Below are 55,894 nucleotides of genomic sequence, written 5' to 3'. Positions count from 1 at the left end.
GCAGGACACGTCCGAGCTGTTCTTTGACAACGTCAAAGTGCCGGTCGACCACCTGCTGGGCGAGGAGAACATGGGCTTCAAGTACCTGATGCAGGAGCTGGCACAGGAGCGCCTGGTCGTCGCCGTGCGCGCGGCCATGTCGATAGAAGCCTTCCTGCAGAAGACCGTCGACTACACGCGCGAGCGCAAGGCCTTCGGCCAGACGGTGTTCGAGTTCCAGAACACGCGCTTCAAGCTGGCCGAAGCCAAGGCCAAGGCGACCATGCTGCGCGTGTTCGTCGACGACTGCATGGCCTTGCACCTGCGCCATGAACTCACACCCGAGCGCGCCGCCATGGTCAAGCTCAATGCCACGGCCCTGCAAAACCAGTTGCTCGACGAGTTTCTGCAGCTGCATGGCGGCTACGGCTACATGACGGAGTACCAGGTGGGCCGCGCCTGGACCGATGCCCGCGTGGGCCGCATTTACGGCGGCAGCGACGAGATCATGAAAGAAATCATCGCCCGCACCCTGTAACTTTTTCAAGCACAACGGAAGCACCACCATGGCAATCACCCCGCACAAGAACCTGGCCCAATGGCTGCCCCTGATCGCGCTGGCAGCCGCCTGCGGCATGCCTGCCGCGCAGGCCGAGGACAACTATCCCAGCAAGCCCATCCGCCTCATCGTGCCCTACCCCGCGGGCGGCGGCACCGACATCATTGCCCGCCTCATCGGCACCCAGCTGACGCAGCGCTGGGGCCAATCGGTGGTCGTGGAAAACAAGCCCGGCGCCAGCGGCATCCTGGGCAACGACATCGCGGCCAAGGCCCCCGGTGACGGCTACACCATGCTGCTGGGCATCACCACCGTGGCGCAGATTCCGGCGCTGTACAAGAAGGTGCCCTACAAGCTCAGCGACCTGACGCCGGTGTCACAGATCGCCAAGTCCGCGGATCTGCTGATGGTGCCGCGCAGCTCGGGCATCACCACCCTGCAGCAGTTTGTCGACCAGGCCAAGGCCTCGCCGGGCAAATTCAACTACGGCAGCTATGGCAACGCCACTTCGTCGCACATGAACGGCGAGCGCTTCAAGCAAAAAGCCGGCATCGATCTGACCCATATCCCCTACCAGGGCTCGGGTCCGGAAATGGTGGCCTTGCTGGGCGGGCAGGTGACGCTGGCCCTGGTCGATGCCACGGCCGCCTACCCCCACATCACGTCCAACAAGCTCAATATCCTGGCCGTCACCGGCGCCCAGCGCCACCCTGCCCTGCCGCAGGTACCGACCATGACCGAGTCCGGCTTCCCCGGCCTGGAAGCCAATGGCTGGTTTGCCATGTTCCTGCCAGGCACCACACCCAAGCCCATCGTGGACAAGGTGGGCGCGGAAGTGGCGGCCATCGTCAAGTCCCCCGAACTCAACAAGCGCCTGACCGAGATGGGGCTGATCCCCGTGGGGTCCTTGCCCGATGAGTTCAAGACCCAGCTCGGCAAGGACGTCACCCATTGGAAGACCGTCGCCGAATCGGCAAAAATATCAATGGATTAATCAGTTGCCCACAGCGTGGCCCAGCGAGGGGGCAGCGAGGAAGGGCCGCCCCGCACCGAGGCTGCCGTCCCCCTCCACCGAAGGTTGAGAGGGGGAAGACGCGAAGCGGCTCAGGGGGTGCGTCTCAAAACGGCAGCCGCACCTGCGCCACGGCGCTGGTGTAGCGGTAGCCGCCCGCCGACGCCTGCAAGGCCGAGGCATGGTCCTGGCTGGACTCCAGGCCGACTTTCCATTGCACGGCCGCACGGCGCGGCGACGACAGGTACAGGCCCGCGCTCCAGGCCGCCTGCCCCTCGCCATCGATGACCTGGCGGCCGCTGTCCACATGGGCGCTGATCACCACCTTGTCGGTCAGCGCCGTGCGCCACAGCAGGCCCAGCGACGCGTCATGCAGACGCGCCGGCGAAAAATACTCGGGGCGGTAGGGATCGCTGTTGCGGTAGTTGCGCGTCTTGACATAGGCATACCAGCCGCGGTCTTCGTCGAGCGTGAACGTCCAGCGCGTGCGCAGAATATCGCGCCGGTTGTCGTTGGAAAACCAGGTACTGCCCGCAGCCACGCCCAGCGACAGGCGCGGGTGGAGCTGCTGGTCCAGCACCAGCATGGCCGCGTTGTAGTTCAGGCCGGCATCTATGCCCCGGCGTGAATCGACCACATTGCGCTCCAGGCTCACGCCCAGGGAAGTGGTATCGCCCAGGCGGTGCATGGCATCGAGCGAACCCACGGCTTGCGTATGGCCCGCCGTGGTGTTGGCGCCGAGCTGGGCCATCCAGTTGTATTGCGCCGTATCGCGACGGTGCGTGAGCAGCAGGCTGCGGCCGGTGGCGGACCAGTCGTCCATGCTGTAGCGCTGCCAGCCGGCCCGCAGTCCCCAGCCCGAAGCCGCTTCGTACTGGGTCCAGGGCTTGAACACGCGGAAGCCGTCGGAGTCGTTGCTCACGTCCACGCCAGCGGAAACCGCCGGCAGCGGCGCGACCAGGCCTTGCGCCGTGGCCGCCAGCGGCAGCAGGCCCGCGCCACACCACAGCCAGAAAGCATTCTTGTACCCACTCATTTTGTTCCCCAATTCTTGGTCCGGCTGACCACTTCATGCACATAGCCCCAGACGCATGCCGGCTGCAGGATGATGCTGTAAAACAAGGCGTAAATTACAAATCCGACCGGGTTGCTGCGCACTTTCAGGCCCTGCTCGACGAACATGCGCGACTGGATGCGAAAGATCAGATAGTTCACCAGCATGGCCGCAGGCAGCACCAGCAGCGTCATCGGCCCGGCAATCCAGTAGATGCCGAACAGCGCCAGGACCAGACCCGGCACGAAAAACAGGGAGTACGCCAGGTCCATGTAGGGAAACAGCAGATTCCACCAGACGAACAAGGTGCTCATGCGGAACTGGAACAGCATGGGCCAGTGCAGCTTGAAAGCTTCGATCAGGCCGCGCGACCAGCGCTGACGCTGGCGGATGAACTGCCCCCAGGTCTCGGGCGCATTGGTGAACAGGCAGGCATTCTCGGCGAAGCCCACGCGCCAGCCCGCGCGCAGGATAGCCCAGGTCACCACGATGTCTTCGCCCACCGTGTGCGGCCAGCCGCCCAGGCTCCTGAGCACGGCTGTGTCATAGGCGGAAAACGCGCCCTGGGCCACCATCGTGCCCTGGTACATGCTTTGCAGGCGCTTGATCGCCGCGATGCCGTGGAAATAGTCCCATTCCTGCACCTTGGTGACCAGGTTGGTGCGTGAGTTGCGCACCAGCACCGCACCGGCCACGGCCCGCGTGTTGGGCGGATCGCTCATATAGCGCTTGACCAGGTTGAGCAGGGCGTCCTTGAAAAGATAGCTGTCGCCATCAACCGTCAAGGTCAGCGGCGTATCGACCAGCTTCAGCGCCGCATTCAGCGCATTCGCCTTGCCCACGTTCTTGCCCATGTCCAGCACCTGCAACCAGGGATAGGAAACGCTCTGCAGCCGGGCCAGCGTGCCGTCGGTGGAGCCGTCATTGATGACGATGACGCGAAACTCTCCCGGGTACTCCTGGCGCTCGATGCTCTCCAGCGTGCTGAGGATGTTCTGTTCTTCGTTGTAGGCCGCCACCAGGATGGTGATGGCCGGCAGATCCTGCGCGGCGATATCCGGCAGGAATCGGGGCCGACGGTCGAGCAGCAGGCTGACCACCAGGAAGGCATTGATGAAGCCCGGAATCACGGCAATGCCGTAAATGGCCAGATAGGCCACCTCGGGGCCCACGACCGTCGAGAAGTCCCGTATCCACGGCTGCGCCAGCATATGCGCCATCACGCCCCATGCCAGACCCACCAGCAGCGCCAGGCTGAATTTGGCGCGTACCGGCAGATACCAGCGCTTGCGCGGCGCCTGGTCGGAGGACTCCGACGCCTGCGGCTGCCTGCCGGCCACCGCCCAAGGCCTGGCGGCATGCGACGCATCGGCAGCGTCCTGCAGGCGATGCTCCGGCGTCTTGGTGGGTGTGGTGTGGTCGGTTTCCATCAAATGCGATCAAAGTAAAAAATGGGCTCAATTTCCCGGCCCTGAGGATGCACTAAACATCGGGTCACAAATGTGGATAAGCAATAACGCAATGCAAAATATCGTTAACTTTCATGAATTCGATAGCCTTAGACTATAGAAGCTTGTGAATTTCTTCACTCGAGGTCTGTCACCAGAAAAGCCACGCCCGACGCAGGGCGTCTGCGCCAAGCTCCGGCCGCAACCACACTTCTAGAATTGTTGGCAGGGCCTATGGCGGTGGCCCGCGCGGCACGGGCGACCGGGCCGCGCATGACGCGCTACGGCGCGCTACGGCGCGCTACGGCGCGCTCGCCGGCATGGTGGTCGGCGCGGTGACGGTGCTGGTCTGGCAGCACTATCAGTGGTTCAAACTCTATGAAATGGTGCCGGGATTCGGCTTAGCCACCCTGGCCATCCTCGCGGTGAGCCGGCTGGACGCGCCGCCCTCGGCCCGGCTACAGGCCATCCACGCCGAAGTGGACGAGGAAATCAGGCTCCACGGGGGCTGAGGCATCGCAGTTTTTCAGCACTTGCAACGCCTACTGCCTATGCAACTGGCTCGCCCCAGCAAGGAGGCAGCGAGGAAGGGCCCCCCGCACCGAGGCTGTCGTCCCCCTCAGGGGGAAGCCGCGTCAGCGGCTCAGGGGGGCTCACCGTACCCTGCTCACACCCACGTCGATATCACCGAACACCGTCACGCCGCTGCGGCTGCTGTCGCCAGCCCCCTGGACCGGACTGCCGCCCGCGCAACCCGCCAGACCGGCGGCCAGCGCCAGAGCGGCGCACCATCGCATGTAAATCTTCATCAGTACTCCCCGTCAGACAAGCCTTGATCCTAAGGCCGTACGCGACTGGCAACGGCCGCGAGGGGTAACGGGATGTGCCGCGGCGCTCATTCCAAGTAACGTGCTGCCAGCTGGGCGCGCGCCGCACGGTCCATGCCCAGCACTTCGGCCAGGTAGCGGTCCATGCCGCCATGCTCACGCTCCACCAAGTCCAGCGCGCTGTCCAGGAACGGCGCCTGCACGCGCCACAGCACTTCCAGCACGTCGCGCGGCAGGCGGCCGGAGGCAACCACCGCGGCGGCCGCGGCCGGCCCCTGGTACAGCGCATTGGTCAGCAGATAGTCTTCCATCACTTCATCGCGCGACACGCCCAGTGCACGCAGGATCAGCGCCGCGGCCCAGCCCGTGCGGTCCTTGCCCGCCGTGCAATGAAACACCAGCGGCGCATCGCTGTGCAGCAGCAGCTGGAACAGGCGCGCAAAGCGGTCGGCATTGTCGAAAACGAAGCTGCGGTAGGTCTCTTTCATCAGCTCCACGGTCACTGCCGGCGTCAACTCACTGCCGGCTTCGAGCAGCGCCTGGGTGCGTTGCACCACCGTGGGCTCGATCATGAAAGCGTGCCGGGTGAACTGCGGCCAGGCATAGCTTTGCGTGGCCCGCTCGCGGACACCGCGAAAGTCCACCGTATGGCCTATGCCCAGGCCGGCCAGGGTCTGCAGGTCGTCGGCCGACAGGTCGGCCAGATGGTCGGAGCGAAAAATGCGCCGCCATTGCAGGTGCCGTCCATCGGCGCCGGCGTAACCGCCGAGGTCGCGGAAGTTGCTGCTGCCTTCCAGGCGCAGCGCGCGTGCCGGCGTGGAAACGTCGGGCGAGAACGGGGAAGCGGTGGTAATGGCCATGGCTACAGCGTAGCGCATTGCGGCGGCCAGTGGATGAGCTGCAGGCGACTGCAACCCATCCATGTTAACAATCAGTCCAGGGTCTGGTCGGACATGATCTCGATCGCCTGGACCAGTGCGCTGTGGTCCAGGTCCTGCGCGCCATGGGCGGCGCAGACCTGCATCAGCTGCGCGACCTGGGCCGTGCCCGGCAGCGCCATGCCCAGCGCGCGCGCGCCCGACAAGGCCAGGCCCAGATCCTTCTGGTGCAGGCCGATGCGAAAGCCCGGCGCGAACTTGCGCTCAATCATGCGTTCGGCATGCACTTCGAGCACGCGGCTCGACGCAAAACCGCCCAGCAGCGCCTGGCGCACCTTGGCTGGATCGGCACCGGCCTTGCGCGCAAACACCAAGGCCTCGCCCACGGCAGCGATATTGAGCGCGACGATGATTTGGTTGGCCACCTTGCAGGTCTGGCCGTCGCCATGGCCGCCGACATGGGTGATGTTCTTGCCCATGGCCTGGAACAGCGGCTGCACGCGCGCGAAACCAGCGTCGGTGGCGCCGACCATGATGGTCAGCGTGCCGGCCTTGGCGCCGACTTCGCCACCCGAGACCGGTGCATCCACGTACTCGCAGCCCAGCGCGATGATGCGCTCGGCAAAGCGCTTGGTGTCAATCGGCGAGATGGAGCTCATGTCGACCACCACCTTGCCGGCGGACAGCCCCTGGGCGACGCCGTCCTCACCGAACAGCACGCCTTCGACGTCGGGCGTATCGGGCAGCATGAGGATGATCACCTCGGCCTGCTCGGCCACGGCGCGGGCGCTGCCGCAAGCGCTGGCGCCGGCCTGCAGCAGTGTTTCAGGCACCGCACGGCGGCTTTTGACGTACAGGCTGTGGCCGGCGTCGATGAGGCGGCCGCACATGGGCGTGCCCATGATGCCCAGACCAATGAATCCAATCTTCATGCTGCAACTCCTGGCGCGCCCACGGGAGCGCGCATCTGCTTGAGTAAGTCCTGCGAACCCGCCGCCAGCAGGCGGGCATCGGACGAGACGGTGACAAAACGAAAGCCCGCGGCCACGCGTGCGCGCGCCGATTCCGGCGTGCCGTTGTGGATGCCCGCGACCAGGCCATGGGCCGTGGCGCGTTCGAGCACATGGGCGATGGCCTGGGCCACGGGCGGGTCGACATCGTCGAACGTGGGGCGGCAGCCCAGCGACAGCGACAAATCGCTGGGGCCGATGTAGACCGCGTCCAGGCCTTCCACCGACAGGATGGCGTCCAGGTTGTCCAGCGCCTGCGCGGTCTCGATCATGGCAAAGCGCACGATGGTGTCGTTGGCTTCGGTCGGGTAGTCGGCGCCGCCATAAAGCAAGGCACGCACCGGCCCGAAGCTGCGCGTGCCGCGCGGCGCGTAACTGGTCCAGGCGACGAGTTTCTGCGCGTCTTCGCGGGTGTTGATCATGGGGCAGATCACGCCGTAGGCGCCGGCGTCCAGCGTCTTCATCAAATGGGCGGGATCAAGCCAGGGCACGCGCACCACGGGCACCGTGGGCGTGGTCGAAATGGCCTGCAGCATGGGCACCATCTGGGCATAGTCCACCACGCCGTGTTGCAGGTCTATGGTCAGACTGTCCCAGCCCTGGTGGGCCATGACTTCGGCGCTGAAGCTGTTGGGCACAGCCAGCCAGCCGTTGACCACGGCCTGGTTGTTGCGCCAGTGGGCGCGCAAGGGGTTGGGTCGCATGAAAGTCTTTCAAAAAGGGAGGGGCCGCGCCTGCCGCAAAGCAGGCTCCGCGGTCCGGCGCGTTGTCTTTCAGTCCGCCGTGATTTTTCCCACTTCGATCACCTTCTTCCAGCGCGCCGCTTCACGGGCCTGGAATGCGGTGAACTGCTCGGGAGTGCTGGCCACGACTTCAAAGCCGACATCGACGAAGCGCTGCTGGAGGCCAGGATCGCGCAGCGCGGTCATGAGCGCGCCATGCAGCTTGGCCTTGACGTCCGCGGGCAGGCCCTTGGGCGCGGCCACGGCCTGCCAGGAATAGACGTTCGCGCCGCTCACGCCCAACTCGCCCAGCGTGGGCACTTCGGGCAGCAGCGGGGAGCGCTTTTCGGAAGTGATGGCCAGGGCCCGCAGCTTGCCGCCGCGCACATGCTGGATCACCGCATTGATGTTCTGGAACGAGGTATCGACCTGGCCGCCCAGCAGATCGGTGATGGCCGGCGCGCCGCCCTTGTAGGGGATGTGCGTGCCCTGGGTGCCGGTCTGCTGCCAGAACAGTTCGGCCGTGAGGTGGTCGGACGAGCCATTGCCCGACGAGGCAAAGCTCATCTTGCCGGGGTGGGCCTTGAGGCTGGCGACGACGTCGGCCAGGGTCTTGTACGGCGAGGCCGCGGGCACGACCAGCAGGTTGGGCGCCTGCACGGCCACGGTCAGCAGGTCGAAGTCCTTGCCGGCGTCATAGGGCACGCTCTTCATCAGATAGGGCGCGATGACCAGCGGGCCCAGCGACGAGACCAGCAGCGTATAGCCGTCGGCCGGGCTTCGCTTGACCTGGCCCGCACCGATGGTGCCGGTCGCACCGGGCTTGTTTTCCACCACCACGCTCTGCCCCAGCATGCCCTGCATCTGCGTGGCCAGCGCCCGCGCCAGCGTGTCGGTCGAACCGCCCGCGGGAAAAGGAACGATCACGTTGATCGGCTTGTCAGGCCAGGCCAGCGCGGGCAAGGCCAACGCGAAACCGGCCAGCAGCGTGAGAGTGCGTCGCAACATGAAAGTCTCCTGGGATTATTGTGATCAGTCATCGTACAACTCAAGATGACAGGAACAACCAGGGGTTTTCCCCGAGATGAGCGCTCACTGCCGGCGCTCCAAGCCCACGGCCTCTGCAACCGGCGTGGCCCAGCAAAGGGACATCGAGCAAGGGCCGCCCCGCAGCGAGGATGTCGTCCCCCTCAGGGGGAAGACGGGGCGGCCCATGCCGCGAAGCGGCTCAGGGGGTGCTTCTTATCAGCCCGCCGCCTCTTCCAGCGCACGCCGGCGGCGCTCGCGGCTGTTGACCAGGTGGGTGCGCATGGCCGCGCGCGCGGCCTCGGGGTCCTGGTCGGCGACGGCCTGGTAAATGCTTTCGTGCTCAGCCTGCACGCGCTGCAGGTAGCCGCGCTGCGCCGTTCCCGGCACATCCGCGTCGCTCAGGCGGGCGCGGGGAATGCCATTCACGCCCAGCGTGGCCAGCAGGTCGACGAAACGCGGATTGTGGGTGGCGCGCGCGAGCTCGAGGTGGAACGCATAGTCCTGCGCAGCGCTGTCCACGCCCTGCGCCAGCGCCGCCTGGAACTGCACCAGGGCTGCACGCAAGGCCTGCAGCTGCGGCTCGGTGCGGCGCTGCGCGGCCAGCGCTGCGGCCTCCGACTCCACCGCCACCCGCAGCTCCAGCGTGGCAATCACTTCGTGCAAGGTATCGCGCTGCTGCGTGCTCAGCGCAAACACCGGCGTGCGGCTTTGCGCCTGCACAAAGCTGCCCACGCCGTGCCGGGTCTTGACCCAGCCCGACGCCTGCAGGCTGGACAGGGCTTCGCGCACCACGGTACGGCTCACGCCGTAGGTCTGCATCAGTGCCGACTCCGTCGGCAGCTTGGTCTCGGGCGCGATCTGGCCCGCGCGGAACTGCGCTTCCAGCAGCTCGACCAGGCCATGGGCCAGCGAGCGCGGGCGATCGGTCAGGCGCTGCGCCGCCTGCGGGGCGGCAGCGGAAGGCAGAGTCACGGAAGCGGTGTCATGAAATTCAGGCATAGCGCCATCTTATAAGACAACCGTTCTCTCACCTTTCAGCGGGGACGCGAGGCTGTGCGCCACGCCCCCCTCTTCCACTCAGCTCAAATGTTTGCCGACGATGCCGGCCAGCTCGAACATCGTGATCTGCTCCTTGCCGAACACCGGCTTGAGCTTGGCGTCGGCATTGATCGCGCGCTTGTTGGCCGCGTCCTGCAGGTTGTTGGCCTTGACGTAGTCCCAGATCTTCTTGATGACTTCGGTGCGCGCGACCTTGTCGCCGCCAATCACCGCCGCCAGCTCGGCGCTGGGCGTCAGATTGGCCGCGACCTTGCGCGGCGCCTTGACTGCGGCAGCCGTCTTGGTGGCAGCAGTCTTGGTTGCCGCCGCCTTCTTCGCCGCCGGTGCCTTCTTGACTGCCGCCGCCTTCTTGGCCGGGGCCTTCTTCGCTGCAGCGCCCGCTGCCGTCTTGCGCGCCGGGTACTTGGACTCGCGCTGCTCGAACTCGAAGTTCACCTTGCCCTCGGTGCCATCCCAGACCAGGAATGCCTTGAAGGCACGCCGCGTGCGGTTGGAGACAAACTTCTCCAGCAGATCGGTCTTGCCCGTGGCCAGCAGCTTGACCATCTGCTCGCGCTCGATCGGCTGCTGCAGGATGATCTGGCCGCTCTTGAAGTCGCAGCTGGGCGTGGGCTGGTCCAGCGTGGGCACGGCCTTGGAGCAGACATAGTTGCTGCCGCGCTCGAACACCGGCGCAGAGCACTTGGGGCAAGGGCCCAAGGGCTGCTGGCTGGAGAAGTCGACGATCTCGCCCGTGTCTTCCGAATTGGCGTCGTCGCCGAAATCGAATTCCAGCTTGTAGTTGTTGTTTTCCTCGTCGCGCACGATGGCCACTTCGGCCACGAAAGGCCAGCCGGCCTTGGAGCGGAAGCCGTCCAGCGGGCCTATGCGCCGATCGCGCAGCAGGCTTTCGGCCTCGCGCGTTTCAAACGTCCGGCCGGCCGGCGACTTGGTGAACGAGAAGCCGCAGCCCGCGCCCGCGCCGTCAGCGCCCGTGCAGGCATAGCGACGGTAGTTTTCCTTGACCACGCCAGCACAGTTTGGGCAAGGCGTGGCCAGCGTGGCGTAGTCGCCCGGAATGGTGTCGCGGTCGTATTCCTTGGCCTTCTTGACCAGGCGCTCGGTCATGGCCGCGATCTCCTGCATGAAAGCTTCACGCGAGAGCTGGCCTTTTTCCATTTGCGACAGCTTGTATTCCCACTCGCCCGTCAGATCGGCGCGCGACAGCTCTTCCGCGCCCAGGCCGCGCAGCAGCGTCATCAGCTGGAACGCCTTGGCCGTGGGAATCAGCTCGCGGCCTTCGCGCAGCATGTACTTTTCCGTCAGCAGGCCTTCGATGATGGCCGCGCGCGTGGCTGGCGTGCCCAGGCCTTTTTCCTGCATGGCGGAGCGCAGTTCCTCGTCCTCGATCTGCTTGCCAGCGCCTTCCATCGCGCCCAGCAGCGTGGCTTCCGAATAACGGGCCGGGGGCTTGGTCTTGAGGCCCTTGGGGTCGACAGACTCGGCCAGCGGCTGCTCGCCCGGCTGCACCGGCACCAGATTCTGGCCCTTGTCGCCGTCCTTGGCGTCTTCCACTTCGTGCGCGGCTTCCTTGCCGTAGATCGCCAGCCAGCCCGGCTTGACCAGGACCTTGCCTTCGGTCTTGAAATGCTGGTCTTCGACGCGGCTGATGCGGGTCGTGACCTGGTGCTCGGCGCTGGGGAAGAACACCGCCATGAAGCGGCGCACCACCAGGTCGTACAGCTTCTGCTCGGTCTCGCTCAGGCCGCTCGGTGCCTGGGTGGTCGGGATGATGGCGAAGTGATCCGACACCTTGCTGTTGTCGAAGATGCGCTTGGTGGGCCGCACATACTTGCTGTCCAGCGCCTGCTGGGCGAAGGGCTCGAGGTGGCGCATGCCGCTCTTGGCAAGCATCTCGAAGGTCTGCTGGGCCACGGGCAGATAGTCTTCGGGCAGGGCGCGCGAATCGGTACGCGGATAGGTCAGCGCCTTGTGGCGCTCGTACAGGCTTTGGGCGATGGACAGCGTGGTCTTGGCCGAGAAGCCGAACTTGCCGTTGGCTTCGCGCTGCAGGCTGGTCAGGTCGAACAGCAGCGGCGAGGCCTGGGTCGTGGGCTTGCTTTCTTCCGTCACCACGGCCGGCTTGCCGCGCGCGGCATCGGCGATGGCCTGGGCTTCGACCTGGCTCCAGACGCGGTCGGCGCGCATTTCAGCGTCTTCGTTTTTCTTCCACTTCGGATCGAACCACTTGCCCAGGTAGGCACCGGCCTGGGCACCGAAGGTGCCGTGGATTTCCCAGTAGTCGCGGCTGACGAACTTGCGGATTTTTTCCTCGCGCTCCACCACCACCGACAGCGTCGGGGTCTGCACCCGGCCGACGGTGGTCAGGAAGAAGCCGCCGTCGCGCGAATTGAAGGCCGTCATGGCGCGCGTGCCGTTGATGCCCACCAGCCAGTCGGCTTCGGAGCGGCTGCGCGCGGCGTCGGCCAGGCCCTGCATCTGCTCGTTGCTGCGCAGGTTCTCGAAGCCCGCGCGGATCGCCTGGGGCGTCATCGACTGCAGCCACAGGCGCTGCACGGGCTTGCCCAGGGGCTTGTTGCCGCCGGCGTACTGCTCGATCAGGCGAAAGATCAACTCCCCTTCGCGGCCCGCGTCACAGGCGTTGATCAGGCGGGTCACGTCCTTGCGCTTGGCCAGGCGCACCACGGCGTTCAGGCGGGACTTGGTCTTGTCTACGGGCTTCAGGTCGAAATACGGCGGAATCACCGGCAGGTTGGCGAAGCTCCACTTGCCGCGTTTGACGTCGAATTCCTCGGGGGCCTGGATTTCCACCAGATGGCCCACGGCGCTGGTCACCACATGGGTGTCGCTCTCGAAATATTCATCGTGCTTCTCGAACTTGCCCGCCACCGGGGTCAGGGCACGAACAATGTCCTGCGCCACGGAAGGCTTCTCGGCAATCACCAGAGTTTTTGTCATTGTGTTGTTCTCGTCATTTCAGGCGCCCGCCATCAAGGCCGGCGAGCGCTTCTACAATCCAGTCTTACGCGTGCACGCGCACGCGCATGTGTGCATATTCAAAGTATCAGAGATTCCAATGCCCCGCACCCTGCCTTCTTCGCCGGCCCAGCGCCGCATACAGACACGGCGCTCCGGCGTCCACGGCAAGGGCGTCTTTGCCGTGCAGGATATTGCCGAGGGCGAAGTCCTCATTGAATACACGGGTGAAATCATTTCCTGGCAGCAAGCCCAGGACCGCCACCCGCACGACCCGCGCCAGCCCAATCACACCTTCTACTTCCACGTCGACGAAGACCGGGTGATAGACGCCAACTACGGCGGCAATTCCGCGCGCTGGATCAACCACAGCTGCAACCCCAACTGCTACACCGACGAGCGCGCGGGCCGCATCTTCATCACCGCGCTGCGCAACATCGCCGCGGGCGAAGAGCTGAACTACGACTACGGCCTGATGCTCGAAGAGCGCTACACGGCCAAGCTCAAGGCCGAATACCCCTGCTACTGCGGCGCGGCCAACTGCCGCGGCACGCTGCTGGCTCCCAAGCGCGGTTGGCGCCCGCCCATGCCCGGGGACAACGCCCCCGCCACCCCGCCAACGCCCCGTGAAGGCCGCTCCGCATGACTTTCGCCCCGTCACCCATCCGTTGGCCCGCCGAGGCCCTTTGGCAGGCCGTCAGCCCCCTGCTTGAAGGCTTTACCGTCGAAATCCTGCCCGCAGTGGACTCGACGAACACCGAACTGATGCGTCGCGCGCGCGCCGGCCGCTGCGAACCCATTTTGCTGGTCACCGAAAGCCAGACCGCGGGCCGCGGCCGGTTGGGCCGCGACTGGGTCAGCCAGGTCGGGGATTCGCTGACGTTTTCGCTGGGACTGCCGATGGCGCCCGTCGAATGGTCGGGCCTGTCGTTGGCCGTGGGGGTGAGCGTGGCCCAGAGCCTGCAGCCCCAACTGCCCGCCGCTGGCGACGCCGCGCCGCGCGTAGGCCTCAAGTGGCCCAACGACCTGTGGCTCACAGGCGACCGCAAATTGGGCGGCATCCTGATCGAAACCGCCAGCGGCATGTCCGCAGCCGGCCCGGCGCGCTACGTGGTGATAGGCGTGGGCCTGAACGTGCGCCCGCCCGACGGCCAGGGCCTGCGCACCGCGCCGGCCAGCCTGGGCGAAGTCGACCCCGCGCTCGACGCGCCCACGGCCCTGGGCCGCATCGTGCCGCCGCTGGTCCAGGCCCTGCAGGCGTTTGCGCAGCACGGCTTTGCCGCCGTGCGCCCGCAGTTTGCCCAGCGCGACCTGCTGCAGGGACGCATCGTCAACCTGAGTGACGGCAGCAGCGGCCTGGCCCAGGGCGTAGGCCCCGATGGCGCGCTGCTGGTGCAGACCGCCACCGGCCTGCTGGAAGTGACCAGTTCCGAAATCAGCGTGCGTCCCCAGCCGGCATCCGCCGCCTGACGCGCCCGGAAAGACCCCATGCTGCGCCTCGCCGTGTTCATCCTGCTGCTGGCCAATGCCGGCTATTTCGCCTGGAGCCAGGGCGTGCTCGCCAACCTGGGCTGGGCGCCCCAGCAGCACAGCGAGCCCGAAAGGCTGCAGCAACAGCTGCGCCCCGAAGCGCTGCAGCTGCTGCAGCCCGCTGCCGAGCCGGCGCCGACTGCGCCGCAGCCCGAGCCCGCCCAGGCCACGGCCGCCGCCGCACCCGCGGCCGACACAGCGGGCCCTGCCCAGTGCCTGCAGGCCGGCATCTACGACGAAGACCAGTCGGACGCGCTGCGCCGCGCGCTGGCCCTGCAACTGCCCGACGGCAGCTGGAACATCACGCCGACGACCACGCCCGGCCGCTGGATGGTCTACATGGGCAAGTTCGCCGACAGCCAGGCGCTGGAGAAAAAGCGCGCCGAGCTGCGCGTTCGCAAGCTCGACCACGACCGCGCCGGCGGTGCGCTCGAGCCCGGCCTGTCGCTGGGCCGTTTCTCCAGCGAGGAAGCCGCGACGCGCGAACTGACCCAATTGGTGCGCCAAGGCGTGCGCAGCGCCCGCGTGGTGCAGGAACGTCCGGACAAGCACGGTTTCGTGCTGCGCCTGCCCGCGGCCACGCCCGCACTGCGCCAGCAGGTCGAAGCGCTGCCGATGCTGGGCGACAAGCGCCTGCGTTCTTGCAACACCTCCTGACGGCCGTCTGGAGCCCCATGCAAAACGGCCCGGAAGAACCGGGCCGTTTTTTATTGATACATAGCTTTTGCACCATCCGCAGCCTGCGAAACTGGCGCGCCTCAAGCCAGGGGCACCGAGCAAGCGCCGCCGCGCAGCGAGGGTGCCGCCCCCCTCCACCGAAGGTTGAGAGGGGGGAGCCGCGTGAGCGGCTCAGGGGGAGCTTCAGTTCAGACGCGCGGATCGTAGGCCAGCAGGTTTTCCACCAGGGCCTGCAGATCGGCCGTCAGGCGCAGGTAACCGGTCTGGTCCAGGGCCAGCGTCTGCTCGTCCATGTACAGCTTGCGGTTGATTTCGATCTGGATGCTGTGGCGGTTGTCGGCCGGGTTGCCGTAACGGCGCACCAGTTCCACGCCCTTGTAGGGGTGGTTGTAGTCCACGCTGTAGCCGCGTTCGCGCAGGAAGGCGCAGATGTGCTCCGACAAGCGCGTGTCGGCGGTCGTGCCGTCGCGGTCACCGATGACGAAATCCGCATGCACCAGACCGGGATGCAGGGTCGCATGGCTGGCGGCCACGGCCGGCATGGAGTGGCAGTTGATGTGGATGCTGTAGCCATGGCGCGCATGGGCGGCGTCGATGGCCTTGGCCACGGCCGCGTGGTAGGGCTTCCAGCAGCGCTCAATGCGCGCCAGCACCTCGTCCACCGACAGCTGGCGCTCATAGATCGGCACGCCCGCATCCGTGAACTTCCAGATCAGGCCCTTGCCCAGACGCACTTTCTGCAGCACCACGGGGTCGGTGGTGACCGGCAGGGGCCAGTCGCCATCGATCATGCCCGTGTCGACTTCCGTGGTGTCACGGTTGGCATCGAGGTAGATGCGCGGGAAATGCGCTTCCACCCAGCTCACGTCCAGCGAAGGCGCGAACGCGTAGATTTTCTCCACGTGCGTGTCTTCCGCCTGGCGCAGGGTGGCCAGGGGCAGGCAGGAACCGAAGTCGTCGGGGTACCAGGTGCCGCTGTGCGGCGAATCCAGCACCACGGCGCTGGTGCCAGGCACGCTGGTCACCATCTGGGCGGGAGTGGAAGTGTGGGCCGCACCAGCCACGCCGGGCTGGGCATGCTGGAAACGTTGGCTGATCAATTGCAGAACGGGATGCATAGGCAGACAAAAAGTGAGTGTGTCGTCCCCCTCTGAGAGAGGGAAGCGACGAAGCCGCAGAGGAGCAGTTTGCCCGGTTCACGGCTTTAAAACCAGCATGTCCCAGCACAGGGACACCCAGCAAGGGCGGCCCCTCCACCGCAGGTTGAGAGGGGGAAGCGCGGGCCGGCCATCCGGCGAAGGCGCTCAGGGGGTGTTTATTTAATCCAGCTGGATCTTGGCGTAGGCCGCGACCTGCTTCATCTTGGCGATTTCGCGCTCGATCTGCTTGGTGAATTCGGCCGACGACGTGCCTGTGGGGTACAGGCCCTGGGCAGCCATGCGCTGCTTGACGACGTCTTCCTTGAGCGCTGCGGCCACGGCCTTTTGCACGCGCTCGACCTGGGCCTTGGGCATGGACTTGGGCGCCACCAGACCGAACCATGAAGGATCGTTGTTGTCCTTGTAACCCAGTTCAGCGTAGGTAGGCACATCGGGCAGCACGTCCAGACGCTCGGGCCAGGACACGGCGATGGCGCGAACCTTGCCGGACTTGATCTGTGCCAGCGACGATGCCACCTGGTCGAAATACACCGGCACCTGGCCGCCCAGCACGTCATTGATGGCTGGGCCCGCACCGCGGTAGGGGATGTGCAGCATATCGGTGTCGGTGCTGCGCTTGAACAGCTCGCCCCACATGTGGCCGATGGTGCCGTTGCCAGGCGTGGCGTAGCTCACCTTGCCGGGATGGGCCTTGAGGTAGGCCACCAGTTCGGCCATGTTCTTGACCGGCAGGGTCTTGGGGTTGATCACGATCACGCCCGGAGCCTTGACCATTTCGGTCACGCCGACAAAGTCCTTGATGGCATCGTAGGGCAGCTTGTTCAGCACGGCGGGGTTCACGCCATGGGTGGACAAGGTGGCCACGCCAAAGGTCAGGTTGTCGGTGGCGCGGGCCACTTCGGACATGCCGATGGAGCCGCCGGCGCCGGCGCGGTTTTCCACCACCACGGGCTGGTTCAGCAGGCGACCCAGCACATCCTGCAGGTTGCGCACCACCATGTCGGTGGAGCCGCCCGGCGGGAAAGGCACGACGATGCGCAGCGGCCGACTATTGTCCTGCGCAAAAGACATTCCTGGAACGACAGTCGTGGCTGCGATGGAGGCAATAAATTGGCGACGTTGCATGGTGTTTTCCTTGTTGAAGAGAAAGATTAACGGAATTCGAACCGTAGACAAAGCAATACCTATGCCTGTTATTATTCCAAATCGGAATACTTACAAGCCTTATAGGCATCCCTTGTCACACCGGGTGATTACGCTTCCATGTCCAGCCTGCGCCGCCTAAATCCCCCCATTCATCTGTTGCGGGCTTTCTCCACCGTCGTGCGTTTCGGTGGCGTTTCGCGCGCCGCGGAAGCGCTGTATCTGACGCAAAGCGCGGTCAGCAAGCAGATACAGGAGCTCGAAAAATGGGTCGGCGTGACGCTTTTCGAGCGCAGCCGCAAACGCCTGACGCTGACGCCGGCAGGCGAGCGCTACGAGCGCGCCGTGCGCATCCTGCTGTCCCAGCTCGAAGCCGCGACGCTGGAGCTGATCACCAGCGATGACCGCAGCGGTGCGCTCTACCTGTCGGTGCTGCCCACCTTTGGCGCCAAGTGGCTGATACCGCTGCTGCCGCAGTTCCAGCAGCGCGAGCCCCAGGTCACGCTGCACTTCGTGCCCTATGTCGACGGCTATGACTTCAAGAGCCCGACGCTGGACAGCTCCATCCTGTTTGGCGACGGCCATTGGCCGGGGGCGCGCGCGCACTACCTGGTCGGCCAGCAGGTGGCGCTGATTGCACCGCCGCTCGGCAGCCCCGGCGCACCTGCCATACGCACGCCCCAGGACCTGGTCGGCTGCACGCGACTGCGCCATGTGACCATTCCCGATGCCTGGGCGCAATGGAGCCAGGCCCAGGGCGTGAGCGAGATGCGCGCACTCGACGGCCCGCAGTTCGATCAGTTCCAGAGCATCATCCGCGCGGTGATGGCCGGCATGGGCGTGGCGCTGGTGCCGCGCTGCCTGGTGCAGGACGAGATCGCGTCGGGCCTGGTCACCGAGCCTTTGCCCGGCCACGGCTACACCAGCCATCTGGGCTACTGGTTCTGCTATCCCGAAGGCCGTGCCCACCATGGCGCCTTGAGCTCCTTTCGCAGTTGGCTGCTGGAAACGGCGGCACAGTCCAGCGCTGCCATGGTCACTGCCTCCCAAGCCAGCGCCAGCGACCTGCCGACCTGATCCGCCCGGCTCAAAGGGCCGCGGAACGCGCGGGCGGCGCCGCGCGCGCCGCGAACTGCACGCTGAAGCGCGCGCCCGTGGGCACCTGCTGGGGGCGCGCGGCTTCCAGCGTCACCTTTGCGCCATGGTGGCGCGCAATCTCCATCACGATGGGCAGACCCAGGCCCGAACCATCGGCCTGCGTGCCCAGCGCGCGGTAGAACGGCTGGAACACCAGCGCGCGTTCGGCCTCGGGCACGCCCGGGCCGGTGTCTTCGACCTGCAGCAGCAGCACCCGGCCAAAAGTGTCGGTCAGCAAGCGCACGGTCACCACGCCAGGCTGCTCCAGCGACGAAGGCGTGTAGTTGATGGCGTTGTCCACCAGATTGCGCACCAGCTCCGTGAGCAGCGTCGGGTTGCCATCCATCCAGACCCCGGGCGCGCCGGGCTCGGCGCCGTCGTAGCCCAGGTCCACCCGCTTGTCCAGCGCCCGCGGCACCGAGTCGCGCACCACATCGATCACCAGCCGCGCCAGGTCGCAGGGCTGCTTGAGCATGCCGGCCCCCGTGCCTTCGACCCGCGCCAGCGCCAGCAACTGGTCGACCGCGTGGCTGGCGCGCATGCTCGCCCGGCCGATCTGCTGCAGCGAGCGCTTGAGCTCCTGCGTGCTCGTGCCTTCACGCTGGGCCAGATCGGCCTGCATGCGCAGACCCGCCAGCGGCGTCTTGAGCTGGTGGGCCGCGTCGGCCAGAAAGCGTTTTTGCGTGGCCAGCGAAACGTTGAGCCGGCCCAGCAAATCGTTGACCGCGTCCACCAGCGGCGCCACCTCCTGCGGCACGGCCTGGATGTTGAGCGGCGACAGGTCATCGGGCTTGCGCGCACGGATGCGCTCCTCCAACTGGTGCAGCGGCTTGATGCCACGCGCCAGCGCCATCCACACCAGCAACACCGACAGCGGCAGCACCACGAACTGCGGCAGCATCACGCCCTTGATGATTTCGGCAGCCAGCACGCTGCGCTTTTCCCGGGTTTCCGCCACCTGCACCAGCGCCAGCGGCCCGCCTGCGCGCGGCAGCGGCACCCAGACCGCCGCCAGGCGCAAGGCCACGCCGTTCAGCTCGGCGTCGTACAGCTGGACTTCACCGCTGCGCAGCTCCGTCTCGGTCAGTGGCGGCGCAGGCAGCGTGCCCTCGCCCGCGAGCAGCTTGCCCTGGGGATCGAGCACCTGGTAATGGACGCTGTCGGGCGTGCTCGCGCGCAGGTCATGGCTCAGCGCCAGGGGCAGGCTGAATTGCGGATGGCCTTCCTGCACCTGCTGCGCCAGCGCCTGGGCGCCGTATTCCAGCGCCCGGTCAAACGGCTTGTTGGCCAGGCCCTGCGCGACCAGCCAGGTCAGCGCCAGACTCACCGGCCACAGCAGCAGCAGCGGCGTGAGCATCCAGTCGAGGATTTCGCCAAACAGCGAGCGCTGCTCGCGCTGAAAGATCTTCAATCTCTTATCTTTTCCAGGCAGTAGCCCAAGCCTCGTACCGTCGCGATGCGTATCGGGCCGTGCTCGATCTTCTTGCGCAGGCGATGGATATAGACCTCGATGGCGTTGTTGCTCAGCTCCTCGCCCCACTCGCACAGGCGCTCGACCAGCTGGTCCTTGCTGACCAGGCGGCCGGCGCGCTGCAACAGCACTTCGAGCAGGCCCAGTTCGCGCGCCGACAGCTCGACCATCTTGCCGTCGATGGTGGCCACGCGGCCCGACTGGTCGTAGACCAACGGTCCGTGCTTGATGGTGCTGCTTGCGCCGCCCATGCCCCGGCGCGTCAGCGCCCGCACGCGCGCTTCGAGCTCCTGCAGGCTGCAAGGCTTGGCCATGAAGTCATCGGCGCCGAAATCCAGGCCCTTGACCCGCTCTTCCACGCTGTCAGCCGCCGTGAGGATGAGCACCGGCAAGGTATCGCCGCGCCCGCGCAAGCGGCGCAGCACTTCCAGGCCATGCATCTTGGGCAGGCCCAGGTCCAGAATCAAGAGATCGAACTCGCTGCTGGTCAGCAACACCGACTCGGCCTCGCTGCCGCTGGCCACATGGCTGACCACAGCCCCCGAGCCGCGCAAGCTGCGCTGCAGGCCGTCGGCAAATACCTGGTCGTCTTCGGCAATCAGAATGCGCATGCGGAGTCTCCTCGATGAGCGCGGCAGTACACAGCCGCCAGGCCGTGCAGCCATTCTAGGAGCGCACCGCGGTGCACCACCAGCGGGTTTTCGCCGGGCCCCTTGGGGGGCAGCGAGACGCAGTGGACGAGCGTGGGGGCTCTGCTTACGCGGGCCGGCCGCTGCTGGCCGCGTAGGCCTCCAGCCCCAGCGCCACCACGGTCGCCACCTCGTCCCCCACTTCGGCGCGGAACTCGGCTTCCGCCTGGGCCACGGCCGCCTCGAAAGCCTGCAGCCAGGCCAGGCCGGTGGGAGTGAAGCGCAGCCAGCGGGTGCGCTTGTCGCGCGCATCGGCCTCGCGCGTGACCAGCCCCCAGGCAATGCACTGCTCGACCAGATCGGCCATGGCCTGCTTGCTCATGCCCGCGCGCTCGGCAAGATCGGTCAGCCGGTCACCGCCCAGCGACAGGTGACGCGTGATGTGGATATGGGCGGCGCTGACCTGGTCGCGCGCCGCCAGGTTGGACAGCGCCAGCGGCACCTCGACCGCACGGGCCATGAGCTGCATCACCCGCGCGTCGAAGCGGCGCATGGAATGACCGAGCAGACGGCCCAGATGGGTCTGGCGCCAGGCGTCCTGTACAGGCGTGGCAGGTGGGGTGTAGTGCATGGCTTATTGTCAGGCAAACTGACTAAAAACTATCTATACACGATAAGACAACGCCCATAAACTACTGTTCAAGCATCCAGCCCGGCAGTCACAGCAGACGGGGCGTTCTATCCAAGCCATTGTTTTTCAAGGAGTTTTCCATGGAAGTCACCACCGTCAAGAACAGCAACCCTCCCGTCGCCGCCAATGCCGAAAAGGCCAAGGCCTTGCAGGCAGCGCTCGCCCAGATTGAAAAACAGTTCGGCAAGGGCACCATCATGCGGCTGGGCGAAGGCGAAGTGATTGAAGACATCCAGGTGGTGTCCACCGGCTCCCTGGGCCTGGACATCGCGCTGGGCGTGGGCGGTCTGCCACGCGGCCGCGTGGTCGAAATCTACGGCCCGGAATCCTCGGGCAAGACCACGCTGACCCTGCAGGTGATCGCCGAAATGCAAAAGATCGGCGGCCAATGCGCGTTCGTCGACGCCGAGCATGCGCTCGACGTGCAATACGCCCAGAACCTGGGCGTGCAACTGTCCGACCTGCTGATCAGCCAGCCCGACACCGGCGAGCAGGCGCTCGAAATCGTCGACAGCCTGGTGCGCTCGGGTGCCGTCGACCTGATCGTCATCGACTCGGTCGCAGCCCTCACGCCCAAGGCGGAAATCGAAGGCGACATGGGCGACGCCCTGCCCGGCTTGCAGGCCCGGCTGATGAGCCAGGCACTGCGCAAGCTCACGGCCACCATCAAGAAGACCAATTGCATGGTCATCTTCATCAACCAGATCCGCATGAAGATCGGCGTGATGTTCGGCTCGCCCGAAACCACCACCGGCGGCAATGCGCTCAAGTTCTACGCTTCCGTGCGCCTGGACATCCGCCGCACCGGCACGATCAAGAAGGGCGACGAAGCCATCGGCAACGAAACCCGCGTGAAGGTGGTCAAGAACAAGGTCAGCCCCCCGTTCAAGACCGCCGAATTCGACATCCTGTTCGGCGAAGGCATTTCGCGCGAAGGCGAAATCATCGACATGGGCGTGGAAGCCAAGATCCTCGACAAGTCGGGCGCCTGGTACGCCTACCGCGGTGAAAAGATCGGCCAGGGCCGCGACAACGCGCGTGAATTCCTGCGCGAAAACCCCGATCTGGCTTTCGAGATCGAAAACCGCGTGCGTGAAGGCCTGGGCATCTCCCTGCTGGCTGGCACCGCGCCCGCCCCGGGCTCCGGCAAGCCGTCCAAGGCCGACAAGGCAGCTGAAAAAGCGGAAAAAGCCGCGACCGCAGCGTCCGCAGCAGCAGCCGACAAATAAGTCCAGCCACCCTGCCGCCGCCCAACGTGCCCCGCGCCGTTGCGCGGCGGTCGCGCTTTTGCACTCCCATGGGCTTTACCACCCTCTCCCTCAAAGGCCGCGCGCTGCGCCTGCTGTCCCAGCGCGAGCACTCGCGCCTGGAACTCGAACGCAAGCTCGCTGCCCATGTCGCCGAAGGCGATGACCTGGCGGCCGTGCTCGACGAGCTCGAAGCCAAGAACTTCATCAACCCCGAGCGCGTCGCCCAGTCCCTGGCCAACCGCCGCGGCAGCAAGCTGGGCACGGCCCGCGTCATCCAGGAAATGCGCAGCAAGGGCCTGGATGACGACACCGTGCGCGCCGCCACCCTGGAACTGCGCGCCACCGAACCGCAACGCGCCCACGCCATCTGGCGTCAGCGCTTCGGCGCGCCAGCCGAAACCCCGCAGGAAAAGCTCAAGCAAATGCGCTTTCTGGCCAGCCGCGGATTTTCGGGCGACGTGGTGCGCAAGGTAGTGGGCGGGCAGGTGCCGGACGACATGCCGGACCAAGACTGAAGAAACAGGCCTGCGGGTCCATAGAAAAACGCAGAGCCGCCTCTGCGCTGGCCCCCCAGGGGGTGTTTCTTTTCAACGCTTGCACAACCCACTGCCTAAAAAACTGGCGTAACCCAGCAAGGGGACACCGAGCAAGGGCCGCCCCGCAGCGACGGTGCCGTCCCTGGCCGGGCGCCCCCCTCCACCGAAGGATGAGAGGGGGGAGCGGGGGCCGGCCATCCGGCGCAGCCGCTCAGGGGGTGCTTTGTCAGATCCCCAACATCAACTGCATGTTCTGCACTGCCGCGCCGCTCGCGCCCTTGCCCAGGTTGTCCAGGCGGGCGATCAGCACGGCCTGGCGGTATTCCTCGTTGGCGAAGACGCGCAGCTCCAGCTTGTTGGTGCCGGCCAGGGTATCGGCGGCGAGCTTGCCGTCGGACGTGGGCGGCAGCACTGACACCCATTGTTCGGGCGTCGCCGTGCGGGCGTAGTGGCTGGCCAGCGCATCGTGCAGGTCGGCGGCCTTGGGCGCGCCGGGCAGCAGGTCCAGGTGCAGGGGCAGTTGCACCAGCATGCCCTGGGCGAAGTTGCCCACCGCGGGGATGAACACCGGGCGGCGCGTCAGGCCCGTGTAGTGCAGGATTTCAGGGATGTGCTTGTGCGCCAGGCCCAGGGCGTAAGCCTCGTAGGGCGCGGCCGTGCCGGCCTCGTAGGCTTCCATCATCGACCGACCGCCACCCGAGTAGCCCGACACCGAGGGCAAGCTCAGACCGAAGTCCGCGGGCACCAGGCCGGCGTCCACCAGTGGGCGCAGCAAGGCGATGGCGCCCGTGGCGTAGCAGCCGGGGTTGCTCACGCGCGTGGCGGCCTTGACGGCATCCAGCTGACCGGCGCACAGCTCGGGAAAGCCATAGACCCAGCCCGGCGCCGTGCGGTGGGCCGTGGACGCGTCGATGATCTTGATGTTGCGGCCGGTTTCCTGGTTCACGGCATCCACCATGGCCACGGTATCGCGCGCGGCGTCGTCGTGGAGGCACAGAATGACCAGGTCCACGCCGGCCACCAGCGCGCGCTTGGCGGCCGGATCCTTGCGCAGCTCAGGCGCGATGCTGACCAGCTCGACCTGTGGCATGGCCTGCAAACGCTCGCGAATCTGCAAGCCCGTGGTACCGGCTTCGCCGTCGATAAACACTTTGGACATGGAAAACTCCTGCAATCGGCCCCAGCCCTGCTCCCTACGGGCAGAGCCAAAGCCAGGTATATGGGTTAGTGGTTTTACACCGCAGTTGGTGCATCGCACCATGATACATTTCCGGCTTGCCATGCCCCATACCCGCAGCCAGACCACAACTATGGCAATCGGGTAAACCACCATTCCTGAGAGAGACAACTCATGAAGATTCATGAATACCAAGGCAAGGAAATCTTGCGCCAGTTCGGCGTGCCCGTACCGCGCGGCATTCCTGCATACACCGTACAAGAAGCAGTGGAAGCTGCTCAAAAGCTCGGCGGCCCAGTTTGGGTCGTGAAGGCCCAGATCCACGCGGGTGGCCGCGGCAAGGGCGGCGGCGTGAAGGTGGCCAAGACCATTGAAGACGTCAAGCGCATCTCTGGCGAGATCCTGGGCATGCAGCTCGTGACGCACCAGACCGGCCCCGAAGGCCAGAAGGTCCGCCGCCTGTACATCGAAGACGGTGCCGACATCCAGCAGGAGTACTACCTGTCTGCCGTGACCGACCGCGCCACGCAAAAGGTCGCATTCATCGCTTCCAGCGAAGGCGGCATGGACATCGAGGAAGTGGCCCACGCTACTCCCGAGAAGATCATCACCGTGATGGTCGACCCCCTGCAAGGTTTCACCCAAGCCAATGGCGACGAGCTCGCCAAGGGCATCGGCATGCCTGCGGACTCCAAGGCCCAATTCGTCGACGTGTGCCAGAAGCTCTACAAGTGCTACATGGACACCGACGCATCGCTGGTGGAAATCAACCCGCTGAACCGCGACAGCAAGGGCACCATCATGGCCCTGGACGCAAAGTTCAACTTTGACCCCAACGCGCTGTTCCGTCACCCAGAAATCGTGGCCTTCCGCGATCTGGACGAAGAAGATCCAGCCGAAGTCGAAGCTTCCAAGTTCGACCTGGCCTACATCTCGCTCGACGGCAACATCGGCTGCCTGGTCAACGGCGCTGGCCTGGCCATGGCCACCATGGACACCATCAAGCTGTTCGGCGGCGAGCCAGCCAACTTCCTGGACGTTGGCGGTGGCGCCACTGCCGAGAAGGTGACTGAAGCCTTCAAGATCATGCTGAAGAACCCCAAGGTCGAAGGCATTCTGGTCAACATCTTCGGCGGCATCATGAAGTGCGACACCATTGCCAATGGCGTGGTCACTGCCTGCAAGGCCGTGAACCTGCAAGTGCCTTTGGTCGTGCGCATGAAGGGCACCAACGAAGAACTGGGCAAGAAGATCCTGGCCGAGTCCGGTCTGCCCATCATCGCTGCCGACACGATGGCCGAAGCCGCCACCAAGATCGTTGACGCCGTCAAATAAGCCCTGGAGATAGCAATATGTCGATCTATATCAACAAAGACACCAAAGTCATCACCCAGGGCATCACCGGCAAGACGGGTCAATTCCACACTGAAAAGTGCCAGGAATACGCGAACGGCAAGAACTGCTTTGTCGCGGGCGTGAACCCCAAGAAGGCCGGCGAGTCGATCTTCAACATTCCAATCTACGGTTCCGTCACCGAAGCTGCCAAGCAAACCGGCGCTACCGTGTCGGTGATCTACGTGCCCCCAGCAGGCGCAGCCGCTGCGATCTGGGAAGCCGTGGAAGCCGAGCTGGACATGGCCATCTGCATCACCGAAGGCATCCCTGTCCGGGACATGCTGGAGCTGCGCAACCGCATGAAGGCCAAGGAAGCCGCCGGCGGCAAGCGTACCCTGCTGCTGGGCCCCAACTGCCCCGGCCTGATCACGCCTGACGAGATCAAGATCGGCATCATGCCCGGTCACATCACCAAGAAGGGCCGCATCGGCGTGGTCTCGCGCTCCGGCACGCTGACCTACGAAGCCGTGGCTCAACTGTCCGAACTGGGCATTGGCCAGTCGACGGCTGTCGGCATCGGCGGCGACCCGATCAACGGCTTGAAGCACATCGACGTGATGAAGGCTTTCAACGACGATCCGGACACCGACGCCGTGATCATGATTGGCGAAATCGGCGGACCCGATGAAGCCGAAGCCGCTCTGTGGTGCAAGGCCAACATGAAGAAGCCTATCGTGGGCTTCATCGCTGGTGTCACCGCTCCCGCAGGCAAGCGCATGGGCCACGCCGGCGCGCTGATCTCCGGCGGTGCCGACACGGCCGACGCCAAGCTGGCCATCATGGAAGAGTGCGGTTTCACCATTACCCGCAACCCTTCCGAAATGGGCCGTCTGCTCAAGGGTCTGATCTGATCAGCACCTGCTGAAGCCAGCCTGCGACTGCGTTGCCTTGCGACGCGGCCCCAGGCTCGGGGGATGGATGTCCAGCGCGGCGCGCGGGGCTCCATCCCTTTTTTTGTTTTTGGCGATATTTGCCGACCGGGCTCCCGTCTCGGGCAATCCGCTGACACGGAAAACCCCTACACACAGGCAAAGTGCAAGCAGCCCCCGGCCCACCCCGCAACCGTCTGCACTTACCGCATGCTCTTCGCCCAGACTTTTGCGTTATTCAGTATCCTGAAGCAGCGCACGTCCGCGCGCCCTTTGGCTTCAGCCCCCTCCTTCGCTCACCCCGTGCTCCAGCGTCTTCGCCGCTCCTTTGCCCCACGCCCGCAGTGGCGCTATGCCTTGGCCCTCAGATCCGACCCAGGCCAGGTGCGCACCAACAACGAAGACGCCGTGCGCGCCGAAACCACACCGCCCTGGACAATGGCCGTGCTGGCCGATGGCATGGGCGGCTACAGCGCAGGCGAAGTCGCCAGCGCCCTGGCCGTGGAGTGCATCACCCGCTCGCTGGCCCAAAGCGCCCGCCAACGCGCCGTACAGGCCAGTCCGGCGCGCACGAACGCCGTGCACAAGGCCCTGGCGCGCAGCCTGCAGGAAGCCAATACCGCCATCTGCGCCCACGCCAGCGCCAACAGCCACTGCCGCAACATGGGCACGACGGTGGTCGCTGCCGTATTCACCCACGACAAGCTGGTGGTGGCGCACCTGGGCGACTCGCGCGCCTATCTGTGGCGCTGCGGCACGCTGCGCCAACTCACGCACGACCACTCCTGGCTGCAGGAGCAGATCGATTCCGGCCGCTTGAGCGACGAAGCCGCCGCGCGCTCCACACGCGGCCACCTGATCACCCGCGCCCTGGGCGTCGCACCCCAGGCCCGGCCCACGCTGCGCGAAATCCGGCTGGAAGCCGGCGACCGGGTGCTGCTGTGCTCGGACGGCCTCAGCGACCTGGTCAGCGCCTCCGCCATCTCCGCCCTGCTGGCCACGCACCAGCCCCTGGAAACCCAGGCCCAGCGGCTCATAGACAAAGCCAACGCCCAGGGCGGACGCGACAATATCAGCGTCATCCTGGTGGCCGTGGACGGAGCCGGTGCCTGACGCGAGCGTCACGGTTCATTCAAGACTACCCGCTGCCGGTCCACTCGCTCTACACTCCCCGTTTGCGCCGCCGCCCTGCCGGGCCGCGCGGCTTGACACGCCACCAGGAGCCTATTGCATGCCCAGCTTGGTCATTTCGATTGACGGGACCATCATCAAAGAAGTCGCACTGACCAAGGAACGCACCACCATTGGCCGACGCCCCTATAACGACATCGTGATCGACAACCTCGCCGTCAGCGGCGAGCATGCGCTGCTGCACCGCACGGACGACAGCGTCTGCGTCGAAGACCTGCGCAGCACCAACGGCACCTATGTGAACCGCCAGCGCATCACGCGCCAGGACTTGCAGCCGGGCGACCAGCTCGACATCGGCAAATACCAGATGTACCTGGTGCTCTCGGGCGCGGACAACGCCGAGACCCCTGCGCCCAAGCCAGCGCCTGGGCCGGTGCCCGCGCCAGTGCCTGCGCCGGTGCCCGCGCCCCTGTCCGCCAGCCTGCTGCTGGAAGACGGCGGCCGCGAAGTGCCACTGGTCAAGACCGTCACCACCCTGGGCAAGCCCGGCGTGGCCGTGGCCGCCATTACGCACAAGCCCACGGGCTTTACCCTGGCCCGCATCGAAGGCGAAGACGGCAGCCTGCTGCTCAACGGCCAGGGCGTGGGCACAGCGCCCCAGCCGCTGCAGCACGGCGACCGGATGGAGCTGGCCGGCAGTCGCCTGCAATTCCTGCTGCAGCCCGCCTGAACTGAAGCACCCCCTGGGCCGCTTCCCCCTCGCAACCTGCGGTGGAGGGGGGCGCCCGGCTAAGGGACGGCACCCTCGCTTCGGGGGGACCGCCCAGGTGCGGCCCTTGCTCGGTGCCCCTGAGCTGGGACACGCCAGTTGCAGAGGCTGTGGGTAACGCGAGCGCCATGGAGGACTGAAAGCCTTGATTTGGGACAACTTTTGACAGATACGCCGTCATGGGTGACAAATTTGTCATCAGCCTGCGGCAAACATGTCAGAAAATGTTGGAACGCCGCTGCTTTTGCTTCCCCCTGCCGCGCCCACCGCTTCCAGGCTCAGATAAAGCTTCTGGCACAGCAATTGCTAACAGGGTAGGCGTTCCCCCACTTTTTAACCAGGAGCTTTCCATGAAGCGTTCTATCCAGCAAGGTTTCACCTTGATCGAACTGATGATCGTTGTCGCGATTGTCGGTATTTTGGCCGCCGTCGCCTTGCCGGCTTACCAGGACTACATGGTCCGCGCCCGCGTGACCGAAGCTTTGAGCCTGATGTCGGGTGCCAAGGTCACCGTGGCTGAGAATGCGACCAATGGCGCAGCTGATCTTGGTGCGGGCTGGGGCTCTCCGAAGCCTACGGACTCGGTTGAAAAAATTGAAATCAATAAAGATACTGGCGTGATTACTGCCACGTTGACTGCCAAAGCGGGCGCGATCAGCACCCAAAAAACGCTGACCCTCACACCAAAGAACGGTGGCTCGGATGCTATTGCCGCCGTTCCAGGAACAACACCCGGTAGCAATCCTCCTACACAATGCGCTTATGATCCTGCCGGCGTTACCTGTAACGGTGGCTCGGCTGCAGTACCGGCCGTCGCTGCTGGTACTTCGCTGGCAGCGGGTACCGTGCCTACTTCGACGATCGTATGGTCATGCGGTGGCGATTTGAATGCCAAGTACAAGCCATCGACTTGCCGTTAATACCGGCTAGAGAACTAGCAGCCTATCCCGGATAAGCTGCCAGTCTCTCTCCTGTGAAAACGCCCCTTTCGAGGGGCGTTTTTGCGTTATGCCACCTGCCACGACCCCGACTTGCCGCCGTGCTTCTCCAGCACGCGCACGCCCGTGATGCACATGCCCCGGTCCGCGGCCTTGCACATGTCGTAAATCGTCAGCAGGGCGATCTGCACGGCAGTCAGCGCTTCCATTTCCACGCCCGTGGGGCCCACGGTTTCCACCGTGGCCGTGCATTCCACTGCATTCTCGGATTCCAGCAGCGCAAACTCCACGGCCACGCGCGTGATGGCCAGGGGGTGGCACAGGGGAATCAAGTCGCTGGTCTTTTTCGCGGCCATGATGCCGGCGATGCGGGCAATGCCCAGCACGTCGCCTTTCTTGGCGCTGCCCCCTGCGATCAGTGCCAGGGTGGCGGGCAGCATTTCAATGCGGCCACGGGCCACGGCGATGCGGTGGGTGGCGGCTTTGGCGGCTACGTCGACCATGTGGGCCTGGCCCTGGGCGTCGAAATGGGTGAGTGGTGAAGTCATGGAATGATGGCCGGGTAAGGGCAGAAAAGTGCGCAAGGCGCTGTCCGACGGAACAATGCCGCAATCCGGGCATCATAGTGGGGTGTGCCACTGCCGTCGCCGTACTGTCCGGCGATGCTCCCGGGTCCCAACGAATGCTTTTTTTCCGACAACATACCGTCTCCCGCCTGCTGGCCGCCGCCCTGGCCTGCGCGAGCCTGCAGCCGTCGCTGGTGGCTCCCGCACTGGCCCAGGAAAGCTTGCAGCTGCCCACGCTGGGCGACGGCGCGTCCATCACCACGGGCGAGGAGCGCCGCCTGGGCGACCGCATCATCCGTTCGCTGTACCGCGACCCCGACTACATAGAAGACGCGCCGCTGCAGGAGTATGTCACCGACATCTGGCAGCACCTGCTGGCCGCGGCACGCAAGCGCGGCGAGCTGTCGACCGAACTCGACGAGCGTTTTGCCTGGGAGATTCTGCTGGGCCGCGACCGTTCGGTGAATGCCTTTGCCCTGCCCGGCGGCTACCTGGGCGTGCACCTGGGACTGATCGGCGTGGTCGGCACGCGCGACGAGCTGGCCTCGGTGCTGGCCCATGAGCTGAGCCACGTGACCCAGCGGCATATCGCGCGCCTGATCGCCCAGCAAAGCCGGCAAACGCCGCTGATGATCGGCACGCTGATCCTGGGCGCGCTGGCGGCGGCCAAAAGCCCCAACGCGGGCCAGGCGCTGATGGTGGGCGGCCAGGCGCTGGCCGCGCAAAACCAGCTCAATTTCTCGCGCGACATGGAGCGCGAAGCCGACCGCATGGGTTACAGCCTGATGGCGCCCGGGGGTTTCTCGCCCCAGGGCTTTGTCGGCATGTTCGGCCGGCTGCAGCAGGCCAACCGGCTCAACGACAACGGCAGCTGGCCTTATCTGCGCAGCCACCCGCTCACCACCGAGCGCATCGCCGACATGCAGGCCCGCCAGCCGCCAGGCCAGTCTTCGGCCCAGCCTGCGCCGTCGCTGGAGCACGGCATGATGGCGGCGCGCGCACGGGTGCTGTCCCGCCCCGGCGTGGACGTGCTGCGCCAATGGGTGCAGCTGCCCCAGACCAGTGGCTTCCCTACCCAGCCCCAGGCCCAACGTGTCGCCGCGCTGTATGCAGCCGTGCTGTCCCAGGTGCAATTGCAGGATTGGGGGCCGGCGCGCGCCATGCTGCCGGCGCTCAGACAGGCGCTGGGCAATGATGCCGCGGGCCTGCGCCAGACGGCCTTGCTCGCCGCCGAGCTGGAGCTGGCCGCGGGCCAGCCACAGGCGGCGCTGCAGGCCTTGTCAGCCATCAGCGAGAAGACCGACCAGGCTTCGCGGCCGCTGCTCTTGCTGCGCACGCAGATTCTGCTGCGCCTGGGCCAGGCAAACGACATGGCCGGGCCGCTGCAAACCTGGGTCGCGCTGCATCCCCAGGATGCGGCCGCCTGGCAGGCATTGGCCCAGGTCTGGCAAGCGCAAGGCCAGGGCCTGCGCGCGCTGCGCGCCGAAGCCGAAGCCCAGGCGGCCCACTACGACTATGCGGCCGCGCGCGACCGCTTCAGGGCCGGCCAGGAACTCGCGCGGCGCAGCAACACCCGCGCCGACCTGATCGAAGTCTCCATCATCGACATCCGGCTGCGCGCGATGGAGGATTTACTGCGGGAACAGGCGGCTGAGCGCTGAATCGATGGCCAGGCCCAGGCCCGAGTAGATCAGCGAGCCCAGAAAGGCCGCGCCAAAGCCGCGCACATGGAAGCCGTCGAGCACATTGGCCGCGGCCCAGAACATCAGCGCGTTGACGACGAACAGGAACAGGCCCACGGTGACCAGCGTCACCGGCAGGGTCAGCACCACCAGCACCGGCCTGAGCACGGAGTTGAGCAGACCGATGACCAGCGCCGCGATCATCGCCGAGCCAAAGCTGCGGATCTCCACGCCGCTGTAGACATAGGCCACCGCCAGCAGTGCGGCGGCATACAGGAACCATTTGAGCAGGAGTTTCATGCCGCCAGCATAGCAGCGAGGGCGGCCATCCGCCCGGAAGGCGAAGCCCTGCGCTGCACATGCTCTGCAACGGGCTCAGGCTAAGGTTTCGCCCATCATCCAGGCGATCAGGCCGCCCATGCCGGCCAACAGCCCCGGCAGGCTCCTGCCCTCCTGCCGCGCTGGTGCCTCCCGCTTGGGACGGCGTGCGTCCACGACCTGTAGCGGTCCATGGGCCTGCTGCAGTTGGTCCAGCAGGTCCGGCAGCGGTGTGCGGGCCAGCAGCACCGTCACATCGGCGGGTGCCTGGCCCTGCGGGCTTTGCAGACAGGGCGTGAGCTGGGCAAACAGTTTGTCAGCCCATTGGTTGCGCCAGTTTTCCCGCGAGCGGTGGCTGGCCCACTTGCTCACGCGATGGGTGATGCGCGGAGCGCAGGCGACCAGCAGCCAGCGGGTGCTGCCGGTATCGAGGGAAGAGGCCAGCGATGCGAGCAGCGGCTGGGCATGGGCGGCATCGTCGACGTAGACAATGAGGGTGGGGCTGCGCAAAAAAGCTCCTGAGATGACTGCACCAATAAAAAAGGCAGGCCTTGAAGAGGCCTGCCTTGGCAAGAAAGAGCGGCCTGCAGGACGGAAGTGCTGCAGGCCCAGCTGCGTCAGGCGTGGCCTGTGCCTTCAGCAGCCTTGGGGCGGCGCGAAACAATGTACTTGCCCAGTGCCAGCACCAGCAGTGCACCCACCACCTGGGCGCCGTATTGCAGGGCCTTGGTCTGTTCCAGCTTGGGCATCCACAGCCACTTGTCCATGTTGGCGAAGACCGGGTCGGAGACCAGCATGCCGCCGGCGATCCAGCCCAGCAGCATGCCGCCGGCCGTGATGATGATGGGGAAGCGGTCCATCAGCGTGATGACCAGCTGCGAGCCCCAGACAATGATGGGAATGGAGATCAGCAGGCCCAGCGTGACCAGCAGCATCTGGTGTTCGCCCGAGCTCTGGGCTGCGCCAGCGATGGCGATCACGTTGTCCACGCTCATCACCAGGTCGGCAACGATGATGGTCTTGATGGCGGCCAGCAGCTTGTCGCTGCCCTGGATGCCTTCATGGGCGTCTTCATCCGGAGCGAGCAGCTTGACGCCGATCCACACCAGCAGCAAGGCGCCGACGAACTTCAGGAAAGGCAGGGCCAGCAGCGTCATGGCAAACGCGATCAGGATCACGCGCAGGACGATGGCGCCAGCGGTACCCCAGATGATGCCCTTTTTGCGCTGCGCGGGCGGCAGCTTGCGGCAGGCCAGTGCGATCACGACCGCGTTGTCACCACCGAGCAGAATGTCGATGATGATGATCTGACCCAATGCCACCCAGAAGGGCGCATGCGTGAGAAAGTCCAAGTCCATAAAAACCTCTTTGTCGAAAGCCAAAAAGCGGTAGGAACCCGGCGGCACAAAGCCTTGCCAGATTCCCACGCGTCGGTTGGAAGCGGATGCGCAGAACTCTCAAGCACCTACCCACGACAGCCTGGAACCAGGAACTGGACGCGAAGGGAAATACTTTGACAGACCATCACACCGGTCTCTCAAAGGTCTTGCTCAGCCACCGTGCATGCACGGAGCCCGTAAGGCCGGAAGCTTGCGCTTCGTATTGACGACCTTCACGTACGTGCGACCGCCCAGCAGGTATGGGCAAGACGTCGCCGTAGGAGCTACTCCCCTTCGAAGCAGCAATTTAACCACATTTAGCAATGTCGGCGGCGAAAACCCGGATTTTTACTGTGCGTTCGCGCTGCGCGTCAAAGGCCATGGAGCCGTCTCGCCGTCGGTCTGGCGCTATCATTCAGAGCCATTTGTTCACATCCCTCCATGGCAGGCATACACATCACCGACATCGAAGCAGCCATCAACTACTGGCGCCAGAAAAAGCCTTCACCCGACGGCGTGCTGCTGGCTCCCGAGGCACGGGCCTTGGCCGATGTGTATGCGCTGATGATTTACCGCCACGCCAGCGAAGTCGATACCGACGACTTCCCCTCGCATGCCATGGCCGCCTGGCTGGCCTGGTACGACACCACGCCTGACACCCCCTGCATCGCCATCTGCTCGACCAGCCAGGGCGATGACATGTGCAAAGGCTGCGGACGCACGTTTGCCGAAGTCCAGCACTGGCCCGCGTTCGATCCGGCGGAAAAACGCTCCGTCTGGCGGCGCATCACCCTCGAAGCTTCGGCCTGGCGCTTCAACCGGTATGCCGAGCGGGCGAGGGAGAAATAAGGCACCCCCTGAGCCGCTTCGCGGCTTGGGCCGCCCCGGCTTCCCCCTCTCAACCTGCGGTGGAGGGGGACGGCAGCCTCGGTGCGGGGCGGCCCTTCCTCGCTGCCCCTCGCTGGAGCGCGCCAGTTTCGTGGGCAGGCGGTCGTGCGGGGGCTGGGGTCAGGGTTATTTCCAGCGAATCGGCTCGACCATCACGCTGCCGAGCTTGCTGCTGAGCGTGATCGCGCCTTCCTGGATGGTCGCCTGCAGTTGCATGCTGCGTTCGGCCAGCTGGGCCAGCTCGGGGCCGGCTTCGGAGGGCAGGCGCCAGACCTGCAACTTGGGCAGGCGGCTGAATTTGCTCTCGATGCCTTTCCACCACACGTCGGCCGCATGGCTGAACGGGTAGAGCAGCACCTGGTCCGACTTGCTGCAGGCCTTGGCGATGGGCTTGTCTTCGGGCTGGCCGACTTCGATCCACAGGCGCTTGCGGCCGGTGAAGTCGGTGAGCGAGACGTCCGGATCCTCCGTGTCGGACAGGCCGGCGCCGAACGCCAGGGTCGCATCGCCGTTGCACAGGTCGTTGAGCTGGTGGGCATTGAGCGCCAGCGCCACCAGGCGCGCCATCATGCGTTCATCGGTCTCGCTGGGGTGACGGGCCAGGGTCAAGGCATGGTCGGCGTAGTAACCGTGGTCGATGTCGGCAATCTGCAGGTTTGCCTTGAAGATGGTGGATTTGAGGGCCATGCGCGCGCTGTCCGTGTCGGAGAAAAAAGAAATGATTCCACTCGGGAATCAAAAAACAAGAGCTGCCAGCGCTTGGCTCGGCAAGCAAGGACAGCTCTTGTGAGAGTAGCAGTGACCAGTACTGGGCGCGGCTCAGCCCAGAGGCACCGAGCAAGGGCCGCCCCGCAGCGACGGTGCCGTCCCCCTCCACCGAAGGATGAGAGGGGGAAGCGGCGTCAGCCGCTCAGGGGGTGCCTCACACTCTCCGCGCGAGTTCCGCAGCCTTGCCCACGTAGGAGCCGGGCGTCATGGCCAGCAGACGGTCCTTGTCGGCCTGGGGGATTTCCAGGCCGTTGATCAGGCGGTGCAGGTCTTCGGCCTGCACGGTCTTGCCGCGCGTGACTTCCTTGAGCTTCTCGTAGGCACCCTGCACGCCGTAGCGACGCATCACGGTCTGGATGGGCTCGGCCAGCACTTCCCAGGCGTTGTCCAGGTCTTCAGCCAGCTTTTCCTCGTTGAGTTCGAGCTTGTTCAAGCCGGTCATCAGCGAGGTGTAGGCCAGGGTGGCGTAGCCCAGGGCCACGCCGATGTTGCGCAGCACCGTGGAATCGGTCAGGTCACGCTGCCAGCGGCTCACGGGCAGCTTTTCCGACAGGTGCTTGAGCACGGCATTGGCCAGACCCAGATTGCCTTCGGCATTTTCGAAGTCGATGGGGTTGACCTTGTGCGGCATGGTCGAGGAACCGATTTCGCCGGCCTTCAGACGCTGCTTGAAGTAGCCCAGCGAGACATAGCCCCAGATGTCGCGCGACAGGTCGATCAGGATGGTGTCGGCGCGCGCCACGGCGTCGAACAACTCGGCCATGTAGTCGTGCGGCTCGATCTGGATCGAGTAAGGCTGGAAGGTCAGGCCCAGGCCGTTGGGTTCGGCCGTTTCGATGACCTTCTTGCTGAAAGCTTCCCAGTCGAAATCAGGCCAGGCCGACAGGTGGGCGTTGTAGTTGCCCACGGCGCCGTTCATCTTGCCCAGGATCTTGACATTGGCAATGCGGTCCACGGCGGCCTGCAGGCGCACCACGACGTTGGCCATTTCCTTGCCGACGGTGGTCGGGCTGGCGGTCTGGCCGTGGGTGCGGCTGAGCATGGGCACGTCGGCGTACTGGTGGGCCATTTCGCGCAGCTTGAGCACGATGCGGTCCAGCGCCGGCAGCACGACCATGTCGCGGCCCACGCGCAATTGCAGGGCGTGGCTGGTGTTGTTGATGTCTTCGCTGGTGCAGGCGAAGTGCACGAATTCAGCGGCTTTTTCCAGTTCAGGACGGGCTTCGAACTTGGACTTGATCCAGTACTCCACGGCCTTGACGTCGTGGTTGGTGACCTTTTCGATGTCCTTGATGGCAATCGCATCGGCTTCGCTGAAGTTCTTCACCAGGCCCAGCAAGTAAGCACGCGCTCCTATGGAGAGCGGCTTGAATTCTTCAAATCCGGCATCGGACAGGGCGATAAACCAGGCAATCTCCACCTGCACGCGGCGGTGCATGTAACCCTGTTCGCTCATGATCGGGCGCAGGGCGGAGAGTTTGGCGGCGTAGCGGCCGTCGAGCGGGGAGAGGGCGGAAATGGTGGACAGGCTCATGGGGCGTAATTGTAGGTGTCTGAGGCCTGTCATCCACTGATCCCCCCCAGCCCGAAGGGAAAGCCAGGCAGCGCACAGGCCGTCTGGCACTGGATTGCCCCCGGACTGGGGTGTGGGGAAATCCATGAATCACCCACCCAGGCAAGCCCCATGGCAGGCATGGCTGCCGATAGAATCGGCCGTCCGGCGCCCGCCGTGTCCCCAGCCAAGGAAGTTCGTTGTATGAAATTGATCGGCAGCCCCAACAGCCCTTATGTGCGCAAGGTGCGCATCGTCATGGCGGAAAAAAAGCTCGATTTCCAGTTCGTGATCGAAGACGTCTGGGCCGCCGATGCCGCCGTCTCGGCGGACAACCCGCTGGGCAAGGTTCCGCGCCTGCTGATCGAAGGCCATGAATTGCCGCTGCACGATTCGCGCGTGATTGTCGAATACCTCGATACCTTGTCGCCCGTGGGCAAGCTGCTGCCAGCCAGCGGCCGCGAACGCGCCGACGTCAAGACCTGGGAGGCCCTGGCCGACGGTCTGCTCGACGCAGGCGTGCTGGCCCGGCTCGAAGCCACCTGGGCCGGGCGCAGCGAGTCCGAGCGCAGCCAGGCCTGGATAGACCGCCAGATGGGCAAGGTGCAGGCCAGCCTGCAGGCCATGTCCAAGACCCTGGGCGACAAGCCGTTTTGCTGCGGCACCCATCTGACACTGGCCGATATCGCCACGGGCTGCGCCCTGCACTGGCTGGACTTTCGCTTCCCGCAAGTGAACTGGCGCGACGATCACCCCAATCTGGCCAAACTGGCCGACAAGCTGGCCCTGCGCGCGAGCTTCAGCGAGACCAAGCCGGGCTGAAACCAGCCCCCACGCTCGCCCACTGCGTGTGGCTCGCTGCCCCCCAAGGGGGCCGTCCGCCGCCTTGGGGCGGCCCGGCGGCGGCGGTGGAGGTCTTCTCAGGCGCTCCATTCGCGCTGTACCTGCCTCGGCACGAAAAAATGGCCACCCTGCGGTGGCCATTTTCACGAAATAAAAAAGTTGCGAAGCATCCCGAAACGAATAAAGAGAGGGAGGGAGGAGAAGCGCTTCAGGAGGGTCGATAAGGATCGAGTCCATAAGGGCTTCGCAACAGTAAAGCGTCCATCGTTTGCAGCCTCGCTTTCGCTGGCGTAAACCTGATTGATAGAGGGCGAGTCTGTCCCAAAGTTCCTAGCCGTGCATCTGCAAAAGTGTAACGAATTGCTTAATTTTTAATCAACTTTCCGTCGCCCGCAAGCCAGGGAAAAGCGCGCGCGCCGTAGCGACATACGGGAGCGCAAATGCGCAGGAATGGCGGGCCGCTGCGGCCCGCGGGCGCCCGCGCATTTCGCAAATTAAACGTTTGTTTTCAAATATGTGTGGGCAAACCCGCGGCAGGCTGTGAGGCCGCCGTTTCCGGCGTGCCAAACACGGTCCGCCACAAGGCCAGCACGGCGTCGCGCTGGGGTGCCGCGCGCTGTGGATCGACCTGTCCGCTGGCCTCATCCAGCCGCGCCTTGTGCTGGATGCGACGCAGCTCCCGGTAGGCATCGGCCGCTGCCTGGCCCACGCCGGTCGGCAGCAAGCCGACCTGCTCGGCGCGCTGCAGCAAGGCGATATTGCCCACGTTGCCGATCAGCTGGGGGTGCTCGCCCGAGCGCGACAGCACCAGGTATTGCACGGCGAACTCCGCGTCCACCATGCCGCCCGGGCTGTGCTTGACGTCGAACAGCTGGCCGCGTACCGGATGGGCGGCACGCACGCGTTCGCGCATGGCGACGATTTCGGCGCGCAGCAGGGCCGCATCGCGCGGCGCGGAAATGACGGCTTCGCGCACCGCGTCGAAACGCGCGCGCAAGGCCTCGCTGCCCAGCACAAAGCGGGCCCGCGTCATGGCCTGGTGTTCCCAGGTCCAGGCGGTGTTGCTGCCGCGCTGCTGCTGGTAGGCGGCATAGGAGTCAAAGCCCGTGACCAGCAGGCCCGAGCTGCCGTTGGGGCGCAGCGCGGTGTCGATTTCAAACAGATCGCCTTCGCTGGTCTTCACCGTCATCCAGTTGATCAGCTTGCGCGCAAACGCCGCATAGACCTCGGGCGCGCGCTCGTCGTCGTCGTCGAAAACGAAGACGATGTCCAGGTCGCTGCCATAGCCCAGCTCCTTGCCGCCAAGCTTGCCGTAGCCAATGATGGCGAACTGCGGCTGATCGCGGTGGCGCCCCTTGAGGCGCGACCAGCACCACTGGGCCGTGACGCGCAGCACGCTGTCGGCCAGGGCGCTCAGGTCGTCGGCCACCTGTTCGACGCTGATCCGGCCTTCGACGTCACGCGCCAGCGTGCGAAAGATTTCCGCATGCAGGGCACGGCGCAGCAGGTTGAGCAGGGTTTCATCGTCGTCTTCGCCGGTTCTGGCGAGCGCGCTCAGGCGCTGCGCCAGTTCACGTTCAAAATCGGCGGCCACGAAGCGCTCGGTCAGCAGCGCATCGCTGGCCAGCTCGTCGATCACGCCTGGATGCTGGAGCAGGTAGCGGGCCGGCCAGCGGGCCGCGCCCAACAGGTGCAGCAGCCGCTCGTGCACGGCCGGGCGCTCCAGCAGCAGCGCCAGATAGCTTTCGCGACGCAGCAGGGGTTCGAGCCAGTTGACCAGGCGCACGGCCGCTTCTTCGCCCACGCTGCCGTCGGCCACCCATTGCGCGGTGCGCTGCACCAGGCGGAACAGGCGTGCGCGGGTTTCCTCGCGCAAGCTGGTGACGCGGGGGTGCGCGCGCCACTCGGCCACGCGTGCGGCCAGCTGGGCCGGCAAGGACGTGATCAAGTCATCGATTTCCTGGGGCGTGGCCGCGGACAGGGCCCGCGGGCCGCCGCAGTTGCCATTGCCGCACTGCGGCGAGGCATTGCCGCCCAGCAAGGTGTCGAACTCCTCGGCCACCAGTTCGCGGTGGGCATCGAGCTGGTGCAGGAAGCGACTGCAGTCGGGATAGCCCATGGTCTGGGCAATCCACAGCAGGTCTTCGTCGCGCGTGGGCAGCACATGGGTTTGCTGGTCGTCCAGGTACTGGATGCGGTGCTCGACCTGGCGCAGGAAAGTGTAGGCCTCGGTCAGCGCTTGCGCGGTTTCGGCCGACATCAGGCCGGAGCGCGAAAGGCGCTGCAGGGCTTCGAGCGTGGGGCGGCAGCGCAGTTCGGGGAACTGCCCGCCGCGCACCACCTGCAGCAGTTGGACGGTGAATTCGATTTCACGGATGCCGCCGCGCGACAGCTTGACGTCGTTGGCGCGCTCGGGGTGGCCGGCGCTGCGCTTGGCCGCATGCTCGCGGATCTGGCGGTGCAGCGAACGCAGCGCGTCGAACACGCTGTAGTCGAGGTAGCGGCGAAAGACAAACGGCAGGACCACGCCGCGCAAGGCCTGGACCTGGGGCGTGCGCAGGCAGTCAAAAGGCGCGACCACGCGGCTCTTGAGCCAGGCAAAACGCTCCCATTCCCGGCCCTGGGTTTGCAGGTATTCCTCCAGCGAGGCCAGCGAGGCCGCGGGCGCGCCGGAATTGCCGTTGGGGCGCAGGGCCAGGTCGACGCGGAACACGAAGCCGTGCTCGGTCACGTCGCCGATCAGCGCATAAATGCCCTTGACCGCGCGCGCAAAGTATTCGTGGTTGGAAGTGCGCCCCCGGCCGTCGGGCAGGCCCGCGGTGTCGCCTTCGTGCTCATAGACATAGATCAGGTCGATGTCGCTGGACACGTTGAGCTCGCGCGCGCCGAATTTGCCCATGCCGATGATCCACAGCTGCACCGGCTGGCCGTCGGGCCCGATAGGCGCGCCGTGGCGGCTGTCGAGGTCGGCCCGCACATGCTGGCAGGCCCGGTCCAGGGCCAGCTCGGCCAGTTGGGTCACGGCCAGCGTGACCACGGCCAGCGGCGCCTGCTGCGCGCAATCGAGCTGCATCAGCCGCTCCATCACCAGCTGGCGCAGCACCCGCAGCGCAGCCGACAGATCCAGCCCCTGACCCAGCAAGGCTTCGAGTGCCTGCCCCATCGCCGCGCGCGTGGGCACGCCAGGGGGAAACAGCGCCAGTTCTTCGCCATAACGTCGGTGTAAACGTTGGTAAAAACGGGAGTGCGCTAGGCGCAGCGCGGCCTCGGGGGCCAGGTCGGAAGGAGAATAGTCAACGGTCTGCATGCGCAACACAGGAAAAGCGGTGAACCGGCGGATAACCATGACATCCCCTTGACTGCTGCCCCTTGCAGGGACCGCGGGTGATAATTCCTGGCATTGACCGGCCCACCAATGATCGAACCCCAACCGCACCCCACACGCCTTCTCCATTGGATGGCAGGCATTGCGCGGTGGTCACTGGGATTGCTGCTGGCCTTCTGGCTGCTGCTCGCCACCGTGTGGGGGGTGCTCCATGGCTTCATTGTGCCGCGAATCAGCGAGTACCGTCCGCAGCTGGAAAGCCTGGCCGCGCGCACCTTGGGGATACCGGTGCGCATAGGCGCCATCACGGCGCACAGCCAAGGCCTGATGCCGGTTTTCGAGCTGCAGCAGGTGGAATTGCAGGACGCCCAGGGCCGCAGCGCCTTGCAGCTGTCGCGGGTGGTGATCGCCGTGTCGGCGCGCTCCCTGCTGCGCCTGGGCGTCGAGCAGCTGTACATCGACGCGCCCCAGCTGGAAGTGCGGCGCGATGCCCGCGGCCAGCTATGGGTGGCGGGCTTGGCGCTGCCGCCGCCGGACACCGGCAGCAGCCCGGCGGCCGACTGGCTGTTCTCGCAAACCGAAATCGCCATCCGCGGCGGCAGCCTGCGCTGGGAGGACGAGCTGCGCCAGGCCCCGCCGCTGTCCCTGCACCAGCTGGATCTGGTGGTACGCAACCAGGGCTGGCGCCACCAGATACGTCTGGACGCCACGCCCGACAGCGACTGGGGAGCGCGCTTCACGCTGGCCGCGCATTTCCACGAGCCCCTGCTCTCGACCCATGAAGGCGAGTGGCAGCGCTGGACCGGCCAGGCCTACGCCCACTTCCCGCAACTGGACGTGTCGCGACTGGGCCAGTACCTCGATTTGCAGGGCGCGAGCCTCACCCAGGGCCGGGGTGCGCTGCGCGCCTGGGTCGATATACGCCGCGGACAGGTCCAGGAGCTGACCACCGATCTGGCGCTGAACGCCGTCGAAACCCAATTGCGCGCCGATCTGCCGCCGCTGTCGCTCAAGGCCTTGCAGGGACGACTCAGCGCCGAGCGCCTGCCGGGCGGCTATGCGCTGCGCGGCCAGGCACTGGCCTTCGAAACCGGCGACGGCCTGGTCTGGCCGGCCAGCCAGTTCTTCCTGCGCCAAACCCAGGCCGAAGCCGCCGCCGCCGGGCGCGGACCGCTGGGCGAGCAGGGCGAACTGCGCTTCGAGCAGTTGGACCTGGCCATCGCTTCCGCGCTGGCCAGCCGCCTGCCCCTGGACGAGGCCGTGCGCGACGCCTTGCTGGCCCTGGATCCGCGCGGCCAGGTCAAGGCACTGCGCGCCACCTGGCGCGGGCCCAGCGACCAGCCCCTGCAATACGAAGTCAACGGCGAAGTGCAGAACCTGGCGCTGTCGGGGCAGCCCGCCGCGCACGGCACTGGCGTTCCCGGTGTCGAAGGCCTGCAGGCGCAGTTCTCGCTCAATCAGCTCGGCGGCTCGGCCCAACTGCGCATGGCCGACGGCGTGCTGCACCTGCCTGGCGTGTTCGAAGACCCGGTGCTGCCGCTGACCCACCTCAGCGGCGAAGTGCGCTGGCAGGTCGACGGCGAGCACCTGGCCGTTCAGACCCGCGAGCTGCGCTTTGGCAATGCCGACGCCGAAGGCCAGGCCCAGGCCAGCTGGCACACCGGGCGGGGTCAGGTCCCGCGCTTTCCCGGCGTGCTCGATCTGACGGGCAGCCTGCGCGACGCCGACGGCAGCCGCGTGCACCGCTACCTGCCGCTGGAAATTCCCGCCGATGCGCGCCACTATGTGCGCGACAGCGTGCGCGCCGGTCAGGCCAGCCGGGTGCAGTTCAAGGTCCAGGGCGATCTCAACCATATTCCGTTCGAGCAGCCGGGCCAGGGCGAATTCCACATCGCCGCCCAGGTCCACGACGTGACCTATGCCTACGTGCCCGTCTCGCTGCAGTCGGCGGGCGAAAAACCCTGGCCGGCGCTGACCGGCCTGTCGGGCGAGCTGGTGTTCGACCGGGCCTCGATGAGCGTGCGCAACGCCCAGGGCCGGATCGCCGGCCACTCGCGGCTGCAGCTGCAGCAGATCCAGGCCCGCATCGCCGACCTGTCCCACACCCGCGTCGAAGTCCAGGCCAAGGCACGTGGCGAGCTGAGCGAAATGTTCGGCTACGTCGCCGGCTCGCCGGTGGGAGCCTTGACCGAACACGTGATGGACCAGGCCCAGGCCAGCGGCAACGCCGACCTGCGCCTGCAACTGGACCTGCCCATAGACCATCTCATGCAGTCCAAGGTGCAGGGCAGCGTGACCCTGGCCGGCAACAGCCTGCGGCTGATGCCCGAAGTGCCGCAGCTGAGCCAGATCCGCGGCGCCGTGCAGTTTTCCGACACCGGTTTTTCGCTGTCCGGCCTGCAGGCCCAGGCCCTGGGCGGCCCGGTGCGTTTCGACGGCGGCCTGCAGGTGGATACCAAAGCGCCCATCACGCAGTCACCGCTGAAGCTGCGCGCCACCGGCACGGCCAGCGCCGAAGGGCTGCGCCAGGCGACCGAACTGGGCCTGCTGGCCGACATCGCCCGCGCAGCCCAGGGCCAGGCCGACTATGTTCTGGACCTGGGCGTGCGCCGCGGCACCCCGGAAATCACCGTCACCAGCAGTCTGCAAGGCCTGGCGCTGGACCTGCCCAGCCCGCTGGGCAAGCCGGCGGCAGCGGCCCTGCCGCTGCGCTTTGCGCATGTGCTCGCACCGTCGGCATTGGTCACGTCCAGCGCCAAAGCCGAGCTGCCGCCACTGCACGACGAAATCTCGCTGCAATGGAGCGACTGGGGCAGCCTGCGCTACCTGCGCGATGCCAGCAGCTCGCCCGCCAAAGTGCTGCGCGGCGCGCTGGCCATCGGCCTGCCTGGCCAGGCCCTGGCGCCCACGGAGCTGCCGGAACGCGGCGTTAACGTCCAGGCGACACTGGCGACGCTGGACGTCGACGCCTGGCAGACCGCGCTGCGGCAGCTGGCACCCCAACCCACGGCAGCTGCAACAGCATCGGCATCGCCCGACGCACTGCAAGCCTATCTGCCGGATACGGCGGCGATCAGCGCCCAGCGCCTCATGACCTCCGGCCGCACCTTGCACGCCCTCAGCGCCAGCGGCGCACGCCGCGGCAGCCTGTGGACGGCCACGGTGGATGCGCGCGAGCTCAGCGGCTACCTCGAATACCGCGAAGGCCAGCCGGCCGACCCCGCGGGCCAGATCTATGCGCGCCTGGCCCGACTGGCCGTGCCGCAGAGCGCGGCCAAGGAAGTCGATGCCCTGCTCAGCCCGCAACCGCACAGCCTGCCGGCGCTGGACATCGCCGTGGACGCGCTGGAGCTGTTCGGCCGCCCCATGGGACGCTTTGAAGTCCAGGCTCGCAACCGGGAAAGTCCGTCCGGCACCGGCGCGCGCGAATGGCAGTTGGCCCAGTTCAACATCACCAGTCCCGAAGCGCGCCTGCAGGCCAGCGGCAGCTGGGGCCTGCAGCCGGGCCTGCCCTACCAGCCGCGCACCGCCCTGGACTTCACCTTGACCATCGAGGACACGGGCCTGCTGCTGAGCCGCTTTTCCATGCCCGGCGTGGTGCGCAATGGCCGTGGCAAGCTGGGCGGCCAAGTCACCTGGAACGGCTCGCCGCTGGCCCCGGACTTTCCCTCGCTGAGCGGGAAAATGCACCTGGACATCGCCTCGGGCCAGTTCCTCAAGGCCGACCCGGGGCTGGCCAAGCTGCTGGGCGTGCTGAGCCTGCAGGCCCTGCCCCGGCGCCTGACGCTGGATTTCCGCGACGTCTTCAGTGAAGGCTTTGCGTTCGACTTCATCCGCGGCGATGTGCAGATCGCGCAAGGCATTGCACGCAGCAACAACCTGCAGATGAAAGGCGTCAACGCCGCCGTGCTGATGGAAGGCCAGGCCGACCTGCTGCACGAAACGCAGAACCTGCATGTGGTGGTGGTGCCGGAAATCAATGCCTGGACCGCTTCGCTGGTGGCCACGGCCATCAACCCGGTCGTGGGCCTGGGCAGCTTTCTGGCGCAGATGCTGCTGCGCGGCCCGCTGATTGCCGCCACGACCAAGGAATTCCGCATCGATGGCTCCTGGTCCGATCCCCAGGTCCACGCCCTGTCATCCACCAAGGCCACCGCGCCAGAAGTGCCCGCCGCCGAACCCACACCCGTCCCCCCAGGAGAAGCCAAATGAAAGTCGCTGCCTTGCAAATGGTGTCCACGCCCGATGTGGGAGCCAACCTGGATGCCGCCTGGCAATTGCTGCAGCAGGCCAGCGACGCCGGCGCGGAGCTCGCGGCCCTGCCCGAGTATTTCTGCGCCATGGGCCTGCGCGACACCGACAAGCTGGGCTTGCGCGAAGCGTTCGGTCAGGGTCCCATCCAGGACTTCCTGGCCCGCGCCGCGCGCGAGCTGGGCCTGTGGATTGTCGGCGGCACCCTGCCGCTGGCGGCCGATGACGACCAGCATGTGCACAACAGCTCGCTGGTGTTCTCCCCCGACGGCGACTGCGTGGCGCGCTACGACAAGATCCATCTGTTTCGCTACGACAATGGCCGCGAACGCTACGACGAAGCCCAGGTCATCGCCGCCGGCCACGAACCCGTGCAGCTGGACATCACCGACCGCGGCGGCGAGCGCTGGCGTCTGGGCCTGAGCGTCTGTTACGACCTGCGCTTTCCCGAGCTGTACCGCGCCCAGCAAGGCTGCGATCTGCTGCTGGTGCCCAGCGCTTTCACCCACACCACGGGCCAGGCCCACTGGGAGATCCTGCTGCGCGCCCGGGCGATTGAAAACCAGGCCTATGTGCTGGCGCCGGCCCAGGGCGGCCACCACGCCAACGGGCGCCACACCTGGGGCCACAGCTTGGCTGTAGACCCCTGGGGCCAGGTTCTTGCCGAAATCGTCCAGGGCCCGGGCCTGGCGCTGGCCCAGCTCGATCGCCAGCGGCTGCAAAGCGTTCGCGCCCAACTTCCCGCACTGCAACACCGCATCCTGTAAGCCTTTTAGATGATTCCCCTGCCCGATCCCCAGACCCTGCCTTTCCCGGCGTCGCCCGACAGCGCCACGCCAGGCGACGTCGGCGACCCGCACTCGACCCGCTGGCCCTGGCGCCGCTGGCGCAGTACCTGGCGCCGTTGGTCGCTGTGGACCCTGCTGGTGGCACTGGTGGTGAGCATGCTGATCACCCTGGTCTGGCTCGCGGGGCGCTACGAGGCCGTGCAGGTGCAGGACCGACTGGACCTCGACGCCGCGAATGCCGTGGCCGACATCCGCACCGCGCTCAACCGCAACCTGCAGGACTTGCAGGCCCTGGGCTCCAGGGACAACGATCAGCAGGAATGGCGCGCCCGCGCCGCCGAAGTCCTGCAGGTGCGCCGCGAAATCGTGCGCATCGAATGGCGCGACGCGCGGCTGCAACTGCGGGCCGCGGCCGACACGCCCTACCGGCCCATGCAATGGGACGAAAGCCAGCGCGAAGACAGCCAGTCCCATGCCCAGCTGACCTGCGCCAACGCCCGCCGTCTCAACGGCCCGGCCTATTCGGCGAGCTACTTCCAGCTGCTGGGCGACGGCCTGGGCTCGGAGATGATGGAAGTCTGCCTGCCGCTGTCGCATGCCGGCCGCTACGAAGGCTTCATCGTCGCGACCTATGCGCTGCAAAGCATTCTGGTCAGCCAGGTCAGCAAGAACCTCTCGCACAGCCAGGAAGTCTCGTTCACCGAGCCCGACGGCACGCGGCTGGCCCTGGTCGGCGCGGCCTGGCGCGGCACGCGCGTGTTCACGTCCCAGCAAATCCTCGACCTGCCGGGCAATATGCTGGTGCTGCGGCTGGACCACTGGCACCGCGCGCCCAGCGTGTTCCCGAACGTGCTCACGGCCCTGGTCACGACCATGGCCATTGCCCTGGGCACGGTGCTGGTGATTCTGGTGCGCGACAACCGCCGGCGCCTGCGCGCCGAGCGCGACCTGGGCGAAGCCCTGGCGTTTCGCAAAGCCATGGAGGACTCGCTGATCACCGGCTTGCGCGCGCGCGACCTCAAGGGCCGCATCAGCTATGTCAATCCCGCGTTCTGCGAGATGGTGGGCTTCACTTCCGAAGAATTGCTGGGTCTGAACTTCGCGCCCTACTGGCCGCCCGAGCTGTCCCAGGAATACCACCAGCGCCAGCTCAAGCGCCTGGCAGGCAAGGCGCCGCCGTCGCGCGAAGGCTACGAATCGGTGTTCATGCGCAAGGACGGCACGCGTTTCCCGGTGCTGATCTTCGAAGCCCCGCTGATCAGCGCCCAGGGCCGGCACACGGGCTGGATGAGCGCCTTCCTGGACATCAGCGAACAGCGCCGCATGGAAGAGATCTCGCGGGCTTCGCAAGAGCGCCTGCAGGCCACGGCACGCCTGGCCACCGTGGGCGAAATGGCCTCGCTGCTGAGCCACGAGCTGACCCAGCCGCTGGTAACCATCTCCAGCTACGCCACGGGCTCGCTCAACATGCTGGCCCAGCACGACCTCGCCAGCGCCAACGCGGCCGCACTGCGCCAGGAGCTGCAGGAACTGCGCACCGCCATGCAGCGCATTGCCCACCAGGCCGAACGCGCGGGCCGGGTGATCAAGAGCGTGCGCGACTTCGTGCGCCGCCGCGACCAGTCGCGCGAAGAAGTGCATGCCAGCGAGCTGATCGATGCCGTGCTGCCCCTGGTGCGCATGCAGGCGCGCAAGCTCGGCGTGCGCGTGATCACCCAGCTCGACAACGATTTGCCGCCCGTGCTGTGCGATCCGACCATGGTCGAGCAGGTACTGCTCAATCTGGCGCGCAACGGCACCCAGGCCATGGACCGCATCAACACCCAGCCGCGCGAGCTGACGCTGCGCGTGCGCCACACCGCCACCAGCGCGCACGCCAACTGGCTGGAGTTTTCCGTGATCGACTGCGGCAGCGGCATCGAGGACGCCGTTTCCGACCAGCTGTTCACGCCGTTTTTCACCACCCGAGAAGAAGGCATGGGCCTGGGCCTGAGCCTGTGCCGCACCGTGATCGAACAGCATGGCGGGACGCTGCGCCACAGCCCCCACTTGCCGCGTGGTACGGTGTTTAGCTTTACGCTGCCTGTTCCCCCACAGAATTGATCCCATGGAACCCGTCCAAAACGCCACCGTCTATATCGTGGATGACGATGCCGATGTGCGCGAAGCCCTGGCCTGGCTGCTGCGCTCGCGCCGCCTGCTCAGCGAGGCCTTCGATTGCGCCGAGTCGTTTCTGGCCATGCTGCAGTCCCAGCCGCCGCCGCGCGACCCCTGCTGCCTGCTGCTGGACATGCGCATGACCGGCATGAGCGGCCTGGCGCTGTTCAACCAGTTGCTGGCCGAAGATCAGCTCGCGGCCATGCCGGTGATTTTTCTCACCGGCCACGCCGATGTGCCCACGGCCGTGGACACGGTCAAGCGCGGCGCCTTCGATTTTTGCGAAAAGCCGTTTTCCGACAACGCGCTGGTCGACCGCATCGTGCAGGCGCTCACCGTCTCCGACCAGCATCTGGCGCGCATGCGCGAGCGCGACGCGCTGCGCTCGCGCCTGACCGACCTGACCGAACGCGAGCGCGACGTGATGCGCCTGGTGGTCGAAGGCATTCCCAACAAGCTCATCGCCGACCAGCTGGACATCAGCGTGCGCACGGTGGAAGTGCACCGCTCGCGGGTCTTCGACAAGATGCAGGTCAAGTCGGCCGTCGAACTGGCCAATCTGCTGCGAGCGCATGGGTAGCCCCCACGCTCGCCCACTGCGTGTGGCTCGCTGCCCCCCAAGGGGGCCGTCGCCGCCTTGGGGCGGCCCGGCGGCGGCGAGCGTGGGTCTTGCTGGCGCTCTGCCGCGGCTACCAGCGCCCTCTGCTGGCACCGCACGTATTGCGCTGCGCCCATGGGGCCAGGCGCAAAAAAAGGCCTCGCACTGCGAGGCCTTTTTCAGGGAAAGCGCTTAAATTAGCGGGGGCGTTCGCCCACGAAGATTTCCACGCGGCGGTTGCGTGCGCGGCCGTCGGCCGTGCTGTTCGAGGCGATGGGCTCATAGGAGCCGCGGCCTTCGGTCTGGATGCGCGTGCCGCCCACGCCACGGGACGTGAGGTAGTTGCGCGTGCTGTTGGCGCGGGCCAGCGACAGCGGGTTGTTGATGGAGTCCGAGCCCGTGCTGTCGGTGTGGCCAACGATGCGCACATCGGTGTTCACATTGGCGCGCAGGCCTTCGGCAAAGCGGTCGAGCACGGGAGCGAAATTGCCCTTGATGTCCGAACGGCCGGTATCAAACGAAATGTCGCTGGGAATGTCGAGCTTGAGCTGGTTGTCGGCCGTCTGCGTCACGCCGATGCCCGTGCCCTGGGTCGCGGCTTCCATTTCGCGCTTTTGCTTTTCCATGTTCTGCGACCAGATGTAGGTGCCCAGGGCACCCACGCCCGCGCCCACCAGGGCACCCGTGCCGGCCTTGCCGCCCGTGGCCGAGCCGAGCACGGCTCCGGCCAGTGCGCCCACGCCCGCTCCCGTGGCCGTACGGCGCTGGGTGTCCGACATATTCATGTTGGCACAGCCAGAAATGAACAGGACCGCAGCCGTTGCGGCCACCACTATGTTTTTGCGCATAAAAACTCCTTCGCGTGAATGAACCAGGCTACGGCCTGCCTGTCCTCATGAATGCATGAAAAATCCATGGCAAGCGGCCCATTGTGTAAAACCTATTATCGAGCAGCCTATCAGCCTGGCATCCGCCCCATCGTAGGACAGAGACCACATCACCACCTCAATGCGGCGGCCCCGGGGCCTTGGGCGGAACATCCGGGTCCGGCGCCTGCGGCGGGGCCACGGGCAACTCCCCTCGCTTGCGCCCGGAAAACATGGTCCACCAGACAATTGCGACCAAAACGATCAATGCCAACAGTGCTTCAAGCAAAATCAGTCCCATGAACTTTCACCTCCTGCGCCTTGCTTCAATGGCGTTGATTGTAGGAACGCTCGCCGCCTGCTCCACCGCCCCGGTGTCGACCGTCGATCCTTCCCCCATCCCCGAGCTCCTGCCCCACGGCGCCAGAGCCGGCCAGCCCGCCGTCACGGCAGCACCGGCCACCTTTGCCAAAAGCCGTTGGCTGCCCGTGACCTGGAGCGAAGTGCCCGGTTTCGACAGCGATACGCTGCACGAAGCCTGGAATGCCTGGCTCAAGAACTGTGAACGCCCGACGCCCGCCTTTGCCGGCCTGTGCAGCGAAGTGCGCCGCCTGAGCATCGCCAACGGCGACGAGCAGCGCGCCTGGATGCAGGCCAAGCTCCAACCCTACCGGGTGGAAGCGAGCAACGGCAACGCCGACGGCCTGCTGACGGCCTATTACGAGCCCCAGCTGGACGCCGCGCGCCAGCAAGGCAATGGCTACAACGTGCCCCTGTACCGTCTGCCCGCGGGTTTCGGCACGCGCAAGCCCTGGTACTCCCGCCAACAGATCGACACTCTGCCCGAAGCCCAGGCCGCGCTGGCCGGGCGTGCCATTGCCTGGCTGCGCGACCCGGTCGATGCGCTGGTGCTGCACATCCAGGGGTCGGGGCGCCTGCGCCTGGTCGAACCTAACGGCCAGGTCCGCCTGGTGCGCGTGGCCTATGCCGGCACCAACGACCAGCCGTACAAAAGCGTGGGCCGCTGGCTGCTGGACCAGAATCTGGTGCGCGACGCGACCTGGCCGGGCATCAGCGCCTGGATCGCGGCCAACCCCGCGCGGGTCAATGAAATGCTGTGGAGCAATCCACGCTATGTGTTCTTCCGCGAAGAACCGCTCGAAGGGCTGGACGCGCAGTTCGGCCCCAAGGGCGCCTTGGGCGTCGCCCTGACCCCCGGCCGCTCGATTGCCGTCGACCGCCAGAGCATCCCCTACGGCACACCGGTGTGGCTGTCCACGCCCGGCCCCACGGTGGCGCTCAACCGCATGGTCTTCGCCCAGGACACGGGCAGCGCCATTCTGGGTGCCGTGCGCGCCGACTACTTCACCGGCTGGGGCCAGGAAGCCGGCGACATTGCCGGACGTCTGAAGCAAAACCTGCGGCTGTGGGCCTTCTGGCCGCGCCACCTGACGCCGGGTTCGGCCAGCAATTAAGCCGCGCCCACCTTTCAAGCCAGGGCGCCCAGGCTTGAAAGCATTACACCGGTGCATGCGTACCGCCTACCTGCGCACCCGCCCGCCACCGACCCGGCGCGGGTGCCGTGAGGCGGGAAGATGCCAACGTCTACGTTGCATTCTTTCACCCCACCACCTTGCAGGCACCGCATGCCCACCCATCCCAACCAAGCACCCGGCACCCATGGTCCCCAGGCACCGAGCAACTCATCCTGGTTCAGCGATCCCGATAACGAGGACATCCAGGTCTTTCGCCCCAGTGGTCTATCGCATCTGCCCCACTCCGCGCCCACCGAGACCGGCCCCCTGCATCCACCGGAGCTGCTGAGGCAGCCCCGATATACCCCGGACGCCACCGCCGCGCCGCCGCAGCCAGCCAGCGCTTTCTCCCCCCTGTCCGAGACCCTGGAAGCACCTGTGCTGGAATACGTGCCGTCGCTACAGCTTCACGTGCTCCTGCCCGCCCCGTCCACCCTGTCGCCCGATCTTCTGCCCCTGGGAATGAACTTCGCTCGGGAGGCGTTCTTCCGCGCCGCCATGCAGGGGCTGGCGATCCCGTGGGATGGCACGGGCAGCGCGACCGTACGGTCTGTCGCCCTCCACTCCCTGGCGCCCGCCGCCCCGGTCCGCACGCTCACCCTCCCCCAGGAGGATTCGGCCTTCGCTCCCGCCGAAGCACCGACGCCGCATGCACCGGCCACCACCGCCACCACGGCCGCCTCCGCCCCGGACATGTCGCCGCCCGATGAGGTGGCGGACCTGGTGGGCTCCCTCAGCCATCACGGCTACCTGAGCGAATAGCCCGTCGCCTGCTGCGTTCAGGGCGTATCCGCGAAGTACCGTGTCACCAGCGGCGGGCTGTCACCCACGTGAAAGCTCAGCTTGCGGTCGCGCAGCGCCACGTCGGAGGCCGTCACGCGGTCGAAGCGGCGCAGGTGCTCGGTCCAGGACTCGTCGATGATCTGTTCGACGAAGTGCTCGGGCTGGCTCATGCTGTGCAGCAGGCTCCAGCCCAGCGCACCCTGGCGCATGCGGCTGCGCCGGCTCTCCTGCATCAGACGGCGGAATTCCTCGGTGCGCCCCGGGTGGATGATGTATTCGATGGTGACCACCACGCGCCCGGCTTCGGGCGCCATGGTGGCCGTGGGCGCCTTGAAGGCCTTGGACGGACTCAAATCCTCTTCCATCTGCCGGTCCGACGACAGGCGCTGCACCAGCGCCATGGAGATCACACCGCAGATCGCGGCCGTGATCAGACTGGTCTGCACCGAAGTGACCGACGCCACCTGGCCCCACAGGGCCGCGCCAATGGCCGTGCCGCCCATGATGGACATCTGGTAGATCGACATGCCGCGCGCGCGCACCCAGTTGGGCAAGGCCATCTGGGCCGCCACGCCCAGGGTATTGGCGGTGGCGATCAACGCCATGCCGGCCAGCAGCATCCCTGCCACGGCCACAGCCAGGTGCGGCGCCAGGGCCACGCCCACGGTGGCCACGGCCTGCACGCAGATGCCGGTGAACACCAGCCGCTCACGCGGCAATGCCTGGCGCAGGCGCGGCAGCAAGGTGGCGCCGATGATGGCGCCCGCGCCCATGGAGGCCAGCAGCAGGGTGAACGTGCCGGCACCGCTTTCGCTGCCCACATGCAGGCGCTGCGCCGTCAGCGGCAGCAAGGCCATGACGGCCGTGGACTGGAAGAAAAAGCAGATGGTGCGCAGGATCACGGCCCGTATGCGCGGCGACTCGCGCACGAACTGCACGCCGACCCGCATGGCGCTGGGCAGGCGTTCGCGCCCCAGCGGGCTGTCGGCATGCTGGCGCTTCCAGCGGATCAGCACCAGGGCCGACACCACGGACAGCACGGCATTGAGCACGAACACCCAGGCGCTGCCCAGGCTGGCGATGATCGCGCCCGCGAGCAGCGGGCCGGTGATGCGCGAGGCATTCATGGCCACGCCGTTGAGCGCCATGGCCGAAGGCAGCTGCTGCCGGGACACCAGTTCGGGAATCAGCGCCGAGAACACCGGCCAGCGCATGGCCAGGCCGATGCCGTTGGCGAACGTCAGGCCCAGCAGCAGATAAGGCGTCATATAGCCCGACAGCACGGCCAGGCACAGCACCACGGCCACGGCCGCGACCCAGAACTGGGTGACGATGAAATAGCGCCGCCGGTCGAGAATGTCGGCCAGCGCGCCGCTGGGCAAGCCCAGCAGGAACACCGGCAGCGTGGAAGCCGACTGCACCAGGGCCACCAGCACCGGCGAGGTGGTCAGCGAGGTCATCAGCCAGGCGGCGGCGACGTCGTTCATCCACATGCAGGTATTGGCCGCCATCCAGATCAGCCACAGCATGCGGAAGGTAGGCGTGGCCAGCGGCGCCCAGACCGCCTGCGAGGCCTTGGCCTGCGCCGCCTGGCTGGCCGCAGCCTGGGCGCTGGTGCGGTCCGCATCCGTCATGCCCGACGGGTCTTCCAGCAACCCTCCCCCGGGCGGGCGGCCCGTCACGGAAGGTGGGCGGGCGTCCACGCCTGTCGGCGGCACATGGGCGGAAGGCGGTGGGGTCAAAATCTCGTCTGGCATGTGCTGCGATTTTGCTTGAAATTTGCGCCCCCCCCTGAGCGGCTCACGCCGCTTCCCCCTCTCATCCTTCGGTGGAGGGGGACGGCAGCCTCGGTGCGGGGGGCCGCCTAGGTGCGGCCCTTCCTCGCTACCCCTTTGCTGGGGCGCGCCGGTTTCACAGGCTGCGAGCGATGCGAACGCCGAAAAAATACCCCATGCCTGGGCTGTGGATAACTTGTCTAGCGGCCGTAGCCGCTGCCCGTCCCCTGGCCCAGCAAGTGCTCCAGCGGCAAGGCCGAGCTGGCCTTGATTTCGCCCAGCGAAAAGCTGGTGTGCACATCTTTCACGTTGGGCAGGTTGAGCAGCACATTGCGCGCGAACTGCGCGAAGGTGTCGAGGTCGCGGGTCACGACCTGCAGTTCGAACGTGCCCGAGCCGCTGATGTAGTGGCAGGACACGACTTCGGGAATCTTGCGGATCGCCTCCTCGGTCTCCATCGTCAGCGGCCCCGACATGCGCACCGCATCCAGCCGCACAAAGGCCAGCACGCCCAGGCCGATCTTGTGGCGATCGATTTCCGCGTGGTAGCCCTTGATGAAACCGGCCTCCTCCAGCGCCCGCACCCGGCGCCAGCAGGGCGCGGCCGACAGGCCTACGCGCTGGGCCAGCTCGGCGTTGGTCAAACGGGCATCGGCCTGCAGCTGCGTCAGGATGGCTACGTCGAATTTGTCCAATGTGTTCAAAATCACCCCAGTTAGAGCAAGAATCTTTCCAAGAATACCGAAAACAGCGCAAAGAACGCAATCACCTGTCGCGGACTCAGGAATACACTTGCCAGTGGATAGATCTATAACGAAGTGCTGCGACGTCACCCACGAACCGCAAGAAATGCACTCTTCCATATCGATGGAGACAATACATGAATGCCCCTTTGCCCGAGCACGTGCGGCGTGCGCTCGAGACCGTCACGCTCGATGACAAATATGCGCTGGCCCATGGCCGCGCTTTCATGAGCGGAGTGCAGGCCCTGGTTCGCCTGCCCATGCTGCAGCAGCAGCGCGACGCCGCCGCCGGTCTGCACACCGCCGGCTTCATCAGCGGCTACCGCGGCTCCCCCCTGGGCACCTACGACCAGTCGCTGTGGGCCGCCAAGAAGCACCTGGCCCAGCACGACATCGTTTTCCAGCCCGGCGTCAACGAAGAACTTGCCGCCACCGCCGTCTGGGGCACGCAGCAGCTCGACATCTACCCCGACACCAAGAAGTTCGACGGCGTGTTCGGCATCTGGTACGGCAAGGGCCCGGGCGTGGACCGCTGCTCCGACGTGTTCAAGCACGCCAACATGGCCGGCACCGCCAAGCATGGCGGCGTGCTGGCCATCGCCGGCGACGACCACATCAGCAAGAGCAGCACGGCCGCGCACCAGAGCGACCACATCTTCAAGGCCTGCGGCACGCCGGTGTTCTTCCCCAGCAATGTGCAGGACATCCTCGACATGGGCTTGCATGCCATCGCCATGAGCCGCTTCTCGGGCCTGTGGTCGGGCATGAAGACCATCCAGGAAGTGGTCGAGTCCTCGTCCAGCGTCTCCATCGAGCCCGACCGCGTGAACATCGTCCTGCCCGAGGACTTCATCATGCCGCCCGGCGGCCTGCACATCCGCTGGCCCGACGCACCGCTGGAGCAGGAAGCCCGGCTGATGGACTACAAGTGGTACGCGGCCCTGGCCTATGTGCGCGCCAACCGCCTCAACCACAACGTGGTCGAAGGCCCCAATGACCGCTTCGGCCTGATTGCCAGCGGCAAGGCCTACAACGACATGCGCCAGGCGCTGGTCGACCTGGGCCTGGACGACGACGTCTGCCGCCATCTGGGCATACGCGTGCACAAGGTCAACGTGGTCTGGCCGCTCGAAGCCACGATCACGCGCGACTTCGCCCAGGGCCTGCAGGAAATCCTGGTGGTCGAGGAGAAGCGCCAGGTCATCGAATACCAGATCAAGGAAGAGCTCTACAACTGGCGCGCCGATGTGCGCCCCAACGTGCTGGGCAAGTTCGACGAGGGCGATGGCGACCAGACCGGCGGCGAATGGAGCCAGCCCAACCCCAGCCAGAACTGGCTGCTGCGCCCCAAGGCCGACCTCACGCCGGCCATCATCGCCAAGGCCATCGCCAAACGCCTCAAGAAGCTGGGCGTGCCGGACGACATCCTGGCCCGCATGGACCAGCGCATCGCCATCATCGACGCACGCGAGCGCGCCCTGGCCGCGCCCCTGGTCGAGACCGGCGAGCGCCAGCCCTGGTTCTGCAGCGGCTGCCCGCACAACACCAGCACCCGCGTGCCCGAAGGTTCGCGCGCCGTGGCCGGCATCGGCTGCCACTACATGACCACCTGGATGCCCGACCGCAACACGTCGACCTTCACCCAGATGGGCGGTGAAGGCGTGACCTGGGTCGGCCAGCAGCCGTTCACCACCGAGTCCCATGTGTTCGCCAACCTGGGCGACGGCACCTACTTCCACAGCGGCCTGCTGGCGATACGCCAGAGCATCGCCGCCGGCGTCAACATCACCTACAAGATTCTCTACAACGATGCTGTCGCCATGACAGGCGGCCAGCAGGTGGGCGAACGGCCTGAAGGCCACTCGGTCGCCCAGATCGCCCACAGCCTGCGCGCCGAAGGCGTGGTCAAGCTGGTGGTGGTCACCGACGAGCCCGAAAAATACGTGGGCCGCACCCACCATGTGACGGGCAGCGCGGCCCGCGCCGGCCACCCCGAACTGCTCGACGACCTGCCCGCGGG

General features: G+C 66.2%; 50 protein-coding genes (2 of these 50 cut by a window edge). 24 read left to right on the top strand and 26 right to left on the bottom strand.

What is annotated here, in order from left to right; translation table 11 throughout:
- Positions 1 to 517 carry the 3' portion of an acyl-CoA dehydrogenase family protein gene (locus N0K08_RS13280; protein WP_261500854.1) on the top strand. 632 nt of this gene lie to the left of the window's left edge, so only the last 517 of its 1,149 coding nucleotides appear in the window; its start codon lies beyond the left edge, outside the window; its stop codon occupies positions 515 to 517.
- A 28-nt stretch (positions 518 to 545) separates the two neighbouring features.
- Complete coding sequence (locus N0K08_RS13275; RefSeq protein WP_261500853.1) at positions 546 to 1,532, top strand: Bug family tripartite tricarboxylate transporter substrate binding protein; 987 nt, start codon at positions 546 to 548, stop codon at positions 1,530 to 1,532.
- A gap of 124 nt (positions 1,533 to 1,656) precedes the next feature.
- Here the strand turns inward: N0K08_RS13275 and N0K08_RS13270 are convergent, their stop codons facing one another.
- Together N0K08_RS13270 and N0K08_RS13265 are read right to left on the bottom strand one after the other, a co-directional pair.
- Positions 1,657 to 2,586: a hypothetical protein gene (locus N0K08_RS13270; protein WP_261500852.1), complete on the bottom strand. Its 930-nt coding sequence runs from the start codon at positions 2,584 to 2,586 to the stop codon at positions 1,657 to 1,659.
- Positions 2,583 to 4,034 carry a glycosyltransferase family 2 protein gene (locus N0K08_RS13265; protein WP_261500851.1) on the bottom strand — a complete coding sequence of 484 codons (1,452 nt, stop codon included), beginning with the start codon at positions 4,032 to 4,034 and terminating at the stop codon, positions 2,583 to 2,585. The genes N0K08_RS13270 and N0K08_RS13265 overlap by 4 nt, the downstream gene beginning before the upstream one ends.
- Positions 4,035 to 4,372: 338 nt before the next feature.
- Between N0K08_RS13265 and N0K08_RS13260 the strand changes: the two genes are divergently transcribed.
- Entirely contained in the window at positions 4,373 to 4,564 is a 192-nt protein-coding gene (locus tag N0K08_RS13260; protein ID WP_408642951.1) for a hypothetical protein, read from the top strand.
- A 141-nt stretch (positions 4,565 to 4,705) separates the two neighbouring features.
- Here the strand turns inward: N0K08_RS13260 and N0K08_RS13255 are convergent, their stop codons facing one another.
- The 7 genes from N0K08_RS13255 to N0K08_RS13225 all read right to left on the bottom strand — a co-directional run bounded on the left by N0K08_RS13255 (position 4,706) and on the right by N0K08_RS13225 (position 12,535).
- Positions 4,706 to 4,861, bottom strand: a complete 156-nt coding sequence (locus tag N0K08_RS13255) for a hypothetical protein (protein ID WP_261500850.1) — start codon at positions 4,859 to 4,861, stop codon at positions 4,706 to 4,708.
- A gap of 86 nt (positions 4,862 to 4,947) precedes the next feature.
- On the bottom strand, positions 4,948 to 5,739 hold the full coding sequence (locus N0K08_RS13250; RefSeq protein ID WP_261500849.1) for a tyrosine-protein phosphatase: 792 nt from the start codon (positions 5,737 to 5,739) through the stop codon (positions 4,948 to 4,950).
- A 71-nt stretch (positions 5,740 to 5,810) separates the two neighbouring features.
- Positions 5,811 to 6,689 carry a 2-hydroxy-3-oxopropionate reductase gene (locus tag N0K08_RS13245; protein WP_261500848.1) on the bottom strand — a complete coding sequence of 293 codons (879 nt, stop codon included), beginning with the start codon at positions 6,687 to 6,689 and terminating at the stop codon, positions 5,811 to 5,813.
- Complete coding sequence (locus N0K08_RS13240; RefSeq protein WP_261500847.1) at positions 6,686 to 7,471, bottom strand: HpcH/HpaI aldolase family protein; 786 nt, start codon at positions 7,469 to 7,471, stop codon at positions 6,686 to 6,688. Before N0K08_RS13240 ends, N0K08_RS13245 begins: the two co-directional genes overlap by 4 nt.
- 69 nt (positions 7,472 to 7,540) lie before the next feature.
- Positions 7,541 to 8,497, bottom strand: coding sequence for a Bug family tripartite tricarboxylate transporter substrate binding protein (locus tag N0K08_RS13235; protein WP_261500846.1), 957 nt, complete (start codon positions 8,495 to 8,497; stop codon positions 7,541 to 7,543).
- A gap of 237 nt (positions 8,498 to 8,734) precedes the next feature.
- A complete protein-coding gene (locus N0K08_RS13230) occupies positions 8,735 to 9,490 on the bottom strand; it encodes a FadR/GntR family transcriptional regulator (RefSeq protein ID WP_315968002.1) in 756 nt (251 codons plus the stop codon).
- A gap of 105 nt (positions 9,491 to 9,595) precedes the next feature.
- Positions 9,596 to 12,535 carry a DNA topoisomerase III gene (locus N0K08_RS13225; protein WP_261500845.1) on the bottom strand — a complete coding sequence of 980 codons (2,940 nt, stop codon included), beginning with the start codon at positions 12,533 to 12,535 and terminating at the stop codon, positions 9,596 to 9,598.
- Between the two features lie 118 nt (positions 12,536 to 12,653).
- On the opposite strand from N0K08_RS13225, the gene N0K08_RS13220 reads away from it, so the two are divergent.
- The 3 genes from N0K08_RS13220 to N0K08_RS13210 are packed head-to-tail and all read left to right on the top strand — an operon-like array spanning position 12,654 to position 14,740.
- Positions 12,654 to 13,199 carry an SET domain-containing protein gene (locus N0K08_RS13220; protein WP_261500844.1) on the top strand — a complete coding sequence of 182 codons (546 nt, stop codon included), beginning with the start codon at positions 12,654 to 12,656 and terminating at the stop codon, positions 13,197 to 13,199.
- Positions 13,196 to 14,023, top strand: coding sequence for a biotin--[acetyl-CoA-carboxylase] ligase (locus N0K08_RS13215; RefSeq protein WP_261500843.1), 828 nt, complete (start codon positions 13,196 to 13,198; stop codon positions 14,021 to 14,023). The genes N0K08_RS13220 and N0K08_RS13215 overlap by 4 nt, the downstream gene beginning before the upstream one ends.
- Positions 14,024 to 14,041: 18 nt before the next feature.
- Positions 14,042 to 14,740 carry an SPOR domain-containing protein gene (locus N0K08_RS13210; protein ID WP_261500842.1) on the top strand — a complete coding sequence of 233 codons (699 nt, stop codon included), beginning with the start codon at positions 14,042 to 14,044 and terminating at the stop codon, positions 14,738 to 14,740.
- A gap of 209 nt (positions 14,741 to 14,949) precedes the next feature.
- Here N0K08_RS13210 and N0K08_RS13205 read toward each other — a convergent pair whose 3' ends face one another.
- Together N0K08_RS13205 and N0K08_RS13200 are read right to left on the bottom strand one after the other, a co-directional pair.
- Positions 14,950 to 15,879: an N-formylglutamate amidohydrolase gene (locus tag N0K08_RS13205; RefSeq protein WP_261500841.1), complete on the bottom strand. Its 930-nt coding sequence runs from the start codon at positions 15,877 to 15,879 to the stop codon at positions 14,950 to 14,952.
- Positions 15,880 to 16,080: 201 nt separating this feature from the next.
- Positions 16,081 to 17,046, bottom strand: a complete 966-nt coding sequence (locus tag N0K08_RS13200) for a Bug family tripartite tricarboxylate transporter substrate binding protein (protein WP_261500840.1) — start codon at positions 17,044 to 17,046, stop codon at positions 16,081 to 16,083.
- 138 nt (positions 17,047 to 17,184) lie between these two features.
- Between N0K08_RS13200 and N0K08_RS13195 the strand changes: the two genes are divergently transcribed.
- On the top strand, positions 17,185 to 18,141 hold the full coding sequence (locus N0K08_RS13195) for a LysR substrate-binding domain-containing protein (protein WP_261500839.1): 957 nt from the start codon (positions 17,185 to 17,187) through the stop codon (positions 18,139 to 18,141).
- A 10-nt stretch (positions 18,142 to 18,151) separates the two neighbouring features.
- Here N0K08_RS13195 and N0K08_RS13190 read toward each other — a convergent pair whose 3' ends face one another.
- The 3 genes from N0K08_RS13190 to N0K08_RS13180 form a co-directional block, all read right to left on the bottom strand.
- Positions 18,152 to 19,612 carry a sensor histidine kinase gene (locus tag N0K08_RS13190; RefSeq protein WP_261500838.1) on the bottom strand — a complete coding sequence of 487 codons (1,461 nt, stop codon included), beginning with the start codon at positions 19,610 to 19,612 and terminating at the stop codon, positions 18,152 to 18,154.
- Positions 19,609 to 20,283, bottom strand: coding sequence for a response regulator (locus N0K08_RS13185; protein WP_261500837.1), 675 nt, complete (start codon positions 20,281 to 20,283; stop codon positions 19,609 to 19,611). Before N0K08_RS13185 ends, N0K08_RS13190 begins: the two co-directional genes overlap by 4 nt.
- Before the next feature lie 145 nt (positions 20,284 to 20,428).
- The gene (locus tag N0K08_RS13180; protein ID WP_261500836.1) at positions 20,429 to 20,932 is read right to left on the bottom strand and encodes a MarR family winged helix-turn-helix transcriptional regulator; all 504 of its coding nucleotides are present in this window, start codon (positions 20,930 to 20,932) and stop codon (positions 20,429 to 20,431) included.
- Between the two features lie 140 nt (positions 20,933 to 21,072).
- Between N0K08_RS13180 and recA the strand changes: the two genes are divergently transcribed.
- Together recA and recX are read left to right on the top strand one after the other, a co-directional pair.
- A complete protein-coding gene (recA, locus tag N0K08_RS13175; RefSeq protein ID WP_261500835.1) occupies positions 21,073 to 22,221 on the top strand; it encodes a recombinase RecA in 1,149 nt (382 codons plus the stop codon).
- Positions 22,222 to 22,289: 68 nt separating this feature from the next.
- Positions 22,290 to 22,757: a recombination regulator RecX gene (gene recX, locus N0K08_RS13170; protein WP_261500834.1), complete on the top strand. Its 468-nt coding sequence runs from the start codon at positions 22,290 to 22,292 to the stop codon at positions 22,755 to 22,757.
- A gap of 247 nt (positions 22,758 to 23,004) precedes the next feature.
- Here recX and argC read toward each other — a convergent pair whose 3' ends face one another.
- Positions 23,005 to 23,937: an N-acetyl-gamma-glutamyl-phosphate reductase gene (gene argC, locus N0K08_RS13165; protein ID WP_261500833.1), complete on the bottom strand. Its 933-nt coding sequence runs from the start codon at positions 23,935 to 23,937 to the stop codon at positions 23,005 to 23,007.
- A 192-nt stretch (positions 23,938 to 24,129) separates the two neighbouring features.
- Here argC and sucC point away from each other — a divergent pair, with 192 nt between their 5' ends.
- The 5 genes from sucC to N0K08_RS13140 all read left to right on the top strand — a co-directional run bounded on the left by sucC (position 24,130) and on the right by N0K08_RS13140 (position 29,039).
- Positions 24,130 to 25,290 (top strand): ADP-forming succinate--CoA ligase subunit beta, encoded by a 1,161-nt coding sequence (gene sucC / locus N0K08_RS13160; RefSeq protein ID WP_261500832.1) that lies wholly within the window; start codon positions 24,130 to 24,132, stop codon positions 25,288 to 25,290.
- 17 nt (positions 25,291 to 25,307) lie between these two features.
- Positions 25,308 to 26,201: a succinate--CoA ligase subunit alpha gene (gene sucD / locus N0K08_RS13155; protein WP_261500831.1), complete on the top strand. Its 894-nt coding sequence runs from the start codon at positions 25,308 to 25,310 to the stop codon at positions 26,199 to 26,201.
- A 321-nt stretch (positions 26,202 to 26,522) separates the two neighbouring features.
- A complete protein-coding gene (locus N0K08_RS13150) occupies positions 26,523 to 27,332 on the top strand; it encodes a Stp1/IreP family PP2C-type Ser/Thr phosphatase (RefSeq protein ID WP_261500830.1) in 810 nt (269 codons plus the stop codon).
- A gap of 118 nt (positions 27,333 to 27,450) precedes the next feature.
- Complete coding sequence (locus N0K08_RS13145; protein WP_261500829.1) at positions 27,451 to 28,080, top strand: FHA domain-containing protein; 630 nt, start codon at positions 27,451 to 27,453, stop codon at positions 28,078 to 28,080.
- A gap of 389 nt (positions 28,081 to 28,469) precedes the next feature.
- On the top strand, positions 28,470 to 29,039 hold the full coding sequence (locus N0K08_RS13140; protein ID WP_261500828.1) for a pilin: 570 nt from the start codon (positions 28,470 to 28,472) through the stop codon (positions 29,037 to 29,039).
- 86 nt (positions 29,040 to 29,125) lie between these two features.
- On the opposite strand, the gene moaC is transcribed toward N0K08_RS13140, so the two are convergent.
- Positions 29,126 to 29,605, bottom strand: coding sequence for a cyclic pyranopterin monophosphate synthase MoaC (gene moaC / locus N0K08_RS13135; RefSeq protein ID WP_261500827.1), 480 nt, complete (start codon positions 29,603 to 29,605; stop codon positions 29,126 to 29,128).
- 134 nt (positions 29,606 to 29,739) lie between these two features.
- Between moaC and N0K08_RS13130 the strand changes: the two genes are divergently transcribed.
- A complete protein-coding gene (locus N0K08_RS13130) occupies positions 29,740 to 31,284 on the top strand; it encodes a M48 family metalloprotease (protein WP_261500826.1) in 1,545 nt (514 codons plus the stop codon).
- On the opposite strand, the gene N0K08_RS13125 is transcribed toward N0K08_RS13130, so the two are convergent.
- The 3 genes from N0K08_RS13125 to N0K08_RS13115 form a co-directional block, all read right to left on the bottom strand.
- Positions 31,255 to 31,605 carry a phage holin family protein gene (locus N0K08_RS13125; RefSeq protein ID WP_261500825.1) on the bottom strand — a complete coding sequence of 117 codons (351 nt, stop codon included), beginning with the start codon at positions 31,603 to 31,605 and terminating at the stop codon, positions 31,255 to 31,257. The two genes, N0K08_RS13130 and N0K08_RS13125, sit on opposite strands and share 30 nt — an antisense overlap.
- Positions 31,606 to 31,680: 75 nt before the next feature.
- Positions 31,681 to 32,133, bottom strand: a complete 453-nt coding sequence (locus N0K08_RS13120) for a hypothetical protein (protein WP_261500824.1) — start codon at positions 32,131 to 32,133, stop codon at positions 31,681 to 31,683.
- A 107-nt stretch (positions 32,134 to 32,240) separates the two neighbouring features.
- On the bottom strand, positions 32,241 to 32,981 hold the full coding sequence (locus N0K08_RS13115; RefSeq protein WP_261500823.1) for a TerC family protein: 741 nt from the start codon (positions 32,979 to 32,981) through the stop codon (positions 32,241 to 32,243).
- Between the two features lie 462 nt (positions 32,982 to 33,443).
- Here N0K08_RS13115 and N0K08_RS13110 point away from each other — a divergent pair, with 462 nt between their 5' ends.
- Complete coding sequence (locus tag N0K08_RS13110; RefSeq protein ID WP_261500822.1) at positions 33,444 to 33,851, top strand: DUF3717 domain-containing protein; 408 nt, start codon at positions 33,444 to 33,446, stop codon at positions 33,849 to 33,851.
- Positions 33,852 to 34,016: 165 nt separating this feature from the next.
- Here the strand turns inward: N0K08_RS13110 and N0K08_RS13105 are convergent, their stop codons facing one another.
- Both N0K08_RS13105 and purB read right to left on the bottom strand, forming a co-directional pair.
- Entirely contained in the window at positions 34,017 to 34,577 is a 561-nt protein-coding gene (locus N0K08_RS13105; RefSeq protein WP_261500821.1) for a YaeQ family protein, read from the bottom strand.
- 235 nt (positions 34,578 to 34,812) lie between these two features.
- Complete coding sequence (gene purB, locus N0K08_RS13100; RefSeq protein ID WP_261500820.1) at positions 34,813 to 36,192, bottom strand: adenylosuccinate lyase; 1,380 nt, start codon at positions 36,190 to 36,192, stop codon at positions 34,813 to 34,815.
- Positions 36,193 to 36,414: 222 nt separating this feature from the next.
- On the opposite strand from purB, the gene N0K08_RS13095 reads away from it, so the two are divergent.
- Positions 36,415 to 37,032: a glutathione S-transferase family protein gene (locus tag N0K08_RS13095; protein WP_261500819.1), complete on the top strand. Its 618-nt coding sequence runs from the start codon at positions 36,415 to 36,417 to the stop codon at positions 37,030 to 37,032.
- A 529-nt stretch (positions 37,033 to 37,561) separates the two neighbouring features.
- On the opposite strand, the gene glnE is transcribed toward N0K08_RS13095, so the two are convergent.
- The gene (gene glnE / locus N0K08_RS13090) at positions 37,562 to 40,360 is read right to left on the bottom strand and encodes a bifunctional [glutamate--ammonia ligase]-adenylyl-L-tyrosine phosphorylase/[glutamate--ammonia-ligase] adenylyltransferase (RefSeq protein ID WP_261500818.1); all 2,799 of its coding nucleotides are present in this window, start codon (positions 40,358 to 40,360) and stop codon (positions 37,562 to 37,564) included.
- Positions 40,361 to 40,468: 108 nt separating this feature from the next.
- On the opposite strand from glnE, the gene N0K08_RS13085 reads away from it, so the two are divergent.
- From N0K08_RS13085 to N0K08_RS13070, 4 genes are read left to right on the top strand one after another with little or no spacing between them, the layout of a single operon-like run.
- On the top strand, positions 40,469 to 44,590 hold the full coding sequence (locus N0K08_RS13085; RefSeq protein ID WP_408642950.1) for a YhdP family protein: 4,122 nt from the start codon (positions 40,469 to 40,471) through the stop codon (positions 44,588 to 44,590).
- Positions 44,587 to 45,396 carry a carbon-nitrogen hydrolase family protein gene (locus N0K08_RS13080; protein WP_261500816.1) on the top strand — a complete coding sequence of 270 codons (810 nt, stop codon included), beginning with the start codon at positions 44,587 to 44,589 and terminating at the stop codon, positions 45,394 to 45,396. Before N0K08_RS13085 ends, N0K08_RS13080 begins: the two co-directional genes overlap by 4 nt.
- 9 nt (positions 45,397 to 45,405) lie before the next feature.
- Positions 45,406 to 47,520 carry a PAS domain S-box protein gene (locus tag N0K08_RS13075; RefSeq protein WP_261500815.1) on the top strand — a complete coding sequence of 705 codons (2,115 nt, stop codon included), beginning with the start codon at positions 45,406 to 45,408 and terminating at the stop codon, positions 47,518 to 47,520.
- A 4-nt stretch (positions 47,521 to 47,524) separates the two neighbouring features.
- Entirely contained in the window at positions 47,525 to 48,154 is a 630-nt protein-coding gene (locus N0K08_RS13070; RefSeq protein WP_261500814.1) for a response regulator transcription factor, read from the top strand.
- Between the two features lie 215 nt (positions 48,155 to 48,369).
- Here the strand turns inward: N0K08_RS13070 and N0K08_RS13065 are convergent, their stop codons facing one another.
- Positions 48,370 to 49,020, bottom strand: coding sequence for an OmpA family protein (locus tag N0K08_RS13065; protein WP_261500813.1), 651 nt, complete (start codon positions 49,018 to 49,020; stop codon positions 48,370 to 48,372).
- Positions 49,021 to 49,177: 157 nt separating this feature from the next.
- Positions 49,178 to 49,339 carry a hypothetical protein gene (locus N0K08_RS13060; RefSeq protein ID WP_261500812.1) on the bottom strand — a complete coding sequence of 54 codons (162 nt, stop codon included), beginning with the start codon at positions 49,337 to 49,339 and terminating at the stop codon, positions 49,178 to 49,180.
- Between N0K08_RS13060 and mltA the strand changes: the two genes are divergently transcribed.
- A complete protein-coding gene (gene mltA, locus N0K08_RS13055) occupies positions 49,338 to 50,513 on the top strand; it encodes a murein transglycosylase A (protein ID WP_408642949.1) in 1,176 nt (391 codons plus the stop codon). The two genes, N0K08_RS13060 and mltA, sit on opposite strands and share 2 nt — an antisense overlap.
- Positions 50,514 to 50,684: 171 nt before the next feature.
- Positions 50,685 to 51,335: a hypothetical protein gene (locus N0K08_RS13050; protein ID WP_261500810.1), complete on the top strand. Its 651-nt coding sequence runs from the start codon at positions 50,685 to 50,687 to the stop codon at positions 51,333 to 51,335.
- A gap of 17 nt (positions 51,336 to 51,352) precedes the next feature.
- On the opposite strand, the gene N0K08_RS13045 is transcribed toward N0K08_RS13050, so the two are convergent.
- A complete protein-coding gene (locus N0K08_RS13045) occupies positions 51,353 to 53,113 on the bottom strand; it encodes an MFS transporter (protein ID WP_408642948.1) in 1,761 nt (586 codons plus the stop codon).
- Between the two features lie 218 nt (positions 53,114 to 53,331).
- Positions 53,332 to 53,835, bottom strand: coding sequence for an Lrp/AsnC family transcriptional regulator (locus N0K08_RS13040; RefSeq protein ID WP_261500809.1), 504 nt, complete (start codon positions 53,833 to 53,835; stop codon positions 53,332 to 53,334).
- Positions 53,836 to 54,011: 176 nt separating this feature from the next.
- On the opposite strand from N0K08_RS13040, the gene N0K08_RS13035 reads away from it, so the two are divergent.
- Positions 54,012 to 55,894 carry the 5' portion of an indolepyruvate ferredoxin oxidoreductase family protein gene (locus N0K08_RS13035; RefSeq protein WP_261500808.1) on the top strand. Its footprint extends 1,765 nt past the window's final position, so 1,883 of the gene's 3,648 nt are visible here — the first part of the coding sequence; the start codon lies at positions 54,012 to 54,014; its stop codon lies off the right edge, out of view.

The sequence above is a fragment of the Acidovorax bellezanensis genome, from assembly GCF_025421555.1.
Taxonomy (GTDB): Bacteria; Pseudomonadota; Gammaproteobacteria; order Burkholderiales; family Burkholderiaceae_C; genus Comamonas; species Comamonas bellezanensis.
The sequence above is the reverse complement of the archived record's forward strand: the minus strand, read 5'-3'. Positions and strand labels throughout refer to the sequence as shown.

Excerpts from the sequence above, each read along its gene's own strand:
- N0K08_RS13275 (WP_261500853.1), top strand. The coding sequence starts at position 546 with ATGGCAATCACCCCGCACAAGAACCTGGCCCAATGGCTGCCCCTGATC.
- N0K08_RS13270 (WP_261500852.1), bottom strand. The coding sequence starts at position 2,586 with ATGAGTGGGTACAAGAATGCTTTCTGGCTGTGGTGTGGCGCGGGCCTG.
- N0K08_RS13265 (WP_261500851.1), bottom strand. The coding sequence starts at position 4,034 with ATGGAAACCGACCACACCACACCCACCAAGACGCCGGAGCATCGCCTG.
- N0K08_RS13260 (WP_408642951.1), top strand. The coding sequence starts at position 4,373 with ATGGTGGTCGGCGCGGTGACGGTGCTGGTCTGGCAGCACTATCAGTGG.
- N0K08_RS13255 (WP_261500850.1), bottom strand. The coding sequence starts at position 4,861 with ATGAAGATTTACATGCGATGGTGCGCCGCTCTGGCGCTGGCCGCCGGT.
- N0K08_RS13250 (WP_261500849.1), bottom strand. The coding sequence starts at position 5,739 with ATGGCCATTACCACCGCTTCCCCGTTCTCGCCCGACGTTTCCACGCCG.
- N0K08_RS13245 (WP_261500848.1), bottom strand. The coding sequence starts at position 6,689 with ATGAAGATTGGATTCATTGGTCTGGGCATCATGGGCACGCCCATGTGC.
- N0K08_RS13240 (WP_261500847.1), bottom strand. The coding sequence starts at position 7,471 with ATGCGACCCAACCCCTTGCGCGCCCACTGGCGCAACAACCAGGCCGTG.
- N0K08_RS13235 (WP_261500846.1), bottom strand. The coding sequence starts at position 8,497 with ATGTTGCGACGCACTCTCACGCTGCTGGCCGGTTTCGCGTTGGCCTTG.
- N0K08_RS13225 (WP_261500845.1), bottom strand. The coding sequence starts at position 12,535 with ATGACAAAAACTCTGGTGATTGCCGAGAAGCCTTCCGTGGCGCAGGAC.
- N0K08_RS13220 (WP_261500844.1), top strand. The coding sequence starts at position 12,654 with ATGCCCCGCACCCTGCCTTCTTCGCCGGCCCAGCGCCGCATACAGACA.
- N0K08_RS13215 (WP_261500843.1), top strand. The coding sequence starts at position 13,196 with ATGACTTTCGCCCCGTCACCCATCCGTTGGCCCGCCGAGGCCCTTTGG.
- N0K08_RS13210 (WP_261500842.1), top strand. The coding sequence starts at position 14,042 with ATGCTGCGCCTCGCCGTGTTCATCCTGCTGCTGGCCAATGCCGGCTAT.
- N0K08_RS13205 (WP_261500841.1), bottom strand. The coding sequence starts at position 15,879 with ATGCATCCCGTTCTGCAATTGATCAGCCAACGTTTCCAGCATGCCCAG.
- N0K08_RS13200 (WP_261500840.1), bottom strand. The coding sequence starts at position 17,046 with ATGCAACGTCGCCAATTTATTGCCTCCATCGCAGCCACGACTGTCGTT.
- N0K08_RS13195 (WP_261500839.1), top strand. The coding sequence starts at position 17,185 with ATGTCCAGCCTGCGCCGCCTAAATCCCCCCATTCATCTGTTGCGGGCT.
- N0K08_RS13185 (WP_261500837.1), bottom strand. The coding sequence starts at position 20,283 with ATGCGCATTCTGATTGCCGAAGACGACCAGGTATTTGCCGACGGCCTG.
- N0K08_RS13180 (WP_261500836.1), bottom strand. The coding sequence starts at position 20,932 with ATGCACTACACCCCACCTGCCACGCCTGTACAGGACGCCTGGCGCCAG.
- recA (WP_261500835.1), top strand. The coding sequence starts at position 21,073 with ATGGAAGTCACCACCGTCAAGAACAGCAACCCTCCCGTCGCCGCCAAT.
- recX (WP_261500834.1), top strand. The coding sequence starts at position 22,290 with ATGGGCTTTACCACCCTCTCCCTCAAAGGCCGCGCGCTGCGCCTGCTG.
- argC (WP_261500833.1), bottom strand. The coding sequence starts at position 23,937 with ATGTCCAAAGTGTTTATCGACGGCGAAGCCGGTACCACGGGCTTGCAG.
- sucC (WP_261500832.1), top strand. The coding sequence starts at position 24,130 with ATGAAGATTCATGAATACCAAGGCAAGGAAATCTTGCGCCAGTTCGGC.
- sucD (WP_261500831.1), top strand. The coding sequence starts at position 25,308 with ATGTCGATCTATATCAACAAAGACACCAAAGTCATCACCCAGGGCATC.
- N0K08_RS13145 (WP_261500829.1), top strand. The coding sequence starts at position 27,451 with ATGCCCAGCTTGGTCATTTCGATTGACGGGACCATCATCAAAGAAGTC.
- N0K08_RS13140 (WP_261500828.1), top strand. The coding sequence starts at position 28,470 with ATGAAGCGTTCTATCCAGCAAGGTTTCACCTTGATCGAACTGATGATC.
- moaC (WP_261500827.1), bottom strand. The coding sequence starts at position 29,605 with ATGACTTCACCACTCACCCATTTCGACGCCCAGGGCCAGGCCCACATG.
- N0K08_RS13130 (WP_261500826.1), top strand. The coding sequence starts at position 29,740 with ATGCTTTTTTTCCGACAACATACCGTCTCCCGCCTGCTGGCCGCCGCC.
- N0K08_RS13125 (WP_261500825.1), bottom strand. The coding sequence starts at position 31,605 with ATGAAACTCCTGCTCAAATGGTTCCTGTATGCCGCCGCACTGCTGGCG.
- N0K08_RS13115 (WP_261500823.1), bottom strand. The coding sequence starts at position 32,981 with ATGGACTTGGACTTTCTCACGCATGCGCCCTTCTGGGTGGCATTGGGT.
- N0K08_RS13110 (WP_261500822.1), top strand. The coding sequence starts at position 33,444 with ATGGCAGGCATACACATCACCGACATCGAAGCAGCCATCAACTACTGG.
- N0K08_RS13105 (WP_261500821.1), bottom strand. The coding sequence starts at position 34,577 with ATGGCCCTCAAATCCACCATCTTCAAGGCAAACCTGCAGATTGCCGAC.
- purB (WP_261500820.1), bottom strand. The coding sequence starts at position 36,192 with ATGAGCCTGTCCACCATTTCCGCCCTCTCCCCGCTCGACGGCCGCTAC.
- N0K08_RS13095 (WP_261500819.1), top strand. The coding sequence starts at position 36,415 with ATGAAATTGATCGGCAGCCCCAACAGCCCTTATGTGCGCAAGGTGCGC.
- glnE (WP_261500818.1), bottom strand. The coding sequence starts at position 40,360 with ATGCAGACCGTTGACTATTCTCCTTCCGACCTGGCCCCCGAGGCCGCG.
- N0K08_RS13085 (WP_408642950.1), top strand. The coding sequence starts at position 40,469 with ATGATCGAACCCCAACCGCACCCCACACGCCTTCTCCATTGGATGGCA.
- N0K08_RS13080 (WP_261500816.1), top strand. The coding sequence starts at position 44,587 with ATGAAAGTCGCTGCCTTGCAAATGGTGTCCACGCCCGATGTGGGAGCC.
- N0K08_RS13075 (WP_261500815.1), top strand. The coding sequence starts at position 45,406 with ATGATTCCCCTGCCCGATCCCCAGACCCTGCCTTTCCCGGCGTCGCCC.
- N0K08_RS13070 (WP_261500814.1), top strand. The coding sequence starts at position 47,525 with ATGGAACCCGTCCAAAACGCCACCGTCTATATCGTGGATGACGATGCC.
- N0K08_RS13065 (WP_261500813.1), bottom strand. The coding sequence starts at position 49,020 with ATGCGCAAAAACATAGTGGTGGCCGCAACGGCTGCGGTCCTGTTCATT.
- mltA (WP_408642949.1), top strand. The coding sequence starts at position 49,338 with ATGAACTTTCACCTCCTGCGCCTTGCTTCAATGGCGTTGATTGTAGGA.
- N0K08_RS13060 (WP_261500812.1), bottom strand. The coding sequence starts at position 49,339 with ATGGGACTGATTTTGCTTGAAGCACTGTTGGCATTGATCGTTTTGGTC.
- N0K08_RS13050 (WP_261500810.1), top strand. The coding sequence starts at position 50,685 with ATGCCCACCCATCCCAACCAAGCACCCGGCACCCATGGTCCCCAGGCA.
- N0K08_RS13045 (WP_408642948.1), bottom strand. The coding sequence starts at position 53,113 with ATGCCAGACGAGATTTTGACCCCACCGCCTTCCGCCCATGTGCCGCCG.